This window comes from Aeromonas molluscorum 848 (assembly GCF_000388115.1).
GTDB lineage: Bacteria > Pseudomonadota > Gammaproteobacteria > Enterobacterales > Aeromonadaceae > Aeromonas > Aeromonas molluscorum.
Genome location: NZ_AQGQ01000014.1, coordinates 1 through 40,999, shown reverse-complemented (window position 1 = coordinate 40,999; position 40,999 = coordinate 1). Strand labels below are relative to the sequence as shown.

The following is a 40,999-nucleotide window of genomic DNA, read 5'->3' as shown; positions in this document are numbered from 1 at the left end:
GTTTGGCCAGCTCAATCTGGTCGAGGGCGAGGTGCAGACCCACACCGACATGGTGACCCTCAAGCAGCTCAAGACCCGCCTCAAGATCGAGGGCAACCGGGCAGAGCTGGACGGCAGCATGCTGGTGGGCAAGGGGCCGCTTGCCCTGGGGGGCTGGATAAGCTGGGCCAAGAATCCCGTCGAGGGCAGCCTGACCATACAGGGCAAGGATCTGGAAGCGCAGTACCCCGGCATGGGCCGGGTGCGTGTCTCGCCGGATCTTGCCATCTCCCTGGGTGACAAGACGCAAGTGACCGGCAAGATAGTGATCCCCTGGGCGCGGATCCTGGTCAAGAACCTGCCGGAGAGCGCAGTGGCGCGCTCCGACGATGTCACCATCATCTATGACGAGCTGGCGCCGCCGGTAGAGCAGACGACGCTGCCCCTGGAGATGAATGTGGCGGTGGTGCTGGGCGATGACATCCGCCTTGAGGCCATGGGGCTCAAGACCAGGGTGACCGGTGGCATCAACCTCAACCAGGAGCCGGAAAAGCCCCTGTCCGGCACGGGGCAGCTGGAGCTCAAAGATGGTCGCTTCAAGGCCTATGGTCAGAACCTGATCATCAAGGAGGGGCGCATCATCTTCTCCGGCCCGCTGGACAAGCCTTACCTCAATATCGAGACCTACCGGGATCCTGACACCATAGAGAACAATGTGACCGTCGGTGTCCGGGTAACGGGGCCGGCCAGCAAGCCAAAGATCACCGTCTATTCGGAGCCGCAGATGGCCCAGTCCGAGCAGCTCTCCTACCTGCTGCGCGGAAAGGGCCTGCAGACCGGAGGGGAAGATGGCGGTTTCAACGGCCTGCTGGTGGCCGGAGCGGTCGGACAGGTTGGCGGCGTCGTGTCCGATATCGGCGAGTCGCTGGGCATGAGCGATGTCTCCCTGGATACCGAGGGGAGTGGGGATGATACCCAGGTGACCCTATCTGCCTATCTGTTGCCGGGTCTGCAGTTCCAGTACGGGGTGGGGGTGTTCAGTCCCATCGCCGAGTTCAAGCTGCGCTATGAGGTGTTGCCGAGGCTCTATCTGCAGGCCATGAGCGGGGTGGCGCAGGCGGTGGACATCTTCTACCGCTTTACCCTCTAGCGGGAATGGCAATGAACAAGAGGGGGGCTCAGGCTCCCCTCCTGCTTTCAAGGTGCAGCCGATTCCGGCATCGATTGGCACAAGACTGGCTCTGTTGAGGATGATGAGTGAGTCGGCGTGCAACCGTCGACGTCCCGGGCTTATGACGCCTGTTGGGAGCAAATATTTGGTTCGGGACATGGCCGCGCTATGTCGCGACGCTTCTGCCCATGAGCGCTATGGGAGCAACCTGCCCTAAACGTTAGCCCGATGCTGCCGATAACAGGGAACCTCTCCCAGACCAGACTCGTCATGCTACCCAATACCATCCGTGAACGCCTGCTGGTCGATGAAGGTCAGCTGGGCCAGCGCCTCAATCAGGATCTGTTGCGGGGCGATCGCGCCGATTTTCGCCTGCACCTGGCCCTGCTCACCGAGGCGGTGGAAGAGCAGCCCTGGTTTGATGAGGCTCTCTCTTCCCCCGAGGCGAAGATTGATTGGCGCGCGCGGTTCGGACTGGCTCCGGTGACTCCCTTGCAGGCCGACGAGGTGGCCGACAGCTCGCACCTGACCGAGCGGCTGCAGCAGGGGGGCAGCATGGTGGACGCCAGACTCTGGTTGGCGCTCAATCCTCCCCCTCTGGTGGGGCGGCAAGCTGTGCTGGATCAAGGGGTGCTTGATAACTTGAGCGCCCTGGGCCGGGCACGAGCAGCGGCGCATTGGCAGTTGGCCAACAAGGGGCGCGAGAGCCATCCCCTGGTTATGTTGCCGCTGCTGGACAGGCTGGCTCAAGGAGTGGATGCCAGGCTGCACTGGCGAAGTTGACTTGGCTGAATGAGCCCCAAAAATTGGCGACTCCGCACTCTGGCCCAGAAAAGATGGCCATAGAAAAAGGCGGCTAAGCCGCCTTTTTCTCTCCAACTGATTATTTTTTCACATTAAGCATCAACTTCCGCGTCGGATTCTTCCGGTTGGGCTTGCTCCTTGAGGGGAGACTGGCCACGGCGCGCCAGGGGCTTTTCGGTATGACGATTGAGCTGACGCTCCAGCTTCTGTCCCAGGTCGTTGATAGCAGCGTAGAGATCCTCGTGTTCTGCCTGGGCAAAGAGTTTGCCGTTGGGAATACCGGCGGTGGCTTCAATGTTGAACATCAGTCGTTCTTTGGAGACGATCACATGGGGTGTGATAAGCGGCACCTGAAGACGCTCGAGCTTATTGAAGCGAGATTCAATACGCTCGCGAATTGCCGGGGTGATCTCGATGATTTTACTGGTGATTTCAATTTTCATATTGGCCCCCTTCGGGTCGTCTTGCTTGTGTCTTCATCTTCAGAATACCCATGGAGTGAGCAGATAATGTGACCTGAGTCACATTATCTGCTCTTTGTTATTCATCAAATTGTAAATTGTGATCTTTTCGGCTTCTGGGCCAAAAAGCACTTGAGCTGCATGAAATGGGCAGGCAGTATGGGGAAATTGGATCCTATCTGTCCCTTCCCGGCAGCACAGTCTGCCGACTTTAAATCAGGTTTCACCCGAACAGTCCCCCCCCATTTTTCCTTTCCCACTATATTCGGGGAGGCGAGGGCGATCTCGGTATCCTGCGCATTCTGGGGCAGAGACAATAAGTTGGAGTCGTACATGAAGCAGCAGGCCACTCAGATGATGTGGTTTTATAATCCGGGGCAGAGCCAGTGGCGGGTCTCGGATCATGCCTCTAACCAGCTTTGGCAAGGGGAGGGCGCTCACCCCTGGAGCGATAACCTGGATCCTGCCGACGAGGTCGGCTTTGCCGAGTTCCTTTCCCGTCTGCAGCAAGGGGACAAGCCTGGCCAATTTATTGGTCACCTGCAGGGGGAGGATGGTCAGGCTCATCATTTCCTCTGGTGCGGCCAATATCTCCCCGAGCAGGCACTCTGTTGTGGCTGGGTCAGTCCGATAGAGGTCAACGATCTCTCCTTCCTGCCAGCCCAGGCCAATGACCGACGCTCTCCGTTGCGGGTGCAAGATCCCCTGCTGGCGCAATTGGCACAGGCGCTCTCCGCCAAGACAGGCCTGGAGTTCTTCAATACCCTGGTCGATGAACTGGCCCTTATCCTCAATGCCGATACGGTCTGGTTGGCCGAGCGAGGGGATGCGGCGTCACTGCGGGTCCTGGCTAGCCATGGGGTCGATCTGGATCACTACCTGCTGGCGGGCATGCCCTGCCAGACCCTGTATGAGAAAGGCCAAGCCTGCACTTTGGTGCTGGAAGCTCCAGTCTCGGGTCACCCCTGGCTTGCCCCGGGGCTCACCTATCATGGGCATCCCCTGTGTGATCGCCATGGCCAGACCTTGGGTCATCTGGCGCTGCTTTTCTCCGGTTCAGTGGCTTTGCCGGATTTGGCCGCCGTCCTCACCATTTTCTCGGTGCGTATGGTGGCCGAGTTGGAACGGCTGCAGAGTGAAGCCCAACTGCGGCTCTCTGCCGTGGCATTCGAGACCCATGAAGGCATCATCATCACGGATCCCGATTACAAGGTATTGCGGGTTAACCATGCTTTCAGCCAGATCACCGGTTTCTCCAGCCAGGCGGTGCTTGGCAAGCGGCTGAGCAGCGATCTCTGGCCCAGTGAGGGTGGCCTGGGTTATGAGCTCGACCACTTGAGCCGCTGGCAGGGGGAGACGATGCGTCGCCACGCCCGTGGTCACAGCTATCCCCAGTGGGAAATCGTGACCCCAGTGCAGGATGACAAGGGGCGGATCAGTCACTTCGTCATCTGCTTCGAGGATATTTCCGAGCGCAAGGCCGCCGAGCGACGCATTCAGGATCTCGCCTATTACGACGAGCTGACCGGCCTGCCAAACCGGCGCCAGCTGCACGAAACCCTGGCGCAGACCTTCATGGCGGCGAGCCGGGATCATCTGGTCGGCGCCCTGCTGTTTATCGATCTCGATCACTTCAAGACCATCAATGACTCCCTCGGGCATGCTGCCGGTGACTGGCTGCTCAAGGAGGTGGCCGCTCGCCTCAAGCGGTTGGTACGCCAGGGGGATTGTCTGGCCCGCCTCGGTGGCGATGAGTTCGTGCTGCTGTTGCCCTCTCTCTCCAGCAGTCCGCCCCAGGCGGAGATGCAGGCCGACTTGATTGCCGAACGCTTGATTGGCGAGATAGCGGCGCCCTATCGTCAGGGTGGGCAGGTGCTGCACATAGGCGCCAGCGTGGGCATCACCCTGTTTCCGGGGCGTGACCAGGGGGTGGACGATCTGCTCAAGCAGGCTGACACCGCCATGTATCAGGCGAAATCGGCCGGCCGAAAGACCCGCCGCTTCTTCGACGCCGCCATGCAGCATCAGGCGGACCGGCGCCTGCTCATCCACAACGAGCTGCGCAGCGCCCTGACCGGGGGAGAGCTGATGTTGCACTACCAGCCCCAGCATCTGGTGGAAGGGGGGGATCTTATCGGGGTCGAGGCTCTGATCCGCTGGCAACCGCCAGGACGGGCGCTGGTCTCTCCGGCCGAATTCATTCCCATCGCCGAGGAGACGGATCTCATCGTCGACATCGGCAACTGGGTGCTTCATGAGGCGTGCAGCCAGTATGTGAGCTGGGAGGAGAATGGGATCCATATTCCCCAGTTGTCGGTCAATGTCAGCGCCAAGCAGTTTCATGCCCATGATTTTGTCGAGTGCATCCATGATGTGCTGGCGCAGACGGGCATGGATCCGGCCTGCCTGAACCTGGAGATCACCGAGTCCGTGGTGCTGGGCCATGCGGAGGACACCATCAGCAAGATGACCGAGCTCAAGCAACTGGGCATCAGCTTCGCCATTGACGACTTTGGCGCCGGTTACTCTTCCCTGAGCTATCTCAAGCGCTTGCCTGCCGACGAGCTGAAGATAGACAGATCCTTTATCCAGGATATTCCCCGGGATGGTGACAATATGGCCATCGTCGAGGCGGTGATCGCCATGGCCCGTCACATGGGGTTCAACGTGACGGCGGAAGGGGTGGAGTCGCGCCAGCAGCTGGAATTCCTGCGGGCCCAGGGCTGCCACTTCTATCAGGGATATCTGGCTTCCAAGCCTCTGCCCGTGCCTTATCTGGAACGCTACGTCAAACGGATGGCGGGCAAGTTCGAGACGAGAAATTCCATCGCGGCAGAGCTGTAGCGCGGGCCGTTTACGGGTAGAATGGGGAGACAGAACAGGGCGCCATTGGGCGCCCGATTTTAGGGAGAAGTCGAGTGAAAGCCGTCTGGGGAATCATCTTATCCGCCCTCCTGGTGCCGGGGGCCATGGCGCAGACCATGGATCAGTTGCGCTATCGCCAGGCCTATGATGCGGTGCGTGCCAACGACATGGCTCGCTTCCAGATGCTCAGAAGTCAGCTCAGCCACTATCCGCTGTTGCCTTATCTGGACTATTACCGACTCGCGTTTCGTCCGGGCGGCGCCGAGTATGGCGAGGTCACTCGCTTCATCAGGGATCACGCCGATACCCCCCAGTCCAATCGCCTGGAACGCAGCTATCTCGTTCATCTGGCCCAAAGCAATCAGTGGTCCCAGTTCCTGCGGCTCTATCCCGATGTCCCCAATTCCACCGAGCTGCGCTGCATGCACTACGAGGCGCGCTACCATGCCGGCCATCGCGAGGAGGGGCTGCGCGAGGCGGGCAAGCTCTGGCTGAGCGGTGAGTCACGCCCGGATGCCTGCGACTCTCTGTTTACCCTCTGGCAAGGTGCCGGGCTGCGGACCCAGGAGGTTATCTGGTCGCGAATGATGCTCGCCTTCGAAGGGGGCAACAGCAACCTGGTGAATCATTTGACCAATCAGCTCGGCACCGGACTCAAGGGCAGTGGCGCCCTGATGGCCAGCTTGTTGAGCCAACCCGCCAAGGTGATGAACCCCGTCTATTTCAGCCAGGAGCGCCACTCGCGCCAACTGTTGCTGCAGGGGCTGGTGCGTTATGCCAACAGCGAGCCAGATCGGGTGCTGGGGGCATTGGCCAGCTATCGCAGCCGTTTCGCGCTGAGTGCCCAGGAACTCAAGCCGGTTGAGTACGCCATCGCCCGGCGTTACCTGCTGGATAGATCCCCGGCCCAGCGGGTGTGGGTCGACAGCCAGGTGCGGGCTCAGCCCGAGCTGGTGGAGCTGCGGGCTCGGCTTGCCGTCTGGGAGGAGGATTGGCGCGGTCTGTCCGCCTGGATAAAGCAGATGCCGCCTGCGCGCCAGAAAGAGGACCGTTGGCGCTATTGGTTGGCGCGGTCCCTGGAAGTGCAGGGCCAACAGAAGCCAGCCAAAGCGCTCTATATTGAGACCGCCGGCCAGCGGGGCTTCTATGGCTTTATGGCCGCTCAGCGCAGCGGGGTGCCCTATCGCCTCAAGAATGAGCCGCAGGTCAGGGCCCCGGATTGGCGCAGTGCCGCAACCCGCTGGCCCTTCCTGGCCCGGGTCAAGGAGCTGCTCGCCATGAACGAAATTGCCGCGGCTCGCTCGGAGTGGATCCACAACATGGATCGCAACTCGGTGGCCCAGCGCATCGAATTTGGCCATGTCGCCCTCAATCAGGGCTGGCATGAGCTGGCTATTCTGGCCAGCATTCGCGCCGAGGCCTGGGATGCCCTGGACTTGCGCTTCCCGCTGCCTCTGCAACGCACCTTCTCCCAGATGGCCCGTGAGCGGGTTATGGATACCAGCCTGCTCTATGCTATCTCCCGTCAGGAGAGTGCCCTCTATCCGCTGGCGCAGTCACCCGTGGGCGCGCGGGGTCTGATGCAATTGATGCCGGCCACCGCCAAGGAGACCGCCGGCAAGCTGGGAGTACCTTACCGGGATCCTCAGCAGCTGTTTGATCCCATGATGAACATTCGCCTCGGCAGTGCCTATCTCAAACGACTGCTGGATGTGTATGACGGTAACCGCATTCTGGCTGCCGCCGCTTATAACGCGGGGCCGGGCCGGGTGAAACGCTGGCGCGATGCGCACACCGACAAGCCGATGGATGTTTGGGTCGAGAGCATCCCTTATCAGGAGACCCGCAACTATGTGCAGAATGTGCTGTCGTTCGACCTCATCTATCAGCACAGGCTCAAGCAACCCTTGCGTTTCATGTCCGAACGAGAACTGCGCCACCAGTACTGACGATGTGCGGCGCGGCCCCGGCTCCCTATCCGCAGTGGATAGGGGTATCATGGGGCAAGGTTCTGTTACAAAAAGAAACCTGCCAGGTGATCGGGCGCCGCGTTCAGGATTGAACGGGTCGCTATAATGGCGAGCCAAGCGCGGCGAACCCCCTAATGAAAGGAATTGAGAGTGGCAACGATTAAAGACGTTTCCCGAATGGCCAATGTCTCCATCTCGACTGTGTCCCGTGTCATCAACAGCACGGCACAGGTCGCTCCGGAGAAGAAGGTGGCGGTGCTGGCGGCCATGAAGGAGCTGAATTTTCGTCCCAACAGCTTTGCCCAGGCGCTGGTCAGTAAACGTTCCAATTGCGTCGGTGTACTGGTAGGGGATTTGTGTGGTGGACCCTTCTTTGCCCAGATGATGCGCGGCATCGAAACCGTGGTCGATCGCGCCGACAAGTTTACTATCGTGATGTCAGGCAACCATGATGAGGTGCGTGAGCGCCATGCCATACAGGCTCTGCTGCAACGTCAGTGCGATGCCCTGATCCTGCACAGCAAGGCACTGCCGGACGAGGAGTTGAGCGAGCTGGCGGCAGGTTCCACTCCCGTGGTCTTCATCAATCGTCAGGTGCCGGGTGCCGAGGATCGCTGCGTCTGGCTGGATAACCAGGCGGGTATTACCACGGCTTGTCAGCATCTGCTCGATGCGGGTCATCACCAGATAGCCTTTGTCACTTCGGATGACGAGGAGTTTGTCGATGGCCAGCAGCGCATGGCCGGTTATACCCATGCCTTGGCGCGGGCCGGGATAGAGGTCAATCCTGCCCTGATAGGTCGCGCCTTTGCCGACGAAAACGGCGGCTATGTGGCCATGACGGCGCTGCTGGCGCGCGGCGTCCCGTTCAGTGCAGTGCTGGGCTTCAATGATGCCATGGTGGCGGGGGCCATCTCCTGCCTGCTCGAGCGTGGCTACAAGATCCCTCAACAGGTCTCAGTGGTGGGGTTCGACGATATTCCCTACGCCCGTTATATCTATCCCAAGCTCACGACGGTGCGCTACCCCATCGAAGCCATGGGGGGACGGGCGGCAGAGCTGGCGCTGCGTCTGCTGGATCATAAGCCGGCGGAGGGGTTGACGCTCAAGTTCGAAGCCGAGCTGGTCGCCCGGGAATCCGTCACCGAAATGGCATGACAAGATGGCCCCAAGCGGGCCATTTTCAAGCCAGAAATTGAAAGCGTTTTCAGAAATCCCTTTCAACTGTGATCTGCTTCATAGCTTTTTGGCTGGGAGAACACTAGCATGAGCCCCACGAATTAGGAGCTCAGGCTCCCGATTTTCCCGCTGTGGGAGATGACTGGTTATCCAGCTGTTTCCTTCGTTACTTTCGACGGTCATCATGGATGGCCGTTTTTTTGGTTTTTTTCCCGCTCGGGTCGCCGAACCTGGCCGCAGGGGCATACCATCCATGGCCATAGGGTTTTCATCAACAGCGGAGGTGAACATGCAAGATGCTGTCCCAGGACAAGCACGATATGAGAGCGCAGTAGACGCTGTGTCCAGCGTCGGAATAGTGGGGGCCGGCTGGCTTGGTCTGCCTCTTGCTCAAGCGCTGATTGACGAGGGGCGGAAGGTGGCGGTGACGGTGACCAGTCAGGAGAAGGTTGATCTTCTGCGGGCCAGCGGACTGGATGCCTGCCTGTTGCATCTCTCGGCGCAGGTGAACGCAGCCTGGCCTCTGGCCGTCGGCAGCCTGATCGTCTGTGTGCCGCCCGGCAAGACGGATGACTACCCAGGCGCCATCATGCAATTGTGCGCCAAGGCCCGGTCAGCCGGGGTGCGCAATATCCTGTTCGTCAGTGCCACCTCGGTGTGGGCGCCGGGACAGCGGGAAGAGGAGCAGGCTGCCCCCCAAACTGAACGGGGGTTGCGCATGCTGGCGGCGGAACAGGCGGTGCTGGCTGCCGGTTTCGAACGTGCCGTTGTGATCCGCCCGGCCGGGCTCTATGGCCCTGGCCGCCACCCTGGCCGATTCTTGGCAGGCAAGACGGTCAGTGGCGGCGCTCAGGCGGTCAATCTGGTTCATCAGCAAGATCTGGTTGCCGCTTGCTGCTTGCTGCTCGTACAAGGGGTGTCAGGCAGTTGCTACACCCTGAGCGCTCCCGGTCATCCCAGCCGCCGCGAATTTTACCGTGTCGCAGCCCGGCGTCTTGGTCTGGTGGCCCCTGATTTCATCGAACCGGCTGGCGATTTTTCGCCTGTGACAGGAGCGCGGATCTGCCGCGAGCTTGGTTTTGATTATCGGGTACCAGATCCCCTGGCCTGGTTGGCGAGCGAGGCGGGCGCGGCATTGTGAGCCGTGCTCAACGGTGACTGGCTTGATGATATCTTGACTGGTGTGAGCCTTGGCCATTGGCATGGCGATGGGGAGATCATCAATTCGTCTGGCGCTGGCAGCCCCGGGATTGGGCATAGCATTTGCCAAGGACGGAGCCTGTCCCTATCATGCCGCCACCCCAATCATAGAGAGTAGTAATGATGGTCGATACGAATACAGCTGCCCAGGCACGTCAGCCCGAAGGGGATCTGCTGCTGCGCACCCTGGCGATGCCGGCAGACACCAACCCCAATGGCGACATCTTCGGCGGCTGGATCATGTCCCAGATGGATATAGGGGGCGGTATCATGGCCAAGGAGCTGGCGAAGGGGCGGATCTGCACCGTCTCGGTAGAAGGCATGACCTTCCACAGCCCGGTCAAAGTGGGTGATGTGGTCTGTTGTTATGGCACTTGTCTACAGGTGGGACGCAGCTCCATGCGGCTTAAGCTGGAGGTCTGGGTCAAGCCGGTATTGCGGGCGAATGATGCCCAGCGCTACTGTGTTACCGAGGGGGTCTTCACCTACGTGGCCATTGACGATCAGGGTAAACCGCGCTCGGTACCTGTGTAGCGGGAGTCAGATAAGCCGGGCGTTGATGATGGATATTTCCTGCTCAAACCCGGTTTTTTGCCGTATCATGCTCTCCAGCATCTCCTCAGACCCCACGCACTGGTTCGTATCGAACACACAGAGATCGCATTGCGGGTCGCGCCTGATCTGGTATCGGGTGGATAACTCAACCTGGTGGCAATTGCCCTGCTGATCGTAAAAGGTCACACGGTATTGTTGCTGTCTGGGCATGGGGATCCTCCACAGTGGCTTGACGTTGAGCGCGAATGTTCAGCCTAGTCTGCTTGGATGATATTTTGTTGAACGAGCACGCAAAGATAGCCAGGTGGTTGTTAGCCAATGAAAAATAGTTATCGCATTCTGGGTACCTCTCTGCTGACCCTGGGCCTGGTCGGCTGCTTCGAGGTGCCGTCCAGGGATCATCTGGTCACGGCGCAAGGCATAGTGCCCAACCTCAGCTGCCATCAGCCGCCGCTGGTGGCCCTGGCTGCCGAAGCCTTGCCTCGGGAATTCGGCATCACCGTCTGGAATCTCTACAAAGGGCAGCGCAAGAACTGGCATGAGGGCATGACTGCGTTTGCCCAGGATCAGGATCTACTGTTGTTGCAGGAGTCGGCGACCAAGCCCGACATGCTGGCCTGGCTGCAGGCCGGTCGTTTCCAATGGCAGCAACTGCAAGCCTTTACCCAAGGCGGCGTCTCATTTGGCGTGATGACGGTGGCCAAGACTCACCAGGCATTCGTCTGCGGCGTCCGTTCCCCCGAGCCACTGCTGCGCATTCCCAAATCGGGTCTGGTGAGCCTGTACCCCTTACAGGGCGATCCTGACGGTGTGCTGGTGGTGAACCTGCATGCGGTGAACTTCGAACTTGGCATGGCCACCTTCCGCGAGCAGCTCAACGACCTGACCGCCCTGATCCATCGTCATCAGGGACCCGTGATCCTGGGGGGTGACTTCAACACCTGGAGCGAAAAGCGGGAGTATTGGCTTGCCAAGCTGGTAGAAGAGCTGGGCTTGCAAGAAGCGATCCCTTCGCCGGACTTGCGTCGCCGCGCCTTTGGCCGCCCGCTGGATCACCTTTACTTCCGGGATCTGGATCTGGTTGAAGTGAAGAGCCCGGCGACCGACGCTTCTGATCACAATCCCATCATGGCCCGCTTCGCCGCCCAGTCGGTGACCCCTTAAGCCGAGACCTCAAGCTTGACTTGAAGCAATAAAAAACCACCCACAGGGTGGTTTTTTATTGCTCAGGGAGCCAAGACTGTCCTCAGACTGGGTTACAGAACGCGGTGGAGGATGGCCAGGCGCCGCGCGAGGGGACAGGCCTCAGGAAGATGCAGTCATGGCCGGGCCGAAACAATTAACCCGCCAACGGCGGCCAATAAAAAACCACCCGCAGGGTGGTTTTTATTGGCGATACAGCACTTAGCTGTTGTTGTCGACAAACAGGGTCAGCTCCTGACCTGGCTTGAGATAACCACTCTTGTCGAGCTGGTTCCAGCGCATCACGTCCACCACGGCGACCTGGAAGCGGGCGGCAATGGCGGAGAGCGAATCACCGCGACGTACCTGATAGACCATGGACTTGTCACGGCTCTTGGCACTCTTGGGCCAGATCACCAACTGCATACCGGGTTTGAGCGCGGATTTGGCGTTGAGGCCATTCCATTTCGCCAGATCATTATGGGTCACCCCATGAGCGCGGCTGATGTTCCAGAGCGTGTCGCCGGAGCGCACCTTGTAGTGCCGCTTGTTGCCAGAGGCGTTGGCGGCGAGCTGGGTTGGCTTGCTGGCCGCGGTTTTTTGTACCGAGGCGGTAGGCATGGGTTTGCCGCCGGTCGGAATATAGAGGGTCTGACCACGGCGCAGGCTATTGCCGCGCAGGTTGTTGGCGGTCTTGAGCTGATTGACGCTCACCCCGTTTTGCATGGCTATCCGTGACAGCGTGTCACCGGAGCTAACCTGATAGGAGCGCGTAGGCACACGCTCACGCTGCGGCAAGTCTGCCAGGGCCAGCTCCAGGCTGTCGGCATACTCTACCGGCACCAGCAGACGGTAGGAGCCTCTGGGGGAGGTGGTCCAGCGGCTCAGGGCCGGGTTGACCTCTTTCAGATCGGCGGGACGAAGTCCGGCGAGCTGAGCGGCCACATGCAGATCTATCTGCCCTTCGGTTGTGACTACCCGCAGCTTGGGCTCGTTGGCGAGCACCGGCAGGCTGATGTTGTACTTGTCGGGATTGCTGAGCACATCCGCCATGGCCAGGACCTTGGGCACATACATGCGGGTCTCGCGCGGCAAGTCCAATGACCAGTAGTCGGTGGGCAGGCCTCGCTTCTGATTGCGCAGTATGGCGTTGCGTACCCGACCTTCACCGGCGTTATAGGCGGCCAGGGTTTGCAGCCAGTCGCCGTCGAAGAAGCGATTCAGGTATTCGAAGTAGTCGAGGGCGGCATTGGTCGAGGCGATCACGTCGCGGCGACCGTCATACCAGCTGTCATGACGCAGACCGAAATTACGGCCAGTCTGGGGCACGAACTGCCACAGGCCGACCGCATTGCTGCTCGAGCGGGCATGGGGATCGAACATGCTCTCTATCATGGGGATGGTCACCAGCTCCATTGGCAGCCCGCGCCGTTCGATCTCCTCAACGATAAGGTAGAGGTAGGGTTCAGCACGACTGGCAATGGTGGCCAGATGATTGTCACTGCGCAGGATAGTCGCACGTTGTTGACCAATGCGCTGGTTATCCTGGAAATCCAACTGCATGTCATCGCTGATACGGGCCCAGAGGTTATCCGTATCCTGCACCTCGTCTAGCTGATCGTCGCTAAAGAAGGATCCTGAAACATGCTTTTTATGCAGTTTTTTGCTGACTTGTGGGGACTTGATCGGCTCATTTGCCGTTAGCGCCCGGTCATCCTGATGATTCAGGTTTTGGCATCCGCTGAGTAACAGCGTCGCCAATAAGGCCGTTCGTAACTTCATCTCACGCAGGTCATCTTGGTAGAAAATCAGCGCGCATCATAAGCGGCAAACCTGGCCTGATCAAGGTTTGTTCAAAAAGTGTCCTTCCAGCGCCTGAGTACGGCAAAGGTATCTACTGGATTTTCCAAGTATTTCATCCCCTGTTTCTCAGCAGAAAATTTTACGTTCGGCTCGTTGCAGCGCAGAAAAACGTTGAATTCCCGCTCGTCACCCAAGCGGGTTGGCAGACTCGGAAGGCCCTGCTGGCGCAGCTTGCTGATCTGGCCAATGCGTTTTTGCAGGGTCAGGTTGTCAGGCTCGACGGCGAGACAAAAACGCAGATTGGAGAGGGTATATTCATGGGCGCAATAAACCAGGGTGTCATCTGGCAGCGCGGCCAGGCGCATCAGTGAATCATGCATCTGATCTGGGGTGCCTTCGAACATGCGGCCGCATCCACCAGAGAAAAGGGTATCGCCACAAAACAGCATATCGCTGCCATGGTAGGCGATGTGACCCAGGGTGTGGCCGGGCACATGCATGACGGTGAGGGTGAGATCGTGCCAGCCAATCTTGTCTCCCTCATCGAGCCACTGGCCATGTTGATCAGGCAATGGGCTCAGCTTGGGGCCATACAGTCGCGCCTTGGGGTAGCGTTTGAGCAGCGCATCGACCCCGCCGACATGGTCGTGGTGATGATGGGTGATCAGTATGGCATCGAGCTCAAGGCCAAGGTCATCGAGCCTGGCCTGGACGGGCACAGCGTCGCCCGGATCGACAACCAGACAATGATTTTCGTGTCTGATCAACCAGATATAGTTGTCATTAAAAGCGGGTATCGTGATCACTGGATACATGGCATTGGCCTCTTTATGTTCTCTTCATGGAGGGGATCTTATATAACTGGGTGGCGTGTTAACCCATGTTCCGGAGGTTGAGTCCTATTATGCAGCTGGCCCGCACCGAACAACAGCTCGAGATCCCGACCAGTTGGGCCGAGATACCGCTGGGAGATTGGGTCGCCGCAGAGATCCAGGAGCGGCTCGATAGCTGGTGCCCGCAACTCTTTGGCTATCACCTGCTCAAGATAGGCAGTCTGAGCGCCGAGCTCTCCTGCGGCCATTCCAGCATTCGTCATCAGATTGGCATGGCAGGGCAGGGGCGGCTGCTCGATTGCCTGGGGGATCCCCTGGCGCTGCCAGTCAAGGAGGGCAGTGTCGATGCTTGCCTGCTGGCCCACGTGCTCGATTTCAGCAAGGATCCCCATCAGGTGCTTCGTGAGGCTGAACGGGTGCTGACCGATGATGGTTGGCTCATCTTGAGCGGCTACAACCCCTTGAGCCTGGCTGGTCTTGGTCACCTGCTGCCTGGGTTCAGTCACCGACTGCCCTGGTCGGCGCGCATGTTCAGCCCGGCCAGAGTCACCGACTGGCTGCAGCTGCTGGGATTCGAGGTGATGTACGATGACAGATTCGGCTACGCCATGATGGGAGAGCGCAGCCGCATCGGCTGGTGGCGCGAGAGCCTGGGTCGTGATTATCTGCGCCCCTTCGCCTCTGTCTATGTGATAGCGGCACGCAAGCGGCGTTACCCGCTGGTGCCGGTGCGCCGCCCCTGGCAGCTGGCCAAACAGGTGACAGCGCCGGGCATGGCACGCCAGGGCGGGTAGCCGGTAGCTGCAACCCGCAGTGTGCCGCAGGGGATCTCAACAGGAGGTGTCAGGGCTGGTAGCCGACATCTTCGGCCAGCTGTTTACCACTGGCGGCATCCCGGGCCAGCTCATCACAGCGCTCGTTCTCGGGGTGACCCGAGTGACCCTTTACCCAGAGCCATTCAATCTGATGGCGGGCCGCTTCTGCGTCGAGTTGCTTCCACAAGTCCACATTCTTGACCGGTTGACGGCCAGCGGTCATCCAGCCTTTCTTCTTCCAGCCGATGATCCACTGGGTGATGCCCTGGCGAACATACTGGCTGTCGGTGGTGAGCCGCACCTGGCAGGGTTCGCTCAAGGTGCGCAGGCCGACGATGGCGGCCATCAGTTCCATGCGGTTGTTGGTGGTCAGGCGATAGCCCCCAGCCAACTCCTTGCGATGCTGACCGAAGACCATGACTGCGCCGTAGCCGCCCGGGCCCGGATTGCCGAGGCAGGAACCATCCGTATATAAATCAATCTGTTTTAACATGAGCCTTGGGGTAAACTAGCGAGTAAAACCGAAGTTTGACATAGATTGGAACATGAACACAGCCCAAGCCAACCGCCAAATTATTCTGGATACTGAAACCACAGGTATGAACTTTAGTGGGGGTCCGCACTATCTGGGCCACCGCATCATAGAGATCGGCTGCGTGGAGGTGATCAACCGTCGCCTGACCGGTAACCACTATCATGTCTACCTCAAGCCGGATCGGCTGGTGGATCCCGAGGCCATCCGGGTACACGGCATCACAGATGCTTTCCTGGCCGACAAGCCTCCCTTCAGCAAGGTCGCGAATGAGTTTATCGACTTTATTCGTGGCGCCGAACTGATAGCCCACAATGCCCCCTTTGACGTGGGCTTCATGGATTATGAGTTCAGCAAGCTCGGCCTCTCTCTCAAGACCACTGATATCTGCACCGTCACCGATACCCTGGCGATGGCGCGGGACCTCTTTCCGGGCAAGCGCAACAACCTGGATACCCTGTGCGATCGTTACGGCATAGACAACTCCCACCGTACCTTGCACGGCGCCTTGCTCGATGCGGAGATACTGGCGGACGTCTATTTGTTGATGACCGGTGGCCAGACCAAACTCAATCTGGCCGCCGAGGGGGGGGATGATAACAACAAGGACACAGGCATACGCCGCCTGGATGCCAATAGGTCACCGCTCAAGGTGATCCGCGCCAGCGCTGAGGCTGAGGCCGACCATGAAAGCCGGCTGGATCTGGTACAGAAGAAGGGAGGTAGTTGCCTGTGGCGTCAATGAAATCTGGGGTTGGGCAGGGGAGTGGCTTGGGTCACCGGAGACGGGTATCTCTCTGGCTGCTGGGAGGCTTGCTGCTTGGCACAATGCAGGCCACGGCACAGGCCAATGAGGTATTCGGTCCCTCTGATGTACCGCTGCTCGACAACAGATTTCGCATTGACTACGGCATAAAGGAAGTCTCCTTTATCATCAAGCGCCAGCCCGGCAGCCCCTCGGTGATCCTGGTGCGCCCCGATGGCAGCAAGCTGTACGCAGGCCGGGTGCAGGCTCCCGAGGTGGGGTGGCTCGCCCTGGGGGATCAGGATGTGATCACCGTACGCCATCCGATGGCGGGCCCCTGGCAGGCGATTGGGGCAGTCGATCCTAGCAACCGAGTCCGGCTGCTCAGCGATGTGACGCTGGATATGCAGCCCTTGCCCCAGCGTCTCTATCAGGGGGAATACCTCAAGCTGGGGGCGCGCCTGCTCATCGATGGCAACATCCCGGATCGCAGCTATTACCTGACCGACTTGGGGATGACCGCCCGCCTGCAAGCCTTCAGCACCCCGGAACAGCAGGGGGAGCCCGTGTTTGAGAAGCAACTCGGTCATTATCTGGACGATGGCAAGGGGCTCGATGAGGTGCCAGTCGATGGCATCCTCACCGCCGAGGTGTTGCTGGATGCACCGGCTGGCAAGTATCGGGCCTTGCTCAGCACAGGCAATCAGGTGTTCGTGCGGGCCCGTGGGCAGGAGGTATTGCTCTACCCGTTACCGGTGAATTATCAACTGCGCAGCACAGGGGAACAGCAAGGGCCCGAGCTGGTGCTGCAGATCGATGAGGATGAGCTGGATCCGGCCACGGTCGCCATCAAGGGCGAGACCACCAGCAATACCGGCGCGCACACCGGCTTCAGTGCCCAGGGCGGTAAGGGTGAGCTCAAGGTGGATCTCGCCAAGTTGACTCAGGTCGGCAAGTATCGGATCAGCGCCGAGCTGTTTGCCACCAGCCGCAGTGGCCGGGAGCTGCGTATCGCCCTGCCGGACAAGTCATTTGACATCTATCCGGTGCTGGCGCCTGTGGCACTTGCTCCGCCGGCAAGCGAGGCCGTGCCAGCGCCCGCCTTCGAGGAGGAGGAAGGCACCCCTTGGTGGCTCTGGCTGACTATCGGTCTGAGCGTGCTGGCGGTGCTGGGGGCTGGTGCGGGTTTCATGCTGTGGCAAAAACGTCGTGCCTTCAAACGGGCGATGGCTGCCCAGCAGGCGGCAGAGGCAGAGGCCGAGCCCGGCCCGGTGCTGGATCTCAACCTGCCCGAGCAGTGAGGCCCCGAGGCAACAAACAGAACGAACCAGCCGACATAGCACAAGGCCGCCGTCCCCAGGGACGGCGGCCTTGTTGTTTAGACTCTCTGTTGAGCCAGCGTTAAGCCGAGTTGCCGCTCAGCAATCGCCGATGAACTTATCTCGGTAGGCGGCGCGAATGGCGAGAAAGTCATCGAGATTGTCCATCATCAGATCGACCAGCCGGGGATCGAAATGCTGACCGCGCTCCTGGTTGATGAGGGCTATCACTTGCTCCAGCGGCCAGGCCTGCTTGTAGCAGCGATCCGAACCCAGGGCATCGAACACGTCTGCCAGGGCGACGATGCGCCCGACCAGGGGGATGGCTTCCCCAGCGAGCCCTTGGGGGTAACCGCTGCCGTTCCATTTCTCGTGATGGTTGCCGGCTATGGTGGCGCCAATCTGGAACAGGGCCAGCTTGCTGCCGCACAGCATGTCGTGCCCGAGTTGGGCATGGGTCTTCATCACCTCCCACTCTGCCGCATCGAGTTTGCCCGGCTTGTGCAAGATGGCATCCGGGATACCGACCTTGCCGATGTCGTGCAGAGGAGAGGCGCGCTTGATAAGCTCGCTCTGCTGCTCTTCCATGCCAAGGAGCTGGCAGAAGAGCTCGGTATAGAGGGCAACCCGTTTGACGTGCAGGCCGGACTCTTTGGAACGTGATTCAACCAGCTCGCCGATGCGATAGATGATTTCGCGCTCGTTGTCGGCAATCACCTCGTTGAGGCGGATATTTTCCAGCGCCACTATGATGTTTTCGGTAAACAGGCTGAGCAGGCTGGTGTCCATCTGACTCAAGGGACGATGGGCTTCGATGTGAAACAGCAGATGATGGCTGCGGTTCTGGCAGTAGAGCACCATCTCATGGCCGTGGTAGACGTTGGCCGAGCGGGTCATGGCCTCGCGAAAGATAGTTGGCGCATCGTGCAAGCGCATGGGCTCTTTGTCGGACAAGAGCGGGACCAGCATCTGATCTTTCAGCTCATAGGTCGCTTGTCTGACGTTGTAGATCTGCGACTCTTCCAGGCTGAGCAAGGTGCATAGCTGGGTTTGGGCCCCTTCGACGAACTGGCGCAGGGCCAGTTTGTCGAAAATGCCCTTGGAGGCCTGGATGACCTTCTCCAGCCCATGGCGATGATTCTCCAGGGAGCAGATATCACGATAGGAGCGCAAACTGGCGCGCAGCAGGGTACGCAACTTCTGGGAAGTGAGCTCCGTCTTGTCCTTGTAGTCGTTGATATCGTAGTTGTTGACCACGTCATCTTCCGGTGCCTGACCGGGCTGACCGGTGCGAAGCACTATGCGTACCAGCTTGTTATGGCACTCCTCACGGGTGAAACGCACCACCTCCAGACCGGCATCGTCCGTTTCCATCACCACATCCAGCAGCATAAGAGCCACATCAGGATGGATGGTGAGCAGCGTCTTGGCCTCGGCGGCCGAATAGGCATGGAGGAACGCGATGGCCCTGCCATCGAATTCAAACTTGTTCAGGGTGAGTTTGGTGATGCGATGAACCTCCGGCTCATCATCCACTATCATTACCTTCCAGCCTTCCTGCTGCTTATCCTGAAGAGGCAATACCTCGTCATCGATAATCAGGATGTCATCATCCATATCCGGATCCTGTGTTTCACCTGCTGCCTACCTTAACTGCTTCACCGAGGTTAGCAAACTCATTGAAATATAAATAGCGAACTGGATCGGCTTCAAATTGCCGAGGGGGATGATATGACACAAAATTCGCACTTTCCTTGTCATGAGCCATCCCCTTGGCAAGGGGGAGCGGAGAGAAAATAAAAAACGCCTCCGATGGGAGCGTTTTTGGCAACAGCAAGATCAGGCTGCCCTGTGGTAGGCGGATGGCTCGAACAGGGCTTTGTTGGCCACCAGATCGATGGGATCGAAATCATCGACGTTGATGGTGCGCAGTCGGCTGACTTCGGCGCGGCGCAGCAGCTCGGCTTCAGCTTCACTCAGGGTGCCTGCTGCCAGACCCACGTCGGCTACCTTGTCCAGCTGGGTGAAGGGGCGACGGACGCCATCGGCCTTGCACACCTTGTCAAACAGCGGCTCGGCAGCCAGCACGTCGTCCAGCGCCTGTTCCAGCAGGCCGAAGGGGTTACCCTCCTCGCGGGTGAGATACTGGCCTTCAGCCAGCCGACTGCGGGTTGCGCTCGGCGTCTGCAGCAGACGGGCGACCTGCTGGTCCAGCTTGTCGCTTGGACGCTTCAAGTCACGACCGAGCGGTAGCACGATGACGCGCAGGGCCAAGCCAATCCAGCGATTCGGGAAGTTGCGCAGCAACTCGTCAATCGCCTCTTGTGCCTTGAACATCGCATCTTGCAGCGACCAGTGCAGCAGCGGCAGATCGGCATGTTGGCGGCCTTCGTCCTGGAAGCGCTTGAGGGCGCTCGAGGCCAGATAGAGCTGGCTCAACACATCGCCCAGGCGGGCGGAGACCCGCTCCTTGCGCTTGAGCTCACCGCCCAGGGTACCCATCGCCATGTCGGACAGGAAAGCCAGGTTGGCAGAGAGCCTGGTCAGTTGCTGATAGTAGCGGCGGGTGCTGTCCTTGAACGGTGCGCCGGCGATACGGGCCCCCGTGATCCCCAGGCTGAAGCTGCGCACCAGATTGCTGATGGCGAACCCGACATGGCTGAACATCGCCTTGTCAAAATCTTTGAGCGCCTGCTCCTTGTCCGGGTGGCTGGCGGCCAGCATCTCGGGCAACACATAAGGGTGGCAACGAATGGCTCCCTGACCATAGATGATCATGCTGCGGGTCAGGATGTTGGCACCTTCAACCGTGACGGCGATGGGAGCCCCCTGATAGCCACGGGCCAGGTAGTTGTTTGGCCCCATGCAAATCGCCTTGCCGCCGTGGATGTCCATGGCATCGATGACGCATTTCTGGGCGCGGTCGGTGAGGTGATACTTGACGATGGCGGAGATGACCGAGGGCTTCTCGCCCAGGTCGATGCCGGTCACCGTCATCTTGGCGGCGGCGCCCATGATGTAGGCGTTGCCGCCCAGGCGTGCCAGCGGCTCTTCGATGCCTTCCATCTTGCCGATGGGCAGCTTGAACTGGCGGCGAATACGGCTGTAAGCGCCGGTCGCCAGGGCCAGCATCTTGACGCCGCCTGTGCTGTTGGAGGGCAGGGTGATGCCACGGCCGACCGACAGACATTCGACCAGCATGCGCCAGCCCTGACCGGCCATGGCAGGACCACCGATGATGAAGTCCAGCGGCACGAACACCTCTTCGCCGCGGGTTGGCCCGTTCTGGAAGGGCACGTTGAGCGGGAAGTGACGACGGCCTATCTCGACACCTTTGATCTGGGTCGGGATCAGGGCGCACGTAATGCCGAGTTCCTCTTCTTCACCCAGCAGGTGATCCGGATCGCGCAGCTTGAACGCCAATCCAAGCACGGTGGCGATTGGTGCCAAGGTGATGTAGCGCTTGTTCCAGGTCAGGCGCATGCCGAGCACCTCTTCCCCTTCCCATTCACCCTTAGCGACGATGCCAAAATCGGGGATGGAGCCTGCATCCGAACCCGCTTCCGGGCTGGTCAGAGCGAAGCAGGGGATCTCCTTGCCTATGGCCAGGCGGGGCAGGTAGTGGTCCTTCTGCGCCTCGGTGCCATAGTGTTGCAGCAGTTCCCCCGGGCCCAGTGAGTTGGGAACGCCAACGGTGGAGGCGAGCACGGCGCTGGCGCCGCACAGTTTCTGCAATACGCAGGATTGGGCATAGGCGGAGAATTCCAGGCCACCGTATTTCTTCTTGATGATCATGGCGAAGAACTTGTTGTCCTTCAGAAATTGCCACACCTCGGGGGAGAGATCCGCGCGCTCATGAGTCACTTCCCAGTCGTTGACCATGCGGCACACCTCTTCGACCGGACCGTCCATGAAGGCTTGCTCGGCGGCGGAGAGGGTGCTGACCGGGATGGCGTGCAGCTTCTTCCAGTCCGGGTTACCGGCAAAGAGATCCGCTTCCCACCAGGTGGTACCCGCTTCGATGGCTTCTTTCTCGGTACGGGACATCTCCGGCATGATGGACTTGTAGAGTTTGAACAGCGGTTTGGTCAGCTGACTGCGGCGAAAATCAACCAGATTCAGCGGCAGGGCGATCAGCACAAACAGGGCCCAGACCAACAGGGGCACATGGCCAAACAGGGTGCCCAGCACCAGGGCGGCCAAGGTGACCAGGCTAGAGATAAACAGGGGCACCCGGCGATAAGCCAGGGCGCCGATAACCAGGATCACCCCGAGCAGAGTGAGGGTCGTCGTCATTACTTGCTCCTTGCGTGATAGGATGCCAAATTGGCTCAACTCATCCAGAGGTCTGACCTGTTGGATATGGTCCTGTTGTAATTCATATGCACAAAGTTATCAAGTTGTTTACAAGCTTGTTACCGACGTAATGTGAGCACCCTAACGCAATTTGACGTAGCCAGTACCCGCCCGGGGGCGACTCCTTCTCCGGCTTGTGCGAGAATGGCCGCGACGACATTTTGGAAGAGATATCATGTACCAAGACTTGATCCGCAATGAACTGACCGAGGCGGCTGGCGTGCTGCAGGCATTCCTGGCCGATGAGCAGAACCTGAACAACATCGAGGCCGCCGCCCGCTTGCTGGCCGACTCCTTCAAACAAGAGGGCAAGGTGCTCTCCTGCGGCAACGGCGGCTCCCACTGTGATGCCATGCACTTTGCCGAGGAGCTGACCGGCCGTTATCGCGAGAATCGCCCCGGTTATGCCGGTATCGCCATCTCGGACCCCAGCCACCTCTCCTGCGTCTCCAATGACTTTGGCTATGACTATGTCTTCTCCCGCTATGTGGAAGCGGTCGGTCGCCGTGGCGACGTGCTGCTTGGCATCTCCACCAGCGGCAATTCAGGCAACATCCTCAAGGCCATCGAAGCCGCCCATGCCAAGGGCATGAAGGTGATCGCCCTGACCGGCAAGGATGGCGGCAAGATGGCAGGCCTGGCCGATATCGAGATCCGGGTACCCCATTTCGGTTATGCCGATCGCATTCAGGAGATACACATCAAAGTGATCCATATCCTGATCCAGTTGGTCGAAAAAGAGATGGCCAAGTAAGGTCGCAGTGAGATGGACGAACCGCTGGATCTGAATTCGTGCGGGCAGGGGGAGAGTTATCATGTGTGAGCTGCTCGGCATGAGTGCCAATGTACCGACTGACATCTGCTTCAGCTTCACCGGGCTGATGCTGCGCGGTGGCAAGACGGGGCCCCACAAGGATGGCTGGGGCATCACTTTTTATGAAGGAAAGGGGTGTCGTACCTTCAAGGATCCCGAGCCCAGTGCAGAATCGCCCATCGCCAGACTGGTGCAGGCGCTGCCCATCAAGAGCCGCGCCGTGGTCAGCCACATCCGTCAGGCAAACCGGGGCTGTGTCTCGCTCGAGAATACCCACCCCTTCACCCGTGAGTTGTGGGGCCGCAACTGGACTTTCGCTCACAATGGCCAGCTGACCGGTTACAAGAGGCTGGCGACAGGGCGGCACAGGCCCATCGGTGATACCGACAGTGAGCATGCCTTCTGCTGGTTGCTCAGTCGGCTTGAGCAAAAATACCCTCGCCGCCCCGCCAATTTTCCGGCCATGTTCCGCTATCTGGCGAGCCTGTGCGACGAGTTGCGTGCCCTGGGGGTATTCAACATGCTGCTCTCCGATGGCGAGTACGTGATGACCTATTGCAGCAACAATCTGCATTGGCTCACCCGCTGTGCCCCCTTTGGCGAGGCACGTCTGCTCGATGAGGATGTGGCCATCGATTTTCAGCGTGAGACCACCCCAGACGATGTGGTCACCCTGATAGCGACTCGGCCCTTGACCGGTAATGAATCCTGGCAGCAGATGGCACCGGGGGAGCATTGCCTGTTTCGACTCGGCGAGCTGGTGTCCCGCCAGGGTGGCATGATGCCGACCTGAATCGAGGGTGACTCGGTGAAGGTCGCAGGATAAGAGAGAGGGAGGCCCATGGGCCTCCCTCTTGTCTTGACCCTTCCCGGCACCGCAGTGCCGGGCTCAGGTTCAGTCGTTGGCGTAGCCTGCCTGGCCAAGTAGCTCACCATCGAGCCAGGCCCCCGTGGCATCACAGCGCAACCTACCCTGACAGAACCACTGCACCACCAAGGGGTAGAGGCTGTGTTCCTGTACCTGCACGCGGGCCGCAACATCGCTCGCCTCATCCTCCGGGAAGATGGGTACCCGCGCTTGCAGCACCACGGGGCCGCCATCGAGTTCTTCGGTGACGAAATGGACGCTGGCGCCATGTTCCTTGTCACCGGCCTCGATGGCGCGTTGGTGGGTGTGCAGTCCCTGATACTTGGGCAGCAGGGAGGGGTGGATGTTGAGCATGCGTCCCTGATAGTGACGCACCAGGTCCCCGGTGAGGATCCGCATAAAGCCGGCCAGCACGATGAGATCGGGCTGGTGGCTGTCGATGCGGGCCATCAGAGCCGCGTCATAGGCCTCGCGGCTCTCGAAGCCCTGATGGGCGAGCACCTCGGCGGCGACACCTGCGTGCTTGGCCCGAACCAGACCATAGGCATCGGCCTTGTTGCTGATGACTGCCACGACCTGGCCGTCAATCCTGCCCTGAGCGCAGCCATCGAGTATGGCTTGCAGGTTGCTGCCACTGCCGGAGATCAACACTAGGATGCGGGTCATTTGATGATGACCTGCTCCTCGCCATCGGCGGCCTTGGCGATATGACCAATGTGCCAGGCGTTTTCACCCTCTGCCTTGAGTAGAGCCAGCGCCTTGTACAGCTCGCTGGCAGGCAGGGCGATGATCATGCCGACGCCACAGTTGAAGGTGCGATACATCTCAAAGCGAGTGACGTTGCCTGCTTGCTGCAGCCAGCTGAACACCGCTGGCCACTGCCAGCTCTGCTCGTCGATCACCGCCTGGGTGTTCGCTGGCAGCACACGGGGGATGTTCTCCCAGAAGCCGCCGCCGGTGATGTGGGAGAGGGCATGGATCTCGCACTCTTTAATGAGCTTGAGCACGGGTTTGACATAGATGCGGGTTGGCTCCAGCAAGGCGTTGGCCAGAGTGGTGTCACCCAGTGGCTGCTGCACGTCGGCCCCGGACACTTCCAGGATCTTGCGGATGAGGGAGAAGCCATTGGAGTGGGGGCCACTGGCGGCCAGGGCGATCAGGGCATCGCCGTCACCGACCTTGCTGCCGTCGATGATCTCGCTCTTCTCGACCACACCGACACAGAAACCGGCGATGTCGTAGTCATCCCCTTCATACATGCCAGGCATTTCGGCGGTTTCGCCGCCGACCAGGGAGCAACCGGACTGCTCGCAGCCCAGGCCAATCCCGGTTACTACGCTGGCGGCGGTATCCACGTTTAGTTTGCCAGTGGCATAGTAGTCGAGGAAGAACAGCGGCTCTGCGCCTTGCACTATCAGGTCATTGACGCACATGGCCACCAGATCGATGCCAACGGTATCATGCTTTTTCAGATCGATGGCCAGACGCAGCTTGGTCCCCACACCATCGGTACCGGAGACCAATACTGGCTCCTTGTAGCCCGCCGGGATTTGACACAGGGCCCCAAAGCCGCCAAGACCACCAAGGACTTCAGGACGACGAGTGCGCTTCGATACGCCCTTGATACGTTCAACCAGTGCGTTGCCGGCATCGATATCAACGCCAGCATCCTTGTAGCTCAGTGAGGTTTTGTCAGTCACGCGAGTAGTCCCCGTCATGTATAGAAGTGGAGGGTAAAATTCGGGGCACATTCTACCAGCCAGGGCCGAAAACCAGAAAGGAAATCGTTTGCGCGTTTTTCCCCGGAAAAGCTCTACAGCCAAGGGTTTTTATTGTATGATTCCGCGATTTTTCTTGCGGCAGTTAGAGGAGATAATAATGAAGGTCATCGAAGCCAAACACCCCCTGGTCAAGCACAAGATTGGCCTGATGCGCGAAGGCGACATCAGCACCAAACGCTTTCGTGAACTGGCCAAAGAGGTTGGCAGCCTGCTGACTTACGAAGCCACCTCTGACTTCGAAACGGAGAAGGTCACGATCAATGGCTGGAACGGCCCGGTAGAAGTTGACCAGATCAAGGGCAAGAAGGTGACGGTCGTGCCTATCCTGCGTGCCGGTCTTGGCATGATGGACGGTGTGCTCGAGCACATGCCGAGCGCCCGTGTCAGCGTGGTCGGTATCTATCGCGATGAAGAGACCCTGCAGCCGGTCCCTTACTTCGAGAAGATCGTCAGCAACATCGAAGAGCGTCTGGCCCTGGTCATTGACCCCATGCTGGCTACCGGCGGCTCCATGATCGCCACCATCGACCTGCTCAAGAAGAAGGGTTGCCACTCCATCAAGGTGCTGGTGCTGGTTGCCGCTCCGGAAGGACTCAAAGCCCTGGAAGCCGCCCATCCTGACGTAGAAGTTTATTGCGCCGCCATCGATGACGGCCTGAACGAAAAGGGTTACATAGTCCCGGGTCTGGGCGATGCCGGTGACAAGATCTTCGGCACCAAGTAAGCCCAAGACGCGCCTGGCCTGTCTCTGGGGTTAGATAACCCCTCACAAAGCCGACCCCTGGGTCGGCTTTGTCGTTTCTGCCGATCCCTTTCGTGCCGTTGTTGATGGGAGGCCGGCTTGCTGCTGAATGGGGCTTGCCGCTACCATAGAGCCACATCCTGTCCGCCAGAGAGCTGTTTCCCATGCATAAATTTCTGTTCGCCCTCTGTGGCGTCCTGTTTGCCTGCGTCCTGTCGGCCGCTCAGGTCAATGATCTTTACCAAGGCATGGCGCCAACCAGTGGCGACATGACGGCGGCCCAGAGTCAGGCTCTCTCCGAGGTGCTGGTCAAGGTGAGTGGCAAGCGCGACATCCTGGCGCAGCCTGACGTGGTCAAGGCACTGGCTGCCCCCCAGGAGTACGTGCAGCAGTACGGCTATCAGGATGAGGGCCAAGTGAAGATGCTCAAGGCGCAGTTCGTGCCCGCCAAGGTCAATGCCCTGATTGCGGGCAGCAAATATGCGCTGCTTGGTCCCGCCCGTCCGCAACTGGCGTTCTGGCTGGTTCAGGACGATGGGGAGCGGCGTATCATCTCGGATCAGTCCGGTGATGGATGGTCCCCTGTATTGCGCAGTCAGGCCCAGACTCTGGGGCTGCCAGTCAGCATCCCCTTGATGGACTTGGATGACAGCATGGCGGTCAGTGCCACCGATGTCTGGGGCCGTTTTGCCGGGCCTATTCTCAAGGCCAGTCAACGTTACGGTGCCGAGATGGTGGTGCTTGGCCAATTAGTGGCCCAAGGTGAAGGATGGACCCTGAATTGGGCCCTCTATGGTCCCAAGTCGGGGGCAACCGAGCAGCTGACCAAGGGAGAGGTGCAAGGTAGCCAGCAGGAGATCGCCACCGGTTTGGCCGATACCCTGGCCGGATGGCTGGTGGAAAACTATGGTGCTCGTCTTGGCGGCGTCAGCTCGAGTCAGGCGCTGCAGATAGAAGGAGTGCAGGGGATAGATGACATGATCAGCCTGCAAAAGCTGCTGCAGGGCATGGCGAGTGTCACTCAGGTCACCATAGGCCAGCTCAATGGTGACAAGGTCAACTTCTCCCTCACCTTGCAGGGGGACAGGGCAGAACTCATTCGTGGTCTGGAGTTGGAGCCCAGGCTGCAGCGGCTACCCGATGAGGGCAACCTGCGTTACCAATGGTCGCAGCCTTAGATGATGCCAGCGCCGGGCCCAGGTCCGGCGGTTCTCTATCTGGCCGAGCGATGTTACACTAGCGCACAAATGTCACAGTCAAAGCCCACCGAGTGAAGCAACCGGCCCAACTGTCTTTAGCCGTACAACTTCCGGATGATGAAACCTTCGTCAGTTTCTATCCCGGCAACAACGCCCATCTGATCACGGCTCTCAAGAATGCCGCCATCGGTCAGGGCGCACCTTTCCTCTATTTCTGGGGTGCCAAGGGCTCAGGCCGCTCCCACCTGTTACATGCCACCTGCGCCGAGGTCAACGCCCGCGATGCAGCCGCCGCTTATCTCTCGCTCGATCAGTTTGAGCAACTCGACCCCAGCATGCTCGATGCCATGGAGAGCCTGCCCCTGGTTTGCCTCGATAGCCTGGAAGCCATCGCTGGCAACACCCTCTGGGAACGGGCCCTGTTCGATTTTTACAATCGCTGGCAGGAGAAGGGAGAGGGAACGCTCGTTGTGACCGGCTGCAGCGCGCCGCGCAAGCTGGGTCTGCAACTGCCGGATCTGGCATCGCGCCTCGACTGGGGGGTCTCCTTCCAATTGCAGGAGCTCGACGACGAGGGCAAACTCAGTGCCTTGCAACTGAGAGCCGAGCTGCGTGGCTTCAAGCTGCCCATCGATGTGGGTCGCTTCTTGCTCAATCGCCTCTCTCGTGACATGCGCACTCTGCTCAGCACACTCAATCGACTCGATAACGCCTCCTTTAGCGCCAAGCGAAAACTTACTATTCCCTTTGTGAAAGAGATCCTCGCGCTGTGAGTTGATGCACAACTGCATGTGCATCACTTTCCATCCTTTGCGGTGGAGCAAAAAGAAACCCCGGCCTGTGCCGGGGTTTTTTGTTAGTGCCATGCAAGGCCGGTTGTACCTGCATTAATGGAACTGATCTTCTTCGGTCGAGCCCGTGAGGGCGGTGACGGAAGATTGGCCACCCTGGATGACGGTGGTCACCTTGTCGAAGTAACCCGTGCCCACTTCCTGCTGGTGGGCAACGAAGGTGTAACCCCGGCTGGCGGCGGCAAACTCCGGCTCCTGCACCATCTCGACGTAGTGCTTCATCCCCTCGCCACGGGCGTATTGGTAGGCCAGCTCGTACATGTGGAACCACATGTTGTGAATGCCCGCGAGGGTGATGAACTGGTACTTGTAACCCATGTCGGACAGCTCCTGCTGGAAGCGGGCGATGGTGGCATCGTCCAGGTTCTTCTTCCAGTTGAAGCTCGGGGAGCAGTTGTAGGCCAGGATGGTATCCGGGTACTGGGCCTTGATGGCTTCGGCAAACTTGCGCGCCTCGTCCAGATCCGGCTTCGCGGTTTCGCACCACACCATGTCGGCGTAAGGGGCATAGGCCAGACCGCGGGAGATGGCTTGATCGATGCCGGCTTGCACCTTGTAGAAACCTTCGGCGGTACGCTCACCGGTCAGGAAACCTGCATCGTAGGGATCGGCGTCCGTGGTCAGCAAGTCCGCCGCGTTGGCGTCGGTACGGGCGATCACAAGGGTCGTGGTGCCACAGACATCGGCTGCTAGGCGTGCCGCGACCAGTTTCTGTACCGCTTCCTGGGTGGGCACCAGCACCTTGCCACCCATGTGGCCGCATTTCTTCACCGAGGCCAGCTGATCTTCGAAGTGCACGCCGGCGGCGCCTGCTTCAATCATGCCCTTCATCAGCTCGAAGGCGTTCAGCACGCCGCCGAAGCCGGCTTCCGCATCTGCCACGATCGGCAGGAAGTAGTCGATGAAACCGGCGTCCTGCGGGCCTACCTTGTTGGCCCACTGGATCTGGTCGGCACGGGCAAACGAGTTGTTGATGCGCTCAACCACGGACGGGACCGAGTTGGCCGGGTAGAGGGACTGATCCGGGTACATGGTGGAGGACAAGTTGTTGTCCGCCGCCACTTGCCAGCCGGAGAGGTAGATGGCTTCGATGCCCGCTTTGGCCTGCTGCACCGCCTGGCCGCCGGTCAGGGCACCGAGACAGTTGACGTAGCCTTTCTTGGCGCCGCCATGGATCAGCTCCCACAGCTTGTCGGCACCACGCTGGGCCAGGGTATGGGCGGGGACCAGGCTGCCGCGCAGATTCACCACGTCTTCGGCGCTGTAGCCGCGCTTGATCCCTTTCCAGCGGGGGTTTTCTGCCCAGTCTTTCTCGATAGCCTGGATCTGTTGCTCACGGGTCAGTGCCATATAAGTTCCCTCTTTCATGATTTCACGTTTCCATTGATTTGTTATTGGCGGGCTCCGCTGGGGAGGCCCCTCATTCAGAGCCGCTCGTAACCGGGCAGCGTCAGAAAATCGATCAGGGTGTCGGCGCAGGTGATCTCTTCCATCAGCTCGCTCGCCTCGGCAAAGCGCCCGGCTTGCCAGCGTTCGGTGCCCACTTCCGCTTCGACGACCTTCTGCTCCTCGGCCAGCATCTGGCGGAACAGCGCCTTGGTCACCACCTGGCCGTTCGACAGGCTCTTGCCGTGGCGGATCCACTGCCAGATGGAGGTGCGGGAGATTTCGGCCGTGGCGGTATCTTCCATCAGACCGTAGATGGGCACGCAGCCATTGCCACCTATCCAGGCTTCCAGATATTGCAGGGCGATCCGGATGTTGGTGCGCATGCCTGCCTCGGTACGATCCCCCTCGCAGGGTGCCAGCAGGTCGGCGGCGGTGATGGGAGCATCCTGGTCGCGCAGCACCTCGATCTGGTTCTTGGCTCCGCTCGGGATGGCCGCATTGAACACTGCCATGGCGGTATCGGCGAGGCCGGGGTGGGCGACCCAGGTGCCGTCGTGGCCATTGCTCGCTTCCCGCTCTTTATCTGCTTTGACTTTCGCGAATACCTGCTCGTTGACAGCCGGATCCTTGGCCGGAATAAAGGCAGCCATGCCGCCCATGGCCAGGGCGCCGCGTCTGTGACAGGTCTTGATCAGCAGGCGCGAGTAGGCGGAAAGGAACGGCTTGTCCATGGTGACCACCTGGCGGTCCGGCAGGACGCGGTCAGGGTGGTTCTTCAACGTCTTGATATAGCTGAATATGTAGTCCCAGCGGCCGCAGTTGAGCGCGACTATGTGATCCTTCATCTGATAGAGCAGCTCATCCATCTCGAACACCGCCGGCAGGGTCTCGATAAGCACGGTGGCCTTGATGGTGCCGCGGGGCAGACCGAACTTGTCTTCGGTCCAGGCGAACACCTCGCTCCACCAGCGCCCTTCCAGATGACTCTGCAGCTTGGGGACATAGAAGTAGGGGCCCGAGCCCTTGGCCAGCAGCGCCTGATGGTTGTGCAGGAAATAGAGTGCGAAGTCGAACAGGCCGCCGGGGATGGGCTCACCGTTGAAGGTGACGTGTTTCTCCGGCAGGTGCAGGCCACGTACCCGGCAGACCAGCACGGCCGGATCGCGATTGAGGGTATATGCCTTGCCTTGCGGGCTCTGGTAGGAAATGGTGCCGTTGACGGCGTCGCGCAGGTTGATTTGACCCTCGATCACCTTATCCCAGGCGGGGGCGAGGGAGTCTTCAAAGTCTGCCATGAACACTTTGACGTTGGCATTGAGGGCGTTGATGACCATCTTGCGCTCGACCGGGCCGGTTATCTCCACCCGGCGGTCTTGCAGATCGGCGGGGATGCCGCGCACTGCCCACTGGCTCTCGCGAATATGGGCCGTTTCTGGCAGGAAATCCGGCAGCTCGCCGCCGTCGATGCGTGCCTGACGGGCGATGCGTTGCTTGAGCAGTTCTTTGCGCTGGGGAGCGAAATGTTCCACCAGTTCGGACACCAGAGCCACCGCTTCCGGTGTCAGTATTTGTGAATACTCGGGTTGCATGGGGCCTTCAATGCGAAGGCGATCACTGCAAAGGGCCTGGGCCGGTGCCGACATGGGGTCACTCCTGTGAAAAATTACATTTTGAACTAAATAACTACGACTAAAGTCGATCCCTGTTCACTGTCACCCTTGGATATACCAAGTGACATGTTTGTTAAGGTGCTGAAAATTATTAGTGTCGTCAACTTGTTTTTTAAAACGCCCGTTTTTTTAAGGTTGTTAAGTTTATGTTTTATATAGATTTGACTGAATTGAGCAAAAGCTCCATATAGATGAAAAAAACCTGTTGAGCAGTGACCCCGTAAGGGGCTCACTGGGAAAGGGGACTTGCAGTATTATGTTGTTAATTACGTAATTAAATTACAAATGCAAAGGCAGATCCCGACCTTACTCCAGACCTGCTATCCCGGGGTGTATGAGGCGGGTTTCTTGGCATCAGTTGGCGCAAGGCCTTTGTTGGTAAAGGGAAAAGTGATTTTGTTTAAAACTGGGGGGAGGGTGTGGTCAGACCACCACTCATCTTGAGGACGGGTATCAGATTGGAGCGCAATAACGTAGGTTTGTGTCGGATGCCAGCGAAGGCGGGGGCGGCCCAAGTACAACGGCATCAGTATAAAATTCTGGTTATTGTTTTATTCGCGAAACATGACACTTTTTTAATCAGGCTGACGAATCATGGGGACTGGGGGATCTCACAGAGGCTTAACTACCCCGCCAAAGGGGCTCAATACTCTTCATCGGGCTCGGCAAGATCGATGATGTCGAGCCGAACAACCTGTTCGTCGTCGGGTTCCTGGGGAGGGATATTAGATGGATGCTGGGTGGTCATGTCTGCTTGCCTCTGGGTAGATTGCAAGCCGGTGGGTAGGATCCTTACCCTGATTTCCGCATCCTTGTAGCGAGTGCCGGCACAAAGGCGCACATCCTAGCGGCTAATTTATAAAGGCTCAAGCGGTTCTGTATAAAATATACCCCGCCACTGGCTAAATTATTCATTAAGGGGTGGTTTCTCCCTGTAGCCGTTGTTCATCTTTGTGAAAGGCGCGGCCATCTGCCTACCGGCATCAGCCCTGTATGCCCAGACGAACAGAGGAGAAAAAGCACACAAAAAAATAGCCCAGTCGCGAGAATGGGCTATTTTCGGGGAATGATGGTCGGCGTGAGAGGATTCGAACCTCCGACCCCTGACACCCCATGACAGTGCGCTACCTGGCTGCGCTACACGCCGACTGCGTCAGCTTGGCTGACGGATGGGAAGTCTAATGAGATGGTCTTTGCGGCGCAAGTCCTTTTTTATCAGAGAGATGCCGATTGCTTCTTTATTGCGCAGACTAGATGTTTCTTGGGCTATGCGGGGGGATTTGGCATAATCGCCCCCCATTTTTAATGCCTGTTTACCCGTGTCACTGCCAAGGGGGAGAGTTTGGAAACCGAGATGTCAGCACAGGATGAAATCTGGATGAGGCATGCCATGACGCTGGCCGCCAAAGCCGAAGGGATGGGCGAGATCCCGGTCGGGGCTGTGCTGGTGCTGGGGGATCAGATAGTGGGGGAGGGATGGAATCGCTCCATCACGAGCCATGATGCCTGTGCCCACGCCGAGATCATGGCGATCCGCGCCGCCGGAGAGCATCTGCAAAACTACCGTCTGCTCGATACCGTGCTCTATGTGACTCTGGAGCCATGCTGTATGTGTGCAGGCGCCCTCATTCACAGCCGAGTCAAACGAGTTGTGTATGGCGCGACGGATCTTAAAACGGGAGCGGCAGGCTCTGTGTTCAACATATTGCAGGACGAGCGTCACAACCACCGGATAGCGCTGCAGGCAGGGGTGCTCGCCGAGGCTTGCTCCGCCCAGCTCTCTGCTTTCTTCAAGCGGCGCCGCGCCGAGCAGAAGGCGGCCAAGGTGCACCAGTCAAGCCACTCTGAACCCTGAGGCGAGGGCGGGGCCGGCCGCTCGATGCATGAATCAGTCATGGCCAGTTCAACTGAGCTGGCCATGGGGCACTCTCCTTCACTCGCTTCAGTCTGGTAATGTCGCCGGGCCATTGGTCTATTTTATTTTGCCATTCAATCCCTTGGCAGAAGGCTCGCCCACGAATATCGACCTGGAACAAACTCCCTCCCTCATGTAACAAAACTGTCATGCAACCGCCATATAATGCCGCCAAGCCTAGCTCACATTGAGGTTTTGCATGTCATCGGAATCTATTCACCTGATCATGGTGGGCAACAGAAAGCGCCGGATCAAGGACAAACTAGCCAAGTATGGCGTCACCGCAGGGGGAACCCTGGTGTTGGTGGCGCTCTTGCTCATCTTCTTCTATCTGCTCTATGTGGTGAAACCCATCTTCGACGGCGCCTCCATGGCCCCGCTCTCCAATTTCTCCTTGCCGGTCAAGGACAAGACGGCCCTGATCGGGGTCGAGGAACAAAACGAGATAGGGTATCGCTTCAGCGACAGGGGAGAGGTCAATTTTTTCGCGCTGCAAGATGATGCTCGCTTCAAGGCTGGCGAGGCCATCGGCCAGGCTCAGGTGCCAGGCGAGATCAGTGCGGTGGCGATCCCGACCCCGGGCAAGACCTACCTGACCTATGGCTTCAAAGATGGCAAGGCGCTGGTGGTTGAGCCCAAATTCAAGGTGAGCTATCCCAAGGATGTGCGACTGATTGAGCCCGTGCTGGGTTACCCCTTCGGCGAAGAGCCCATTGTGGTGGATCCCGAGGGCAAGCCGCTCAGCCAGCTGGTATTTGAGGCGGGCAAAGACAAGATGGTCGCTGCTGCCCTGACCCAGGATGGCCGCGGTGTCATGGCGGTGATGAGTGGCGAGGAGAACTTCATCTCGGGTGAGGTGGAGTGGACCAGCAAGAGCTATCCCATTCCGGCTCTGCCTCGCCAGGTCGATCAGATGCTGCTGACCCCTAACCTGCGTATCTTGATGGTGCGTTCGGGCAACCGTCTCTCCGTCTATGACATCCAGAGCCTCGACGACATCCAGCTGCGCAATGTGCTCGACATCAATGCCCCCAATGCCAACGTCACCCAGTTGGCGCTGCTGGCCGGGGCTTCTTCCATCCTGGTGGGCAATGACAACGGCGTTATCTCCCAGTGGTTCGAAGTCGCCAAGAACGGCAAGCGTGAGTTCACCTACATCCGTGACTTCAAGAGCGATGGCCCCGTGGCTCAGCTTGCGCCGGAGCAGTTCCGCAAAGGCTTCGTCTCGGCAAGCCAGGATGGCACCATCAACTTCTTCCACGCCACCGGTGAGTCCAAGCTGCTCGATGAGAAGATAGAAGGTGGCGGCTTCAATGGAGTGGCCATCTCCCCGCGCCACAATCTGTTGCTGCTGCAACAGGGCAACGAAATCAAGAGCTACTCGGTCGAGAACGAGCACCCCGAGGTGACCTGGTCCGCCCTCTGGCAAGAGGTGTGGTACGAAGGCTATCCCGAGCCCATGTATGTCTGGCAGTCTACCTCCGCCAGCAATGACTTCGAGCCCAAGTTGAGCCTGATCCCCATTTCGTTCGGGACCCTCAAGGCGGCCTTCTACGCCATGCTGTTCGCCGTGCCGATCGGTGTGGCCGGCGCCATCTACACCGCCTATTTCATGTCCGCCGGGATGCGCAAATTCGTCAAGCCGACGGTGGAGATCATGGAGGCACTGCCGACGGTGATCCTGGGCTTCCTGGCCGGTCTCTGGCTGGCCCCCATCGTCGAGGATTATCTGCCCGGCATCTTCATGATGCTGGTGATGTTGCCCCTCGGCATGCTGCTCACGGCCCTGGCCTGGCATGGCTTGCCGGGCAAGCTCAAGCAGCTGGTGCCAGATGGTTCGCAAGCCATCTTGCTCATCCCTGTGGTGCTCTTCATCGGTTGGCTGGCCCTGTCCCTGAGTCCCATGGTTGAGCACGCCTTCTTTGGTGGCGACACCCGCAGCTGGCTCACCAACGAGATGGGCATCAAGTTTGACCAGCGCAACTCCCTGGTCGTGGGTATCGCCATGGGCTTTGCGGTGATACCGACTATCTTCTCCATCGCCGAGGATGCGGTCTTCTCCGTGCCCAAACACCTTACCCAAGGCTCGCTCGCCCTGGGGGCGACCCCCTGGCAGACCCTGAGCCGGGTGGTGATCCTGACCGCGAGTCCGGGCATCTTCTCGGCGGTGATGATGGGGCTTGGCCGCGCCGTGGGCGAGACCATGATAGTGCTGATGGCCACGGGCAATACCCCCATCATGGACTTCTCCATGTTCCAGGGGCTGCGTACCCTGGCGGCCAACATAGCGGTAGAGATGCCGGAATCCGAGGTGGGCAGCTCCCACTACCGGGTACTCTTCCTCGCCGCCTTTGTGCTGTTTGTGTTCACCTTTCTCGTCAACACCCTGGCTGAATTCGTTCGTCAGCGTTTGCGTGAAAAATACAGTTCCCTGTAGTGAAGGAATCGACAATGGGTAAGTGGTTTAAATCAGGGGCCCCCTGGATCTGGATGACGGGCGGCGCTGTCAGTCTGAGTCTGGTCGCCGTGCTGGGTCTGTTGTTGCTCATCGGCTGGCGTGGTCTCACCTACTTCTGGCCGCACCCTATCTATGAGTGGCAGGTACAAGATGCCAGCGGTGCCAAGAGCACCCTCATCGGCGAGATCAATGACCGGGAACTGGTGCCGGTCGAGCAGTTGCGTGCTGCCGGTCTGGCCCTGACAGGGGAGGAACGCAAGGACTTAACCCGTTATCTGGTCAAGACTGGCAACCGTGAATTCGTCGGATTGGATTTTCGCTGGGTGCTGGAGACCGACATCCTGTCTCGCAGCCAACCCAAGGATCTGGCGGTACTCGAGCGCAGCACCAATGGCAACTTCTATGGCTACCTCAGTGCGGCCAGGGAAGATGGCAAGCTCATCACCACAGATCTGCACCCGGTGATAGAGCGGATGCTGGCGCGCAGCAATCGCCTCTCCGAAGAGGCCGATGCACTGCAAAAAGGCGACATAGGCAGCATCAACTATCAGCTCGAAAAATTGCGTCTCAAGGAGCGCAAGGCCGAGCTGGACGGGGAGGTGACCGACAGCCTCAAGGCCGACCTGGCCAAGCAGCGCGAGACCCTCAACGCCGACTATCAGGTGCTGGAGAAACAGCTGTTTGACCTGCGGCGCCAGGCCGATCGCGATGCCATCAAGGTGCGCGACATGCGCGGGGTCGAGGTCGAGATGCCCATGTCCAAGGTCTTGGACATCACCTGGCCCAATGAGATGAGCCTGCTGGGCAAAGTGGGTCACTGGTTCCATCAGATAGGCAAGTTTGTCAGCGGCGAACCCCGCGAGGCGAATACCGAAGGGGGCGTCTTCCCGGCCATCTTCGGCACCGTCTTCATGGTGATACTGATGGCCATCATAGTGACCCCGCTCGGGGTGGTGGCGGCCGTTTACCTGCACGAATATGCGGGCAAGAATGGCCTGACCAAGCTAATCCGTATCGCGGTCATCAACCTGGCGGGGGTGCCCTCCATCGTCTACGGCGTGTTCGGGCTGGGCTTCTTCGTCTATACCCTCGGCGGTTCGCTAGATCAGCTGTTCTACCCGGAGGCGCTGCCGAGCCCGACCTTTGGCTCTCCCGGTGTCATCTGGTCGGCGCTGACGCTGGCCATCCTGACCCTACCGGTGGTGATCGTCTCTACCGAAGAGGGGCTGGCGCGGATCCCGAGCACAGTTCGTCAGGGCTCCCTGGCCCTGGGCGCGACCCAGGCCGAGACCCTGTGGCGCATCGTACTCCCCATGGCGAGTCCGGCCATCATGACGGGTCTTATCCTGGCGATTGCTCGTGCGGCGGGTGAAGTGGCCCCCCTGATGCTGGTCGGCGTGGTCAAGTTGGCACCGACCCTGCCGGTGGATGGCAACTTCCCCTACCTGCATGTGGAGCGCAAGTTCATGCACCTGGGCTTCCACATCTATGACGTGGGCTTCCAGAGCCCGAACGTAGAGGCGGCCCGGCCACTGGTCTATGCGACCTCTTTCCTGCTGGTGACCGTCATCGTCGGGCTCAACCTGACGGCTATCGGTATTCGGAATCACTTGCGCGAGAAATTCCGCTCTTTGGAACATTGATGCGACTGTCCTGACTGATGTTGAGACAATGGATGAACAGTATGAACCTGACCGACATCACCGGCTTCGTAACCACTTGCGTGAAAAATTCCGGTCGCTGGAGCATTAATCCGGCGCCAGGCAGAGACTGAGGTCAGCGATGAGCGGCTTGATAGCGAGCCGCCATCCCTGCTGGCAACCTATTGCGGCCGCTGGAACATGTAGATTCCAGCGGCGCCAGACAAGATTTTGAGACTTTTTGAGGTAAACAGATGATCAACGTGACGCCGACTTCGACCCTGCACAAGGCCCTGGATCTGAGCAGCCTGACCCCGGAGCAGACCGCGCTTGAGGTCAAGGACCTCAACCTGTACTACGGCAATAAACAGGCGCTGTTCAACGTGAATATGAAGATCCCCAAGGGGCAGGTGACTGCCTTTATCGGCCCGTCTGGCTGTGGCAAGTCAACGCTGCTGCGCTGTATCAACCGGATGAACGATCTGGTGGAGATCTGCCGCATCGAGGGGGAGATCCAGCTGCACGGTCACAACATCTATGACAAGAATGTGGATGTGTCGGCCCTGCGCCGCCGGGTCGGCATGGTGTTCCAGCGACCCAATCCGTTTCCCAAGTCCATCTATGAGAACGTGGTCTATGGTCTGCGCCTGCAAGGCATCAGCGACCGGCGTCAGCTGGATGAGGCCGCCGAGCGATCCTTGCGCGGCGCGGCGCTCTGGGAGGAGGTGAAGGATCGCTTGCATGACAACGCATTCGGTCTGTCCGGGGGTCAGCAGCAGCGTCTGGTGATCGCCCGCGCCATCGCCATCGAACCGGAAGTATTGCTGCTCGATGAGCCGACCTCGGCGCTCGATCCCATCTCGACCCTGACCATCGAGGAGCTGATCAACGAGCTCAAGACCCAGTTCACCGTGGTCATCGTCACCCATAACATGCAACAGGCGGCGCGGGTCTCGGATCAGACTGCCTTCATGTACATGGGCGAACTCATCGAGTATGCGGACACCAACACCATCTTCACCACCCCGAGCAAGAAGAAGACCGAAGACTATATCACCGGCCGTTATGGCTAAGCACAAGGGACAAGGATGAGGGCCCATGGCCATCCTGGGATATAATCGGACCGACAAGGATTATTTGTATGGATAATATGAATCTCAATAAACACATCTCAGGTCAGTTCAATGCCGAACTTGAGGGCATCCGCAACCAGGTGCTGGTGATGGGGGGGCTGGTCGAGCAGCAACTCATTGATGCCATCGCAGCCATCCATGGCCAGGATCTGGAGGCGGCGCGCAAAATCGTCATCAATGACCACAAGGTCAACGGCATGGAAGTGGCCATCGACGAAGAGTGCACCCGCATCATCGCCAAGCGCCAGCCTGCGGCTTCTGACTTGCGTCTGGTGATGGCCATCATCAAAACCATCTCCGAGCTCGAGCGCATTGGTGATGTGGCCGACAAGATTGCCCGCATGCTGACCAACAACGCCAACAAGCCGCAACCGCCGCTGGTCTCCCTGGAAAACATGGGCCGTCGTACCATCAAGATGCTGCACGACGTGCTCGATGCCTTTGCGCGCATGGATCTGGACGCAGCCATCACCGTTTACAAGGAAGATGACAAGGTAGACCGGGAGTACGAGTCCATCATCCGTGAGCTGATGACCTACATGATGGAAGATCCGCGCACCATACCTCAGGTGCTGAACGTGCTCTGGGCGGCGCGTGCCATAGAGCGGGTCGGCGATCGTTGCCAGCACATCTGCGAATACATCATCTATTTCGTCAAGGGCAAAGACGTGCGTCACACCAAGGTGGACGAGATCAACGAGCTGCTCGGCAAATCCTGATGGTTTAAGCGCCGCGCAACATCGCAAAGACGGGGCCCAAGCCCCGTCTTTGCGTCTGGGCGCTGCGCTGTTAGCATTGAGCCTTTCCCCGGCCTTGATGATGGAGCCTGCTGCATGGAATCCTTGAGCCTTCGCCGCTACAGCGCGCAGACCACCAGTCACCGCCACGATCATGCCCAGCTGGTATTGCCCCTCGATGGCCCCCTCGAGATCGACGTGGCGGGCGCGGCCCGGCGACTCCAGCCTGGCTGGGTCTGCATCATTGCCCCCGGCGAGCGTCACGATTTTGCCGCCGATCCCGACCTGCATTTCCTCACCCAGGATGCTCACTGGCTGCCGCCCGCCCTGTTCGAATGCCCTTTTCAGCCCTTGAATGGGGATCAACAGCGCTACCTTGCCTTTATGCGTCCACTGCTTGAGCGTGGCCAGGCCCCCCTTGGCATGGGCGAACTCTGGCTGCGACTGCTCGGAAAAGGGCGGGGGATCAGTCCGCGTCTCACTCGGGTGCTGGCTCATATGGATGCAAATTTGAGCCAGCCGCTGACGACCGCGGAGTTGGCCGCGGTGGCTTGTCTGGGGATCAGTCGTTTCAATCAGTTGTTTGCCAGCGAGCTGGGGACCAGCCCGGCCCTCTATTTGCAGCGCCGCCGCCTTGGACGAGCGCAAGACCTGCTGCGTCTAACCGGCTTGGCCATCGGCGAGGTGGCGGCCCGAGTTGGATACCAGAGCCAGGCGGCGTTCAGTCAGCGCTTTCTCAAGGCGCTGGGAGAGACTCCTTCTGCGTGGCGCAGGCACCATGGCGGCGCAGGCTTGCCAAACGCGAACGGGGAATAACCCGGAGGATGAGTCGTTATCTGCGAAGTGATGGTTCACGACAAAAGATCGGCGCCTGGCAACAGCGCTCTGTCCCGGGGCATGACATGCTTGCCTGACGTGAACAACCAAGACGCAGGATGAATGAGATGGAAGAGATCAGCTGGGACGACTTTGCCAAGGTGGCTCTGATGGTGGGCACAGTGGTGCGGGTTGAGCCCTTCCCCGAGGCCCGCCGCCCCGCCTACAAGCTCTGGGTCGATTTTGGTCCCGACATCGGTGAGCGCAAGAGCAGCGCCCAAGTCACGGATCTCTATCGCCCCGACGAGCTGGTCGGCCGCCAGATAGTCGGGGTGGTCAACTTGGTGAGCAAACAGATAGGCCCTTTTCGTTCCGAGTTTCTGCTCACCGGCTTTTATCGCCCGGATGGTGCCGTGGTAATGGCCGTGCCAGAGCGAGCGGTGCCTAACGGGGCCCGTTTGGGCTAAGTATCACACTCATCGGCAGAAATCTGGTAAAATAGGACACCGATGTGGCGGCTATCATGCCACATCCGGCTCCAGAGGGGCCCAGTTAGCGTCTTGTGCCAAGACGGGTGTTGAAATAGGTTAACCATGAGTTTTGCCGATAGTTTATTTTTACTCCTGCTACTGATTGCCAGTAGCGTGTTTTTCTCCCTTTCCGAGATCTCCCTCGCCGCCTCCCGCAAGATCAAGCTGCAGGTGATGGCCGATGAAGGGAACCGCCAGGCCTCCAAGGTACTGGCCCTGCAGGCCCAGCCAGGCAACTTCTTTACCGTGGTGCAAATTGGTCTCAATACCGTCGCCATCCTCGGCGGTATCTTGGGCGAGTCGGCCCTGAACCCTGCCATCAAGACACTGATTGCGGGCGTTTATCAGGGGCCCTGGCTGAGCGAGATCAGCTCGACCGCCTCCTTCGTGTTCGTCACCAGCATGTTCATTTTGCTGGCGGATTTGATGCCAAAGCGCCTTGCCATGACCATGCCCGAGCGGATCGCCGTGATAGTGGTGCGGCCCATGATGTTGTTCGTGATGCTCTGGATGCCCCTGGTCTGGTTCTTCAACGGCCTGGCCAACTTGCTGTTTCGCCTGCTGCGCGTCTCCATGGTGCGCAACGACGAGATCACCTCGGATGATATTTATGCGGTGATGGATGCAGGCGCCGCCGCCGGTATCTTGCAGCGCGAAGAGCATCAGCTCATCGAGAACGTGTTCGAG

The 40,999-nt window shown here is 59.3% G+C and carries 35 protein-coding genes and 1 tRNA gene; 24 read left to right on the top strand and 12 right to left on the bottom strand.

Translation table 11 applies throughout. From position 1 onward, the window contains the following. Together G113_RS04170 and G113_RS04165 are read left to right on the top strand one after the other, a co-directional pair. The coding region (locus G113_RS04170; RefSeq protein ID WP_005893879.1) for a translocation/assembly module TamB domain-containing protein at positions 1 to 1,129 on the top strand (1,129 nt) is incomplete at its 5' end. A gap of 291 nt (positions 1,130 to 1,420) precedes the next feature. Further along, positions 1,421 to 1,933, top strand: a complete 513-nt coding sequence (locus G113_RS04165) for a VC2046/SO_2500 family protein (RefSeq protein ID WP_040318895.1) — start codon at positions 1,421 to 1,423, stop codon at positions 1,931 to 1,933. A 113-nt stretch (positions 1,934 to 2,046) separates the two neighbouring features. On the opposite strand, the gene hpf is transcribed toward G113_RS04165, so the two are convergent. After that, positions 2,047 to 2,397, bottom strand: a complete 351-nt coding sequence (gene hpf / locus G113_RS04160; RefSeq protein ID WP_005893875.1) for a ribosome hibernation-promoting factor, HPF/YfiA family — start codon at positions 2,395 to 2,397, stop codon at positions 2,047 to 2,049. Positions 2,398 to 2,748: 351 nt separating this feature from the next. Here hpf and G113_RS04150 point away from each other — a divergent pair, with 351 nt between their 5' ends. The 5 genes from G113_RS04150 (at position 2,749) to yciA (ending at position 10,163) form a co-directional block, all read left to right on the top strand. Beyond that, positions 2,749 to 5,259: a putative bifunctional diguanylate cyclase/phosphodiesterase gene (locus tag G113_RS04150; RefSeq protein WP_005893873.1), complete on the top strand. Its 2,511-nt coding sequence runs from the start codon at positions 2,749 to 2,751 to the stop codon at positions 5,257 to 5,259. A gap of 74 nt (positions 5,260 to 5,333) precedes the next feature. Beyond that, positions 5,334 to 7,229, top strand: a complete 1,896-nt coding sequence (locus G113_RS04145) for a transglycosylase SLT domain-containing protein (protein WP_005893872.1) — start codon at positions 5,334 to 5,336, stop codon at positions 7,227 to 7,229. Positions 7,230 to 7,400: 171 nt separating this feature from the next. Continuing rightward, on the top strand, positions 7,401 to 8,408 hold the full coding sequence (locus G113_RS04140) for a LacI family DNA-binding transcriptional regulator (protein WP_040318894.1): 1,008 nt from the start codon (positions 7,401 to 7,403) through the stop codon (positions 8,406 to 8,408). Between the two features lie 361 nt (positions 8,409 to 8,769). After that, a complete protein-coding gene (locus tag G113_RS04135; RefSeq protein WP_040318893.1) occupies positions 8,770 to 9,570 on the top strand; it encodes an NAD-dependent epimerase/dehydratase family protein in 801 nt (266 codons plus the stop codon). Positions 9,571 to 9,749: 179 nt separating this feature from the next. After that, the gene (gene yciA / locus G113_RS04130; RefSeq protein ID WP_005893867.1) at positions 9,750 to 10,163 is read left to right on the top strand and encodes an acyl-CoA thioester hydrolase YciA; all 414 of its coding nucleotides are present in this window, start codon (positions 9,750 to 9,752) and stop codon (positions 10,161 to 10,163) included. Between the two features lie 6 nt (positions 10,164 to 10,169). On the opposite strand, the gene G113_RS22040 is transcribed toward yciA, so the two are convergent. Then, positions 10,170 to 10,394 carry a hypothetical protein gene (locus tag G113_RS22040; RefSeq protein WP_005893866.1) on the bottom strand — a complete coding sequence of 75 codons (225 nt, stop codon included), beginning with the start codon at positions 10,392 to 10,394 and terminating at the stop codon, positions 10,170 to 10,172. A 108-nt stretch (positions 10,395 to 10,502) separates the two neighbouring features. Here G113_RS22040 and G113_RS04120 point away from each other — a divergent pair, with 108 nt between their 5' ends. Next, entirely contained in the window at positions 10,503 to 11,348 is an 846-nt protein-coding gene (locus G113_RS04120; protein WP_005893865.1) for an endonuclease/exonuclease/phosphatase family protein, read from the top strand. Between the two features lie 240 nt (positions 11,349 to 11,588). Here G113_RS04120 and G113_RS04115 read toward each other — a convergent pair whose 3' ends face one another. Together G113_RS04115 and gloB are read right to left on the bottom strand one after the other, a co-directional pair. Beyond that, on the bottom strand, positions 11,589 to 13,148 hold the full coding sequence (locus G113_RS04115) for a lytic transglycosylase (RefSeq protein ID WP_040318892.1): 1,560 nt from the start codon (positions 13,146 to 13,148) through the stop codon (positions 11,589 to 11,591). Between the two features lie 71 nt (positions 13,149 to 13,219). Beyond that, on the bottom strand, positions 13,220 to 13,984 hold the full coding sequence (gene gloB / locus G113_RS04110) for a hydroxyacylglutathione hydrolase (RefSeq protein ID WP_005893861.1): 765 nt from the start codon (positions 13,982 to 13,984) through the stop codon (positions 13,220 to 13,222). Positions 13,985 to 14,073: 89 nt separating this feature from the next. Here gloB and G113_RS04105 point away from each other — a divergent pair, with 89 nt between their 5' ends. Further along, positions 14,074 to 14,796 carry a class I SAM-dependent methyltransferase gene (locus G113_RS04105; protein ID WP_005893860.1) on the top strand — a complete coding sequence of 241 codons (723 nt, stop codon included), beginning with the start codon at positions 14,074 to 14,076 and terminating at the stop codon, positions 14,794 to 14,796. A 49-nt stretch (positions 14,797 to 14,845) separates the two neighbouring features. On the opposite strand, the gene rnhA is transcribed toward G113_RS04105, so the two are convergent. Continuing rightward, entirely contained in the window at positions 14,846 to 15,310 is a 465-nt protein-coding gene (gene rnhA / locus G113_RS04100) for a ribonuclease HI (RefSeq protein WP_005893859.1), read from the bottom strand. A gap of 52 nt (positions 15,311 to 15,362) precedes the next feature. Here rnhA and dnaQ point away from each other — a divergent pair, with 52 nt between their 5' ends. Together dnaQ and G113_RS04090 are read left to right on the top strand one after the other, a co-directional pair. Continuing rightward, positions 15,363 to 16,094, top strand: a complete 732-nt coding sequence (dnaQ, locus tag G113_RS04095) for a DNA polymerase III subunit epsilon (RefSeq protein WP_005893858.1) — start codon at positions 15,363 to 15,365, stop codon at positions 16,092 to 16,094. Then, on the top strand, positions 16,091 to 17,395 hold the full coding sequence (locus tag G113_RS04090) for a TIGR03503 family protein (RefSeq protein ID WP_005893856.1): 1,305 nt from the start codon (positions 16,091 to 16,093) through the stop codon (positions 17,393 to 17,395). The genes dnaQ and G113_RS04090 overlap by 4 nt, the downstream gene beginning before the upstream one ends. 117 nt (positions 17,396 to 17,512) lie before the next feature. On the opposite strand, the gene G113_RS04085 is transcribed toward G113_RS04090, so the two are convergent. Then, complete coding sequence (locus tag G113_RS04085) at positions 17,513 to 19,030, bottom strand: HD domain-containing phosphohydrolase (protein WP_005893854.1); 1,518 nt, start codon at positions 19,028 to 19,030, stop codon at positions 17,513 to 17,515. Between the two features lie 222 nt (positions 19,031 to 19,252). Further along, the gene (fadE, locus tag G113_RS04080) at positions 19,253 to 21,709 is read right to left on the bottom strand and encodes an acyl-CoA dehydrogenase FadE (RefSeq protein WP_005893853.1); all 2,457 of its coding nucleotides are present in this window, start codon (positions 21,707 to 21,709) and stop codon (positions 19,253 to 19,255) included. Positions 21,710 to 21,944: 235 nt separating this feature from the next. On the opposite strand from fadE, the gene lpcA reads away from it, so the two are divergent. Both lpcA and G113_RS04070 read left to right on the top strand, forming a co-directional pair. Further along, entirely contained in the window at positions 21,945 to 22,523 is a 579-nt protein-coding gene (lpcA, locus tag G113_RS04075) for a D-sedoheptulose 7-phosphate isomerase (protein ID WP_005893852.1), read from the top strand. 61 nt (positions 22,524 to 22,584) lie between these two features. Then, a complete protein-coding gene (locus G113_RS04070; protein WP_005893851.1) occupies positions 22,585 to 23,376 on the top strand; it encodes a class II glutamine amidotransferase in 792 nt (263 codons plus the stop codon). 102 nt (positions 23,377 to 23,478) lie between these two features. Here G113_RS04070 and purN read toward each other — a convergent pair whose 3' ends face one another. Next, on the bottom strand, positions 23,479 to 24,117 hold the full coding sequence (gene purN, locus G113_RS04065) for a phosphoribosylglycinamide formyltransferase (protein ID WP_005893850.1): 639 nt from the start codon (positions 24,115 to 24,117) through the stop codon (positions 23,479 to 23,481). Beyond that, positions 24,114 to 25,151, bottom strand: coding sequence for a phosphoribosylformylglycinamidine cyclo-ligase (gene purM / locus G113_RS04060; protein ID WP_005893848.1), 1,038 nt, complete (start codon positions 25,149 to 25,151; stop codon positions 24,114 to 24,116). The genes purN and purM overlap by 4 nt, the downstream gene beginning before the upstream one ends. A gap of 178 nt (positions 25,152 to 25,329) precedes the next feature. Between purM and upp the strand changes: the two genes are divergently transcribed. The 3 genes from upp to hda all read left to right on the top strand — a co-directional run bounded on the left by upp (position 25,330) and on the right by hda (position 27,946). Continuing rightward, on the top strand, positions 25,330 to 25,956 hold the full coding sequence (gene upp / locus G113_RS04055) for a uracil phosphoribosyltransferase (RefSeq protein ID WP_005893847.1): 627 nt from the start codon (positions 25,330 to 25,332) through the stop codon (positions 25,954 to 25,956). A gap of 182 nt (positions 25,957 to 26,138) precedes the next feature. Next, the gene (locus G113_RS04050) at positions 26,139 to 27,152 is read left to right on the top strand and encodes a DUF2066 domain-containing protein (protein WP_005893846.1); all 1,014 of its coding nucleotides are present in this window, start codon (positions 26,139 to 26,141) and stop codon (positions 27,150 to 27,152) included. A 92-nt stretch (positions 27,153 to 27,244) separates the two neighbouring features. Then, a complete protein-coding gene (gene hda / locus G113_RS04045; RefSeq protein ID WP_005893845.1) occupies positions 27,245 to 27,946 on the top strand; it encodes a DnaA inactivator Hda in 702 nt (233 codons plus the stop codon). A 114-nt stretch (positions 27,947 to 28,060) separates the two neighbouring features. Here the strand turns inward: hda and aceA are convergent, their stop codons facing one another. The 3 genes from aceA to G113_RS04030 all read right to left on the bottom strand — a co-directional run bounded on the left by aceA (position 28,061) and on the right by G113_RS04030 (position 32,230). Beyond that, positions 28,061 to 29,374 (bottom strand): isocitrate lyase, encoded by a 1,314-nt coding sequence (aceA, locus tag G113_RS04040; RefSeq protein WP_005893842.1) that lies wholly within the window; start codon positions 29,372 to 29,374, stop codon positions 28,061 to 28,063. Positions 29,375 to 29,448: 74 nt separating this feature from the next. Further along, on the bottom strand, positions 29,449 to 31,056 hold the full coding sequence (gene aceB, locus G113_RS04035) for a malate synthase A (RefSeq protein WP_005893840.1): 1,608 nt from the start codon (positions 31,054 to 31,056) through the stop codon (positions 29,449 to 29,451). A gap of 1,097 nt (positions 31,057 to 32,153) precedes the next feature. Further along, positions 32,154 to 32,230 (bottom strand) — tRNA-Pro (locus tag G113_RS04030). 207 nt (positions 32,231 to 32,437) lie between these two features. Between G113_RS04030 and tadA the strand changes: the two genes are divergently transcribed. The 8 genes from tadA to G113_RS03990 all read left to right on the top strand — a co-directional run. Continuing rightward, positions 32,438 to 32,938 carry a tRNA adenosine(34) deaminase TadA gene (gene tadA, locus G113_RS04025; protein WP_051106562.1) on the top strand — a complete coding sequence of 167 codons (501 nt, stop codon included), beginning with the start codon at positions 32,438 to 32,440 and terminating at the stop codon, positions 32,936 to 32,938. 259 nt (positions 32,939 to 33,197) lie between these two features. Continuing rightward, positions 33,198 to 35,435: an ABC transporter permease subunit gene (locus G113_RS04020; protein WP_005893837.1), complete on the top strand. Its 2,238-nt coding sequence runs from the start codon at positions 33,198 to 33,200 to the stop codon at positions 35,433 to 35,435. Positions 35,436 to 35,449: 14 nt separating this feature from the next. Next, positions 35,450 to 37,099, top strand: coding sequence for a phosphate ABC transporter permease PstA (pstA, locus tag G113_RS04015; RefSeq protein ID WP_005893836.1), 1,650 nt, complete (start codon positions 35,450 to 35,452; stop codon positions 37,097 to 37,099). A 251-nt stretch (positions 37,100 to 37,350) separates the two neighbouring features. Beyond that, the gene (pstB, locus tag G113_RS04010) at positions 37,351 to 38,169 is read left to right on the top strand and encodes a phosphate ABC transporter ATP-binding protein PstB (protein ID WP_005893834.1); all 819 of its coding nucleotides are present in this window, start codon (positions 37,351 to 37,353) and stop codon (positions 38,167 to 38,169) included. 68 nt (positions 38,170 to 38,237) lie between these two features. Beyond that, positions 38,238 to 38,948, top strand: coding sequence for a phosphate signaling complex protein PhoU (phoU, locus tag G113_RS04005; protein WP_040318890.1), 711 nt, complete (start codon positions 38,238 to 38,240; stop codon positions 38,946 to 38,948). Positions 38,949 to 39,062: 114 nt separating this feature from the next. Continuing rightward, positions 39,063 to 39,782 (top strand): AraC family transcriptional regulator, encoded by a 720-nt coding sequence (locus G113_RS04000; RefSeq protein ID WP_005893830.1) that lies wholly within the window; start codon positions 39,063 to 39,065, stop codon positions 39,780 to 39,782. Positions 39,783 to 39,910: 128 nt separating this feature from the next. Continuing rightward, on the top strand, positions 39,911 to 40,249 hold the full coding sequence (locus G113_RS03995) for a tRNA-binding protein (RefSeq protein ID WP_005893829.1): 339 nt from the start codon (positions 39,911 to 39,913) through the stop codon (positions 40,247 to 40,249). 126 nt (positions 40,250 to 40,375) lie between these two features. Continuing rightward, the coding region (locus tag G113_RS03990) for a CNNM domain-containing protein (RefSeq protein ID WP_005893828.1) at positions 40,376 to 40,999 on the top strand (624 nt) is incomplete at its 3' end.

Bases quoted from the DNA above. Each gene is read 5' to 3' on its own strand.
- G113_RS04165 (WP_040318895.1), top strand. From the start codon at position 1,421: ATGCTACCCAATACCATCCGTGAACGCCTGCTGGTCGATGAAGGTCAG.
- hpf (WP_005893875.1), bottom strand. From the start codon at position 2,397: ATGAAAATTGAAATCACCAGTAAAATCATCGAGATCACCCCGGCAATT.
- G113_RS04150 (WP_005893873.1), top strand. From the start codon at position 2,749: ATGAAGCAGCAGGCCACTCAGATGATGTGGTTTTATAATCCGGGGCAG.
- yciA (WP_005893867.1), top strand. From the start codon at position 9,750: ATGATGGTCGATACGAATACAGCTGCCCAGGCACGTCAGCCCGAAGGG.
- G113_RS22040 (WP_005893866.1), bottom strand. From the start codon at position 10,394: ATGCCCAGACAGCAACAATACCGTGTGACCTTTTACGATCAGCAGGGC.
- G113_RS04120 (WP_005893865.1), top strand. From the start codon at position 10,503: ATGAAAAATAGTTATCGCATTCTGGGTACCTCTCTGCTGACCCTGGGC.
- G113_RS04115 (WP_040318892.1), bottom strand. From the start codon at position 13,148: ATGAAGTTACGAACGGCCTTATTGGCGACGCTGTTACTCAGCGGATGC.
- gloB (WP_005893861.1), bottom strand. From the start codon at position 13,984: ATGTATCCAGTGATCACGATACCCGCTTTTAATGACAACTATATCTGG.
- G113_RS04105 (WP_005893860.1), top strand. From the start codon at position 14,074: ATGCAGCTGGCCCGCACCGAACAACAGCTCGAGATCCCGACCAGTTGG.
- rnhA (WP_005893859.1), bottom strand. From the start codon at position 15,310: ATGTTAAAACAGATTGATTTATATACGGATGGTTCCTGCCTCGGCAAT.
- dnaQ (WP_005893858.1), top strand. From the start codon at position 15,363: ATGAACACAGCCCAAGCCAACCGCCAAATTATTCTGGATACTGAAACC.
- G113_RS04090 (WP_005893856.1), top strand. From the start codon at position 16,091: ATGAAATCTGGGGTTGGGCAGGGGAGTGGCTTGGGTCACCGGAGACGG.
- G113_RS04085 (WP_005893854.1), bottom strand. From the start codon at position 19,030: ATGGATGATGACATCCTGATTATCGATGACGAGGTATTGCCTCTTCAG.
- fadE (WP_005893853.1), bottom strand. From the start codon at position 21,709: ATGACGACGACCCTCACTCTGCTCGGGGTGATCCTGGTTATCGGCGCC.
- lpcA (WP_005893852.1), top strand. From the start codon at position 21,945: ATGTACCAAGACTTGATCCGCAATGAACTGACCGAGGCGGCTGGCGTG.
- G113_RS04070 (WP_005893851.1), top strand. From the start codon at position 22,585: ATGTGTGAGCTGCTCGGCATGAGTGCCAATGTACCGACTGACATCTGC.
- purN (WP_005893850.1), bottom strand. From the start codon at position 24,117: ATGACCCGCATCCTAGTGTTGATCTCCGGCAGTGGCAGCAACCTGCAA.
- upp (WP_005893847.1), top strand. From the start codon at position 25,330: ATGAAGGTCATCGAAGCCAAACACCCCCTGGTCAAGCACAAGATTGGC.
- G113_RS04050 (WP_005893846.1), top strand. From the start codon at position 26,139: ATGCATAAATTTCTGTTCGCCCTCTGTGGCGTCCTGTTTGCCTGCGTC.
- aceA (WP_005893842.1), bottom strand. From the start codon at position 29,374: ATGGCACTGACCCGTGAGCAACAGATCCAGGCTATCGAGAAAGACTGG.
- aceB (WP_005893840.1), bottom strand. From the start codon at position 31,056: ATGTCGGCACCGGCCCAGGCCCTTTGCAGTGATCGCCTTCGCATTGAA.
- tadA (WP_051106562.1), top strand. From the start codon at position 32,438: ATGTCAGCACAGGATGAAATCTGGATGAGGCATGCCATGACGCTGGCC.
- G113_RS04020 (WP_005893837.1), top strand. From the start codon at position 33,198: ATGTCATCGGAATCTATTCACCTGATCATGGTGGGCAACAGAAAGCGC.
- pstA (WP_005893836.1), top strand. From the start codon at position 35,450: ATGGGTAAGTGGTTTAAATCAGGGGCCCCCTGGATCTGGATGACGGGC.
- pstB (WP_005893834.1), top strand. From the start codon at position 37,351: ATGATCAACGTGACGCCGACTTCGACCCTGCACAAGGCCCTGGATCTG.
- phoU (WP_040318890.1), top strand. From the start codon at position 38,238: ATGGATAATATGAATCTCAATAAACACATCTCAGGTCAGTTCAATGCC.
- G113_RS04000 (WP_005893830.1), top strand. From the start codon at position 39,063: ATGGAATCCTTGAGCCTTCGCCGCTACAGCGCGCAGACCACCAGTCAC.
- G113_RS03995 (WP_005893829.1), top strand. From the start codon at position 39,911: ATGGAAGAGATCAGCTGGGACGACTTTGCCAAGGTGGCTCTGATGGTG.